This window comes from Enterobacter sp. CGMCC 5087, assembly GCF_003144775.1.
Taxonomy (GTDB): domain Bacteria; phylum Pseudomonadota; class Gammaproteobacteria; order Enterobacterales; family Enterobacteriaceae; genus Enterobacter; species Enterobacter cloacae_M.
In genome coordinates this window covers 1-50,960 of record NZ_QFXN01000146.1, presented here as the reverse complement: position 1 = coordinate 50,960, position 50,960 = coordinate 1, and the positions used below count along the sequence as shown (strand labels likewise).

Here is a 50,960-nt window from a genome sequence, read left to right as displayed (position 1 = left end):
GCCGCGCTGGTGCGTTGGGCATATCCCCGATCGGCCCAGCGTCCTGCCCGGCCAGCCGCCAGCGCGCCCGCCGCGCCAGCCAGCCCAAACGCGCCAATCGCTGTATGCGAAAAGTTAAACGGCGGTGCGCTCAGCGGCAGCACCAGCGCGCTCCAGAAAATGTTGAACGATGCAAACATCAGCAGCGCCAGCACGCCGCGTATCTGCAGCACTTTTTCCTGCCGCAGCAGCGTGAGCATTGAGCCAATCAGGCGCGGATAGCTCATCGTGGCAGTGACGGCTGGCAGGGCGGGGAGTCGCCACCACAGAGGTAACGCAATCATAAGCATCAACGCGGCAGCACAAAGATAAACCCCGTGCCAGCCCGCGATATCGCTGATGCCACCGGCAAAGACGCGAGCGAGCAGCAAACCTGTGAACACGCCGCCCTGTGCCGCGCCGACAACGCGTCCCTGTTCATGGGGCGACGCGGCGCTGGCGGCGTAGGCGATCAGCCCCTGCGTCATGGCCGTGCCCAACATACCGGTCGCAAGCATACCGATAAGCAGCGCTGAAGAGGACTGTGCCATGCTGACGGAAACCAGCGCCACCACCAGAGCAATCAGCTGTACTGCCATGAGTCGTCGACGATCCACTTTGTCACCCAGAGGAACGACAAGCAAAAGAGCCAGCGCGCAGCCAATTTGTGTCGCGGTCACCACGCCACCCACGGCCGCATGGCTGATGCCGAAATCGTTCGCCAGCGCGTCAAGCAAAGGCTGGGCGTAATAGACGTTTGCCACGCTTAGGCCGCTGGCGGTGGCGAACAGCCAGACCATGCTGCGCGGCATGTCGGCTGAAGGAAGGGCTGACGTCAGTGACATATTCAAAATCCTCGCCTGTGATAACCTGGTTTTAAAATGAAACTGGTTGAATGCTAGGCTAAGCAGTTTTAAAATGCAACTAGTTATAGGGTGGCCTTTGCGAGGAAAACAGGTGATGTCCCGAAATACGGTAAAAGAGGAATATTGTCCCGTTGCCCGCAGCGTTGACCTGCTCGGGGATCGCTGGTCGCTTCTTATTGTGCGTAATGCGTTTGACGGCATGACGCGCTTCGGGGATTTTCAGCGCAGCCTTGGGGTGGCGCGCAACATCCTTTCTGACCGGCTTCGCAAGCTGGTTGAGGCGGAAATCCTGACGTTACAGGGAGCATCGGACGGCACGGCTTATCAGGAATATGTTCTGACCGACAAAGGCGAACGTCTTTTCCCCGTGATCGTGGCGCTGCGTCAGTGGGGCGAGCAAAATCTGTTTTCACAGGGCGAGCGTCACTCGCTGCTGATTGACAGGCGGACGGGCAGGCCGGTTCCCTTTATGGCGCCAGCAGCGCATGACGGCACTGCGCTGCTGCCGGTGGATACGGAAGTGCAGAAGATCGAATGAGTCACTCCGGTTAATTACTGCTTATCGCCTGCTCAATCGTCCGGGCAGCGATCTGCGGCTGGCTGACCATCGACACGTGGCTTGCCGCCACCTCGGCGGTTTTCGCATGGATCGTCTTCGCCATTGCCCGTTCAAGATCGGGGTTGATCATACGGTCATTCTTGCTGACCACATACCAGCTCGGTTTGTCATGCCACGCCGCGTGGGCGACCTTTTCACCAAACGCCTCGGCCTTAATCGGCCCCTGCGTGGCCGCAATCGTATCTTGAATGGCTGGCTTCACGTCAGGCGCGAAGTCCTTTCTGACGGCTCCTGTCGGCAGGTATAAATAGCCGTCCGCCGATTTAGCAATGCCCGCGCTGCCCGGCGGTGCAGGGTAGCTTCCTGCCAGATCCGCCGTCGACTGGCCGGAGTCCGGCGCGAACGCTGCCACATACACCAGCGATTTTACCCGCGCATCGTTGCCCGCCTCGCTAATCACGGTGCCGCCCCAGGAGTGGCCCACCAGCACCACGTCACCCTCGGCGCGGGCGATGGCCCGCCGCGTGGCCGCAACGTCATCCTTAAGCGACGTGAGCGGGAGCTGGACGGCAATGACCTCGGCGTGCTGTTTCTGCAGCAGGGTAATCACCTTATTCCAGCTGCTGCCGTCGGCAAACGCGCCGTGGACCAGCACCACGCTGGTTTTATTCTGTGCAAAGGCGCTGGCGGAAAGCGCCAGCAGGCCTGCCGTCACTACAGAGAGTGCTTTCATCTTCAGACTCCTTAAAAATGGTGGACCGCCGCGTGGGGCGGGACGGTGAATTCAACGGTTTTGTGGTCGAGCGGCTTGTGCGTCGGATCGGCCAGAATAATGGTCACCTTGTGTTTACCGGCGGGCAGACCCACCAGGATCACCGGCTCTCCGCTGGCGTCAGCCCAGTGCCACGGCGCGTCATCCACCACCACGTGAATATGCCCGATGCGTGGGATGACCTTGAGCGCCTCGGGGCCGAATACCGGCTCGATGCGCAGGTTTTCGGCACGGTACTGAATAAAAACCGCGCCTTTGCTCAGCGGCCCGGCAAGCGGGGGATCGACTATCAGCCTGGCAGGCGGCTGCGGCTGCGCCAGCGGCGCAACGGCGGCGGGGCCGTTAACGTCCGCGGCGCTCAGGTTATCCAGCGGCATGGTCCGGGCATGGGCTACAGAGGCCAGGACTAGCAGGGGGAAAAGTGCAAAGCGACGAATCATGGGTTCTCTCCTCATCGGTTCTGAATGGCGACAGGGAAAGAAAACCATTTTTATGTATCGGAGATATTTGCCGGAGGCGGCGTTTTGTACCCGTTTGTCAGCGTGGCGCTCTGGATACAGTGCGATACAGTTTTCCTGCGTGGACGGCGCACAATCGCTATCGCCAGCCCGGCAATCACTAGCGTCAGGCCCGTTGATACCCACATTGCACCTGCGATCCCCAGCGTTTTATTCAGCCACGCATAGGCAAACGGTGAGGCTGCCGCCATTAGCTGGCCTGGGATCAGCAGCATCCCCGTGCGGCGGGCATAGCTTTCGGTGCTAAACAGCTCCAGCGGCAGGGTGGCTTTTACGATGGTGACCAGCCCGTTGATGGCGCCGTAGCCCAGCACAAAACCGGCTGCACACCACGCAAACAGGGCGCTGCTCATCCCCAGAAGAAAGCAGAGCGGCATGGCGAGCGCGGTAAAAAGCGTCAGTTTGAAGGGGGTTAAGCGGGCACCCGCCAGCACTTCCAGCGAGCGGGCGCCCGTCTGGCCGATCCCCCACAGCATGCCGATGGCGACCGGCAGGCCAAAGTGGGCAATAAACTCCGGCAGATGGGTGGATGTGCCGTTAGAGACAAAGGTGATGAGGGCAATGAAGGCGGCATAAAGCCAGGCGTTACGCCGCTCGTTGTTCAGCGGCGGCGCAGTGACCTTTGTCGTCACCGTCAGCCTTTGCCGGGGAAGCGTTCGAATCAGCATCGCGCTCAGCAGGCCGAAAAGAGCATAGACGCGCAGCGCCTCCTGCCAGCTCATGACCTGAAGCAGGGCATCACCCAGCGGCCAGAAAACGGCGGAGGCCAGCCCGCCCGCCAGCGTGACGCGTGAGATCGTTCTTCGCGCCTGCTGCCCGTAGAGGTTTACCAGCGCGGCGAACAGCGCGTCGTACAGCGACAGGCGCATCCCTGTGCCGCCGATAAGCCAGGCGCAGTACCAGCCAAAAAGCGTCTGGGTATACGCCATCCCTGCGCAGCTTGCGGCGATCAGCAACGTGCCGCTCATCACCACTTTCTGACCGCCAAAGCGTGCCAGCAGGCGGGCGACAAACGGAGAAACCGCCGCCATCACCAGCATCGCCAGCGTCAGGCCGAGGTAAATTTGCGGTGATGACCATCCCCGGTCGGCTGAAATCGCCATTCCAAAGGTGCCGGGCATATAAAACGAGATCCCCCAGTTGATAAGCTGATTACATCCCGCCGCGAGGGCGAGGCGGCGTGGCAGGGCGGGTGTTTCCATTGTTTTTCATTCCGTTATGCAGTTGTCCTGAGCATAACTCGCGCGCTATTGTGCTGGCAGGGCAGCAACCTTATGCGCGGTATAAGAGAAACTTTGAATGACAACGCTTAATCTGGGCTATCTCGCCACCTTCCGTCTGGTGATCCAGCGCGGCAGCTTTTCAGCGGCAGCGGATGTGCTGGGTATTTCCCAGCCCGCCGTCAGCCTGCAAATACGCCAGCTGGAGCAATTTCTGCAAACGCGGCTGGTGGAGCGTACCGGGCGAGGGATTAAGGCTACGGCTGCCGGGGAAGCGTTGCTGGCGCATGGGGAGCGTATTCAGCAGGCGGTGGATGACGCCATTCGGTCCGTGAGCGCATTCAGCCACGATGTGAGCGGCACCATTACGCTTGGCACGGGGGCAACGGCCTGCATCCATCTTCTGCCGCCGCTGCTGGAGAAGCTGCGCCGGGACTATCCGCTCCTGAGCGTGGGGGTGACGACGGGCAACACCCTCGATATCGTCAGGGCCATCGAAGAGAACCGGCTCGATATGGGGCTGGTGACGCTGCCGGTGAGCGGCAGAGCGCTGGACGTCATGCCGGTGATGGACGAAGAGTTTGTCTTTATCGCGTCGCGGGAGCAGCAGGATGCTTTCAGGGACTTTACCCCGGAGGCGCTGCACGCTCAGCCGCTGATTGCCTTTGAATCAGGCAGCGGTACCCGGGCGCTGATCGATGGCTGGTTTGCGGCTAATGGATTAGCGATCGCACCGGTGATGCAGCTTGGCAGCATCGAGGCGATCAAACGCATGGTTCGCGCGGGGCTGGGCTACAGTATTGTGCCGCGAATGGCGGTCGAACAGGATGCCGATCGCGAAGGGCTATGCGTGATGTCGCTTACGCCCATGCTGCAGCGGCAGCTGGCGGTGGTAATGCGACAGGATAAAATCCTCAGCAAAGGGATCGCGGCCATTATTCGGCTCGTGCAACATCCTGCGGCTGTTTAGCGAGCGGTGGTGTCGACGGTCAGGCTGGATTGCTGCGACTGGGTTTTGTCCTGATGGTGGTACCAGGCGCCAATTGAAGAGTAAACGAAGCGGCCAAAGAAAAACAGGAAGCTGATGAGCAGTATGATGCGGGTCATTCGGGTATTAAATTGATGTCGTTTTCGCATACGCGTGACCTGACTCACTCTGTTTTTCCTGGATAAGCCCTTTTGGGCGACAAGGATATTAAGGCACAGCGGGAAGGCGGGGTCAATTCTGCTGTGTGTAAATAACCGTCAATGTTTACATTGATTAATGTTATTGAATTTAATTAATGCATTTACCACATTGATAATATGAAGAAAATGATTTCAAAAAAATGCCGCAAACAGATATTTGCGTAAAATAGTTTGATTTAAGTCAACGGCTTCCCGGCCCTTATATTTAAAATTCTTCCTCCACACAGTTCGCCCCGCACGCCGCCGGGCGGCGCGTACGTCAGGTTGGATGCCTGTCTTTATTTTCCCTCTGGAGCGAAAGGGGTTTAACCGGGCATCTATGAACATTCTCGCTTTCCTGAAAAAAAATAAAAACCGCTGGTGGGCATTACCGCTTATTTTGCCTGTGGTTTTACTTCCCGTGCTGAGCATTGCGAATACATTCACGCAGCTGGGCGACGGCATTGCGGCACTCTATTATTTACCCCTGTCATTTTTGCTTTCGCTGATGATGTTTTTTGGCCTGGAAGCGCTGCCCGGGATCGTATTGTCGCTGTTTATCCGCTATTACCCGTCGGTCGGGATGTTTGAAACCGTCGCGGGGATCCTCCATTTTGTCGTCCCTTTAGTGCTCAGCTGGGGTGGCTACCGGGTGTTTGCGCCCAGACGGAATATGACCGCGTACGGCGACGTGCGGCTGATGGCGCAGCGCATCTTCTGGCAAGTCTTCTGCCCCGCGACGCTATTTCTGGTGCTGTTTCAGTTTGCGGTGTATTTAGGCGTGTATGAGAGCCGTCAGAGCCTTGCGGGATTAAATCCCCTCAATATTCGCACGCTCATCAACTATCAGACGCTGCTGGTCAGCGGGCTAACGGGCGTGCCGCTGAGCTATCTGCTGATCCGCCTGCTTCGACATCCGCGCTATATCAAAAGCCTTCTCTCACAGATCCGTTCCGAGATAGACAAAAAGGTGACGGTCGTTGAGTTGCTGGTGTGGGCTATCGCGCTTAGCGGACTGCTTTCGCTGCTGCTGCTTCCGATGAATGAGAACAGCTCCATTTTCACCACCAACTACACTCTTTCCCTGCTGATGCCGGTGATGCTCTGGGGCGCGATGCGTTTTGGCTATAAGCTGATTTCGCTTATCTGGACGCCGATACTGCTGGTGTCTATTCACTATTTTTACCGCTATATCCCGGTAAATCCGGGGTATGACATTCAGCTGGCGATCACCTCTTCCAGTTACCTGGTCTTCTCGTTCGTGGTGATTTATATGTCGATGCTGGCGACCCGGCAGCGCGCGGCGAACAAACGCTCCCGCAGGCTGGCGCTGCTCGATCCGGTCGTCCATATGCCTAACCTGCGGGCGCTGTCGCGCGATCTGGCGAAAAACCCGTGGTCGGCGCTCTGTCTGCTGCGCATTCCGGAGCTGGAAATTCTGGGCCGAAATTACGGCGTGTTGCTGCGGATTCAGTACAAGCAGCAGCTGGCGCAGTGGGTGAATGGCATTCTCCAGCCCAATGAGCTGGTGTATCACCTGACCGGGTATGACCTGGCGGTACGGCTCAACGCGGAATCGCACCAGCAGCGGATTGAAGCCCTGGACGAGCATATCAAGCAGTTCCGCTTTGTCTGGGACGGCATGCCGCTGCAGCCGCAGGTGGGCGTGAGCTATTGCTATGTCCGGTCCCCGGTTAACCATCTTTACCTGGTGCTGGGCGAGCTGGGCGTGGTTGCCGACCTTTCGCTCTCCTCCAACCATCCGGAAAATCTTCAGCAGCGGGGTGCCGTCCATTTGCAGCGCAACCTGAAGGATAAGGTCGCGATGATGAGCCGCCTGCAAAAGGCGCTTGATAACGACGAATTCACCCTGCTGGTTCAACCCGTTCGCGGCCTGCGTGGCGATTGCTATCACGAAGTCCTGCTCCGGATGCCGGATGTAAACGGGCTATTGATCTCCCCCGACCAGTTCCTGCCCGTCGCGCAGGAGTTTGGTCTCTCTTCCCGGGTAGATTTGTGGGTGCTGGAGCACACCCTGCGCTTTCTCGCCGCGCATCGCGAAAGACTGCCCGGCCAGCGCTTTGCCATTAATCTGGCCCCGTCGACCGTGTGTCGGGTGCAGTTTCCGCTTGAGGTGAGCCGCCTGCTGGCGAAATACGCCATTGAGCCGTGGCAGCTAATCTTTGAAGTGACGGAGTGCAGCACCTTTTGCAATGCGGAGCAGGCGCAACACATCCTCCGGCAGCTGCAGAAAATGGGGGTACGTATTGCGATTGATGATTTTGGCACCGGCTATGCGAGCTATGCGCGGCTGAAAAGCGTGGACGCGGATATTCTCAAGATTGACGGCAGCTTTATTCGCAATATCGTCAACAACAGCCTGGATTATCAGATTGTGGCGTCTATCTGCCATCTGGCGCGCATGAAGAAAATGCTGGTGGTGGCGGAGTATGTTGAAAGCGAAGAGATACGTAGCGCGGTTCACGCGCTAGGCATCGATTATGTGCAGGGTTATCTGATTGGCAGACCGGCACCGCTTGAGTCACTGCTGGAAGCAGAGGCGTCCACCGCGGACGCCTGAGCCGTTACGCGGCGACGTCGGCGCTCTCTTCTTCGATTTTGAGCAGCCAGCCGGTGACCGCTTCCCAGTACTGCTGCTCTTTTTCCAGGTCCAGCAGGACCAGCGCGTTCTGGCTAAACCAGTCGTGCGGGAAGCTCAGAGTCCAGTGATGGTCGTCGGTTTTCAGCTTCAGCGTAGGCGGCGTGGTGGTGGCCTGACGCTGGTTATTGAGCAGCACGCCCAGACGCAGCAGCTGAATAAGCGGCAGGAACTGTTTTTTCTTGAACAGCGTAAAGCGCGGCAGGTCGTCGAGCTTGATGGCCTTGCGGTGATAACGTACCAGGGTCGCCATCATGGTTTGCTGCTCCTGGTTGAAGCCAGGAAGATCGCTGTTTTGCAGAATATAGGCCGAATGGCGGTGCATCCCGCTGTGGTTGATGTTCAGCCCCACCTCGTGCAGCATCGCGGCCCATTTCAACAGCGCGGCAAGCTGCGGGTGCGCCAGCTTAGGATTTTGCTCCTGCCACTGTTCATACATCTGTACCGTGGTGTCCAGCACGCGCTTCGCCTGTTCACGGTCGATGTTGTACTGGTTGGCCAGGCTTTGCGCGGTGCGGCTGCGAATATCCTGATGGCGGAAGCGGCCTTCCATCTCATACAGCACGCCTTCACGCAGCGCGCCGTCTGAAAGTCGTAGCTCTTTAATGGCGAGGGCATCAAACACGCCGCAGAGAATAGCCAGCCCCGGCACGAAGACCGCCTTGCGCTCGTCGGAAAGACCCGGCAGGCTTAAGGCGTCAAAACTTTTATGCTTCAGCACTTCTTCGGTCAGCAACGTCAGGCGTTCGGGCGTGATAAACCCGTCTTTTTCACCCATCGCCAGCAGCACTTCATGCGCCGCCTTGATGGTGCCCGACGCGCCCAGCGCCACGTTCCAGCCCTGAATACGGTACTGCCAGGCCAGGTTTTCCAGCTTCTGGACAGCCGCCATACGCGCGCGCTGGAAGTTCTCGCGGGTGATGGTGCCGCCCGGGAAATACATCTGCGCGAAGCTGACGCAGCCCATACGGCGGCTTTCCACCAGGCGCGGCTCAAAGTCTTCGCCGATCACCAGCTCCGTTGAGCCACCGCCGATATCGATAACCAGCTTGCGGCCTTTTTCCGGCTGGGTGTGCTCAACGCCCATGAAAATCAGACGCGCTTCCTCGTTGCCGGAGATGATCTCAATCGGGTAGGGGATCACTTTTTCTGCCCGCTTAAGGAACTCCGGGGCGTTCAGGGCCTGGCGCAGGGTATGAGTGCCCACGATGCACACGCTGGAGGGCGAGAAGCCCTGCAGGCGTTCAGCAAACAGCGACAGGCAGTTTAACCCGCGCTCCATCGCCTCTTCGCTGAGCATGCTGCGTTCATCAAGACCATCCGCCAGGTGTACGCGCTGCTTCAGACGACCGATGATCTGAAGCGCGCCATCCACCTCACGGGCGATGACCATGTGGAAACTGTTAGAGCCAAGGTCGACCGCGGCGAATTCCTGCGGGCGTGGGGTCTTATCATTTATCGGCATAGGTTAATCGGGTTGCTCGAGTGATTTGATATAGTCGTAAATCGCCAGTTGCGACCGCACTTTGCGGCGGTTGCCGCGCGGCACATAGCGGTTACTGAGTTCTTTGTCGATATAGCGTGCTTTCACGGTATCGCTGAACAGAATCTCGATGATGTCGAGGATCTGCTGCTTCAGACGCGGATCCAGCAGCGGTGCCGCGACTTCAATACGGTAGTCAATATTGCGCGTCATCCAGTCTGCCGAAGAGAGATAGACCTGTTTATCACCCGCATTATCAAAAATATAGACCCGGTCATGTTCCAGATAGCGGTCAACAATGCTGATCACACGAATATTGTCGCTGATGCCTTCCAGTTCCGGGATCAGCGAGCACATGCCGCGGATCAGCAGGTTAACCGGCACGCCTGAGCTTGACGCCGCGTACAGCCTGTCCACCAGCCCTTTGTCGACCAGGTTGTTAAGCTTCAGCGTGATGCCGGACGACAGCCCTTTTTGGGCATTGGCGATCTCTTTATCGATCATATCGTACAGCAGGCGGCGCGAGTTCTGCGGCGAGACCAGCAAATAGTCAAAGCTCACCGGACGGTACGGGTTTTCGATAAAGTTAAAGACCCGGCGCACTTCGTTAGTAATGCGGGCGTCGGCGGTTAAGAGCGAGTAGTCGGTATAAATTCGCGCCGTTTTCTCGTTAAAGTTGCCGGTACCGATGTGGGCATAACGCACCACGTCGTCACCCTCTTTACGGGAAATCAGGAACAGCTTGGCGTGAATTTTCAGCCCCGGCGCGGAGAAGATGACGTGCACACCGGCTTCCGTCAGACGGCGCGCCCAGTGAATGTTGGCCTCTTCGTCGAAGCGCGCCTGCAGCTCAACCACCACGGTGACTTTTTTGGCGTTGTGCGCCGCGTGGATCATCGCGTCGATGATGCGGGAATCTTTTGCCACGCGGTAGATGTTGATTTTGATCGCCAGCACGCTCGGATCGAACGAGGCCTGACGCAGCAGTTCGAGCACGTGCTCAAACGTGTGATACGGATAGTAAAGCAGCACGTCGCGTTCGCGAATGGCGTCGAATCCGTTGCGGAATTTATCGAACCACAGATGGCGCAGGCGCGGCAGCGGCTTGTTCACCAGATTGGCTTTGCCGACGTTCGGGAAGCCAATAAAGTCTTTAAAGTTGTGGTAACGACCGCCCGGCACGATGGAGTCATAGCGCGAAATGGTCAGTTTATCGCGCAGCATCTCCACCATGGCGTCCGGCATATCGCGCTGATAGACAAAGCGCACCGGCTCGGCCGTCAGGCGCTGTTTCAGGCTGGAGGACATCAGCTCCATCAGGCTGGCTTCCATCTCGTGCACCAGGTCATATTCGGCGTCACGGGTCATCTTCATCGAATAGGCGTTTAACGCATCGTAATCGAAGAAGCCTTTGAAGATGTCGTCCAGGCAGTAGCGCAGGATGTTATCCAGCAGGATCATCGGCTTGCGTCTGCGCGGGGTTTCCGGCGGCAGGTTCACAAAGCGCGGCACCTTGTCGGACGGGATCTCCAGCAGCGCGTAACGGATAGACTCACCGCGAATAATTTCCACCGCCAGGTAGGTGTAATCATCTTTCAGGAACTGAACCAGATCGGTTTCGCGGTTGATCAGAATCGGGGTAATGTGCTGGCGCAGGTAGTGTTTGAAGTAGTGGCGCAGCCAGTTTTGTTGGTTAACGGAAAGCTGGCGTTCGTTAATCAGGAAGATTTGATTGCGCGCCATCTCCAGCAGCAGTTCGTTATACAGGCCGTCAAATTCCTGATCGGCTTTCAGCACGCGGGACTGGATTTTGCCCAGCAGATGCCGCGAGTGCGAGTTTAAGCCCTGTTCTTCGCTGATGATGATGCGTCTTTTCAGCTCGGCAAAGCGAACCTTGTAGAACTCATCCAGGTTGTTGGAATAAATGCCCAAAAAACGCATGCGCTCGATAAGCGGGTTACTTTTGTCTGCCGCTTCCTGGAGTACACGTTCGTTGAATGCTAACCAGCTTAGCTCTTTCTCGATATATAACTTTTCCTGACCCATTACAGCTCACACTCCAGTTCAATCACAGGACGTGGTAAATCCGTCTCGTCCTTATTATGGCGAGCATTTCCACGATATGTCCAACAGTGCCAGAAAAGTATGACAGTTATTTTTTTTGTTGGGGATTTTAGAAGGTTGGAGAAGGGAATATCGGGTAATGCAACGAACATGTCGGGTAAGCGCAGCAGCGCCACCCGACATAGAAAATTACTCTTCGGCCGCATAACCCTGCGGGGGTAACTTCACGCCGTCCAGCCAGGCTGCACCGTCGCGCATCTCGAGACGCCCGTCGACAAACCAGCTGACCACCAGCGGGTAAATGGCGTGTTCCTGGGTCTGCACGCGTTCGGTCACGTCTTCTTCGCTGTCGCCGTCAAAGACCGGAACTTTCGCCTGCAGGATCACCGGACCGCCGTCCAGCTCGTCGGTAACGAAATGCACGGAGGTACCGTGCTCCTCATCGCCGTTTTCCAGAACCTGACGATGGGTATGCAGGCCGGGATATTTTGGCAGCAGGGAAGGGTGGATATTCAGCAGACGAGCGGCGAAGTGTTCGACGAAGGCAGGGCTCAGAATACGCATATAGCCCGCCAGCACGACCACGTCCGGCGCGTAGGCATCAATCTCATGCACCAGCTCGCGGTCAAAGGCTTCACGCCCGGCGAACTGGCTGGCTTCCAGCGCGTGCGCGGGAATGTTCGCTTCCCGCGCGCGCTCAAGGCCGAACGCGTCGGCCTTGTTGCTGAAAACTGCCCGAATGGTGCCATTGATTTTCTTCTGCTTGCAGGCGTCTATGATGGCCTGCAAATTGCTTCCGTTGCCGGAAATGAGCACCACGATGTTTTTCATTCAATGACCACACGCTGTTCGGAATCGGAGGCTTTAATCGTACCGATTTTCCACGCGTTTTCACCTTTTTCAGTCAGCAGCTTAACCGCTTTATCCGCTTCGCTTGCCGGCAGGGCGATAACCATGCCCACGCCGCAGTTAAAGGTGCGGTACATTTCGTGAGAGCTCACGTTGCCCGCGGTCTGCAGCCAGTTAAACACGGCTGGCCACTGCCATGACGATTCGTCGATCACCGCCTGGGTGTTGTCCGGCAGAACGCGCGGAATATTTTCCCAGAAGCCGCCGCCGGTCAGGTGGGCAATGGCGTGAACGTCGACGTTCTCGATAAGCTCGAGCACGTTCTTCACGTAGATACGTGTTGGCGCAAGCAGATGGTCAGCCAGTGGTTTACCGTCAAGCTCGGTGGTCAGCGGATCACAGCCGCTCACTTCGAGGATTTTACGCACCAGGGAGTAGCCGTTAGAGTGCGGGCCGCTGGAGGCCAGCGCGATCAGCACATCGCCATCGGCCACTTTGCTGCCATCGATAATTTCTGATTTTTCTACTACGCCGACGCAGAAGCCCGCGACGTCATAATCTTCGCCGTGATACATGCCCGGCATTTCTGCGGTTTCGCCACCGACCAGCGCGCAGCCAGACTGCAGACAGCCTTCGGCGATACCGTTAATCACGCTTGCCGCGGTATCTACGTCCAGTTTGCCGGTCGCGTAGTAATCGAGGAAGAACAGCGGCTCTGCGCCCTGAACCACCAGGTCATTCACGCACATCGCGACCAGATCGATACCGATCGTGTCGTGACGTTTTAAATCCATCGCCAGGCGCAGCTTGGTGCCTACACCGTCAGTACCCGAGACCAGAACAGGTTCACGATATTTTTGCGGCAGCGCGCACAGTGCGCCGAATCCACCCAGACCACCCATCACTTCCGGGCGGCGGGTTTTTTTCACCACACCTTTGATTCGGTCAACCAGCGCATTACCTGCGTCAATATCAACACCGGCATCTTTGTAGCTGAGAGAAGTTTTGTTGGTCACGGCTTAAATCCCCACGCGATTGCATAGCTAGTAAGAAAAATCGGCGCAATTCTAACAGTCCAGGCAAACGTTTGCGAGCCTATTCTGGACGTGGAGATCTTTTTTTCTGTGCACCCCGTGAATGCAGCCAAACTTGACTCTGTTCACGAAAATGAAACCGGTTTCTGAGAACTGCTTGCAACAGCTATGCCCTTTGCACATCATCGAACTGAAACCGGTTTCTGTAATTGTTTTTGCAGAAAATAACGCAGAATGAGGGAAAGCGAATGTCAGGATTTAAAGCAGATTTTCTGTGGGGCGGGGCCGTTGCGGCGCACCAGCTGGAAGGCGGCTGGAAAGAGGGCGGCAAGGGCGTGAGCGTTGCCGATGTTATGACCGCGGGGGCGCACGGCGTGCCGCGTGAAATCACCAACGGCGTGCTGGAGGGGAAAAATTATCCTAACCATGAAGCCATCGATTTCTACCACCGCTATAAAGAAGACATCAGACTCTTTGCCGAGATGGGGTTCAAATGCTTCCGCACCTCTATTGCCTGGACGCGGATCTTCCCGAAAGGCGACGAGCTTGAGCCTAACGAGGCTGGCCTGAAATTCTATGACGATCTGTTCGACGAATGCCTGAAGTACGGCATCGAACCGGTTATCACCCTGTCTCACTTCGAGATGCCTTTCCATCTGGTCACCGAATACGGCGGCTGGCGCAACCGTAAGCTGATCGACTTCTTCGTTCGTTTTGCAAAAGTGGTGTTCCAGCGCTACCAGCATAAGGTGAAGTACTGGATGACCTTCAACGAGATCAACAACCAGGCTAACTTCCACGAAGACTTTGCGCCGTTTACGAACTCCGGGCTGAAGTACGCGCCGGGTGAAGACCGTGAACCGGTGATGTTCCAGGCGGCGCACTATGAGCTGGTGGCCAGCGCCCTGGCGGTGAAGGCGGGGCGCGAGATTAACCCGTCGCTGCAGATTGGCTGCATGATTGCCATGTGTCCTATCTACCCGCTGACCTGTGCGCCGGACGATATGATGATGGCGATGAACGCCATGCATCGCCGCTACTGGTTCACCGACGTACACGTGCGCGGCAGGTACCCGCAGCACCTGCTCAACTACTTCGAACGTCGCGGCTTCGCGCTGGATATAACCGAAGAGGATAAAGCCGCGCTGAAGCAGGGCTGCGTCGATTACATCGGCTTCAGCTACTACATGTCCTTCGCCACCAAGGCGACGGCGGACAACCCGCAGCTGGATTACGACGAAAGCAAGAGCCTGGTCTCTAACCCGTACGTGCAGAAATCCGACTGGGGCTGGCAGATTGACCCGGTCGGGCTGCGCTACTCCCTGAACTGGTTCTGGGATCACTACCAGCTGCCGCTGTTTATCGTTGAGAACGGCTTTGGCGCGATCGACGTGCAGGAGAGCGACGGCACGGTGAACGACCAGTACCGTATTGATTATCTGGCCGCCCACATCCGCGAGATGAAAAAAGCGGTGGTGGAAGATGGCGTGGATCTGATGGGCTACACCCCTTGGGGCTGTATCGACCTGGTGTCTGCCGGCACGGGCGAAATGAAAAAGCGCTACGGCTTTATCTTTGTGGATAAAGATAATGAAGGGAACGGCACGCTGAACCGCAGTAAGAAAAAATCGTTCGACTGGTATAAGCAGGTTATTGCGAGCAACGGCGAGAACCTGTAATTGTCGGGTGGCGCTAACGCTTACCCGACCTACACTACACGTAGGCCCGCGTAAGCGCAGCGCCACCGGGCAGAACCCCGCCCCCAGGCCGGAGTCTCGCCTCCGGTTTTTTTGTCTCTAAATCACTTTGCTTGATATACGTCAAGCAACATGGGTATGGCCTAATCCGAAAAAAGCGGTATAATCCCGCGATTTTTTTGCGGACGCCACCTCAGAGGAGAAAGAGAATGAAGATTGTGGAAGTGAAACACCCACTCGTTAAACACAAGTTGGGCCTGATGCGTGAGCATGACATCAGCACGAAGCGTTTTCGCGAACTGGCATCTGAAGTCGGCAGCCTGCTGACCTACGAAGCGACCTCTGATCTGGAAACAAGAAAAAGTCACCATCGAAGGCTGGAACGGCCCGGTGCAGGTTGAGCAGATCAAAGGTAAGAAAATTACCGTGGTGCCAATCCTGCGTGCCGGTCTCGGCATGATGGAAGGCGTGCTGGAGCACGTGCCAAGCGCGCGTATCAGCGTGGTGGGTATCTACCGTAACGAAGAAACCCTTGAGCCTGTTCCTTACTTCCAGAAGCTGGTGTCTAACATCGACGAGCGTATGGCGCTGGTGGTTGACCCAATGCTCGCGACCGGTGGCTCTATGATCGCCACCATCGACCTGCTGAAAAACGCGGGCTGTAACAGCATTAAGGTGCTGGTATTGGTTGCTGCTCCGGAAGGGATCGCGGCGCTGGAAAAAGCGCACCCGGACGTTGAGCTGTATACCGCCTCTATCGACCAGGGGCTGAACGAGCACGGGTACATCATCCCGGGGCTCGGCGATGCCGGCGATAAGATCTTTGGTACGAAATAATCGAATAACGATAAATAAGCCGACTTTGATAGTCGGCTTTTTTTTGAATAAAACACCAACAATACGACACAGAGGAAAACACTATGACGCGCCGTGCTATCGGGGTGAGTGAAAGACCGCCGCTTTTACAGACTATCCCGCTTAGTTTGCAGCACCTGTTCGCCATGTTTGGCGCAACCGTGCTGGTGCCAATCCTGTTCCACATTAACCCAGCCACCGTGCTGTTGTTCAACGGCATTGGTACGCTGCTGTACCTCTTTATCTGTAAAGGCAAAATCCCGGCGTATCTCGGGTCGAGCTTCGCCTTTATCTCGCCGGTGTTACTGCTGCTGCCGCTGGGTTATGAAGTCGCGCTGGGCGGCTTTATCATGTGTGGCGTCCTGTTCTGCGTGGTGTCCTTCATTGTGAAGAAAGCCGGTACCGGCTGGCTGGACGTGATGTTCCCGCCTGCGGCGATGGGCGCCATCGTTGCGGTCATCGGTCTGGAGCTGGCGGGCGTCGCGGCGAATATGGCCGGTCTGCTGCCTGCTGACGGTCAGTCACCGGATTCCAAAACCATTATCATCTCGCTGGTAACGCTGGGCGTAACGGTGTTTGGCTCCGTGCTGTTCCGCGGCTTCATGGCGATTATCCCGATCCTGATCGGCGTGCTGGCGGGCTATGCGCTCTCCTTCGCGATGGGCGTGGTGGACACCACCCCGATCGCTCAGGCCCACTGGTTCGCGCTGCCAACCTTCTATACGCCACGCTTTGAATGGTTTGCTATTTTCACCATTCTGCCTGCGGCGCTGGTGGTAATTGCGGAGCACGTCGGCCACCTGGTGGTGACGGCGAACATCGTAAAGCGCGATTTAATCCGAGACCCGGGTCTGCACCGCTCCATGTTTGCGAACGGTTTCTCCACCATCATCTCCGGTTTCTTCGGCTCGACGCCAAACACTACCTACGGCGAGAACATCGGCGTGATGGCGATTACCCGCGTCTACAGTACCTGGGTTATCGGCGGCGCGGCGATCATCGCCATTCTGCTCTCCTGCGTCGGCAAGCTGGCGGCAGCGATTCAGATCATTCCGGTGCCGGTAATGGGCGGCGTTTCTCTGCTGCTGTACGGCGTGATCGGCGCCTCCGGTATTCGCGTGCTGATTGAATCCAAAGTGGATTACAGCAAGGCGCAAAACCTGATCCTGACCTCCGTTATCCTGATCATCGGCGTGAGCGGTGCTAAGGTGCATATTGGTGCGGCCGAGCTGAAGGGCATGGCGCTGGCGACCATCGTCGGCGTGGGCCTGAGCCTGATCTTCAAGCTGATCTCGGTCATCCGCCCGGAAGAAGAAATTCTGGACGCGGACGACAGCGAAAAAGCGTCACATTGATCGTATTACCGGGCGAGGGATCGCCCGGTTCTCTCCTTGCAGGTTCCGTGTTAAACTCCATTCCGATTTTACGTAGGATCTCTGGTTGAGGTATTTCTGAACGGACCGGCACAGCTCTCTCTGCCACTCTATCTCCCTGACGACGAAACTTTCGCGAGTTTCTGGCCGGGTGATAACCCCTCTTTACTGGCTGCACTGCAAAACGTGCTGCGCCAGGATCACAGCGGATACATCTATATCTGGTCACGCGAAGGCGCGGGGCGCAGCCACCTGCTGCATGCCGCCTGCGCAGAGCTTTCGGCGCGCGGAGATGCGGTAGGCTACGTGCCGCTGGATAAACGCACCTGGTTCGTACCTGAGGTGCTGGAGGGAATGGAACATCTCTCGCTGGTCTGCATCGATAATATCGAATGCGTGGCGGGGGACGAGCCGTGGGAAATGGCGATCTTTAACCTCTACAACCGCATTCTGGAGTCAGGCAAAACCCGGCTGCTGATCACCGGCGATCGTCCGCCGAGACAGCTCAATCTGGGGCTGCCGGACCTGGCGTCTCGTCTGGACTGGGGGCAAATCTACAAGCTTCAGCCGCTGTCGGATGAAGATAAGCTTCAGGCGTTACAGCTGCGCGCAAAGCAGCGCGGGTTTGAGCTGCCGGAGGACGTGGGGCGCTTCCTGCTCAAGCGGCTGGATCGCGAAATGCGCACGCTGTTTGACACGCTCGATCAGCTCGATCGCGCCTCCATTACCGCCCAGCGCAAGCTGACCATTCCGTTCGTGAAAGATATTCTTAAGCTTTGAGTTTGTTCGCCCGGTGGCGGCTACGCCTTACCGGGCCTACGAAAATTAGACATCCCCCAGCAAGTGCTCAACCAAAAGCGGAATTGGTCTTCCCGACGCCACGCTCCTGCCGCTCTCTCGCCACAGCGCCGTACCGCTAATGTCCAGATGCGCCCACGGGATCGTCGGCCGGCAAAAGTGGTGCAGCAGCCACGCTGCCGAGGCGCTGATCGCCGCATTGTTGGTCGGCGTGTTGCACAGATCGGCGATGGCGCTGTCGGTCTGTTTTTTCAGCCGCGCATCCAGCGGCAGGGACCACACTTCATCGCCGCTCTGCTTACCCGCCAGCGTCAGCGTCGCGCGCAGCGGTTCATCCTGCGTCATTAATCCGCTCAATTCATACCCCAGCGCCTTCACGACCGCGCCGGTTAAGGTCGCCATATCAATAATATAGCGCGCCTGCGGATGGCGCTGGCTGGCCCAGGCGATGGCGTCCGCCAGCACCAGTCGGCCTTCGGCATCGGTGTTGTTGATTTCAACCGTGATGCCGTTGCAGGCCGTCGCCACCGTGCCGGGCTGCATGGCGTCGGGGCCGATGGCGTTTTCTGCCAGCGCCAGCACGCCCATGATGCGCACGGGTAACCCCAGCTCTGCCACGGTCAGCATCAGGCCCAGCACGTTAGCCGCACCGCACATGTCGTATTTCATGGTGTACATGCCCGCGCCTTCCTTCAGCCACAGGCCTCCGGTATCGAAGGTAATGCCTTTACCCACATAGCAGCGCACCGGGCCGTCGTTGACGCCGTCATAATGAATAGCCAGCAGGCGCGGCGGACAGGTCGCCCCTTTGCCAACGGCCTGCAGCAGCCCCAGACCCTGCTCAGCAATAGCCTTTTCGTTCAGCACTTCGCAGCGCAGGGCGGGGAACGCGGCACAGTGCCTTTGCGCCTCTTCCACCACAAACTGCGGCGTGCATTGGTCGGACGGGATATCCGCCAGACGTCGCGCCGCGATCATGCCCTGGGCGATGGCCTGCTGCTGGCGGAAGATCCCCTCCAGTTTTGCCTGCTGTTCCGGCAGGCAGAGGGCGGTGATGTGCGTAAGGCGCACCGTCGATTCATCCGTTTTCTTTAGCTTGAGGTCGCTCAGCCTGTGCGCCTGATTAAAGAGAAAGCGCAGCACCTGCGCCAGCACCACATCGTCGATAGCAGTAACGTCCAGTATCAGCTCGGGGCTGACGGGCGAGGCCAGCAGCGGGCGCAGCGCCGTCAGCAATCCTTCGGTCAGGCTATCCTGCCAGAGGGCATCCGGCAGCAGGGTGATCCGGGCAAACGGGGCGCAGCCAAAGCGGGTGTCAGCGATGCTGGCAGACTCGCGCATTTCCGCGACAAGCGCCGTTTCGGGCAAATGCGTACAGGAGGCGGACGCAATCAAATGGCTTTGCGAAGCCGCGTCAGAAAGCGCGGTGATAAACTGATACGTAATCATCATGACTCCTCAATCGGCGCGCGGATCCGCGCGGCATAGGCCTGCATCCACTCATCGTCTACGGCGTAATAATGCGTTTTCTCCCGCAGGCGTTCGGTACGAAAAACGGTGAGGGGCTGGCGAGCCGTCGCCACCACGAACGAGAACGTTTTGATGTTGGTGGCGGCCCCGAACTCGCCTCTCTTGTTCATGCACACCACGGAAAGATCGCCCGCACGGCCAAAGCGCGACATCAGCTTGTCTTCCAGCTCGAACACCACTGAATCCGCCGCCTGCTGCGGCGTCATACCCTGCGCCATGCGGCGGACGATTTCGTAGCTGGTGCAGCCTTTCATCAGATCTTCACCGACGCCCGTGGCGGTGGCGGCGCCGGTTTCACTGTCGCAGTAAAATCCGGAACCAATAATGGGCGAATCGCCGAGTCGACCACGTTTTTTCATGAACAGGCCGCTGGTGGAGGTGGCGACGCTCATTGACCCTTGTTTATCGAGTCCGATAATGCCGACGGTGTCATGCCCGTCGTAAGGGCTTAAGCCCTTATCCAGCGTCTCGCGGCAGCGCTTGCGGTAGTGCTGCATGGCGCGGTCAGTGAGCATGGTTTTGTCGGCGAAGCCCTGGCTCAGCGCCCATTCCCGCGCGCCCTGGCCGACAAGCAGGCTGTTGTAGCGCTGGCGGCTTAACGCATGCGCCACGCGCACCGGGTTGGCGATATCCACCAGATTGCCCACGGCGCCAAACGCCAGCGTATCGCCGTCCATGTAGGCGGCGTCCAGCTCCACTTCGCCATTTTCGGTGGGCAGTCCGCCGTAGCCGACGGATTTGTAAAACGGAAAGTCCTCGACGGCGGCAACGGCATCAACCACTGCCGCAGAGACCGGTTTACCCGCAGCCAGCGCTGACGCAGACTCCGTAACGCCTTCAAGCGCCATTCTCCAGGTCGCGATAATTCCCCACATGCTTTACTCCTGTTTTGCAAGGGTGGTGTCGGTTTGCGTAACGGTGGCCATTTCCGCCGCGCGGTACTGTTTGTCCACGATACGCATAAAAGGCAGGTATAGCATGGCGCCAATCAGCAGGTTGATAAGCTGCATGACGCTGCCGCTCAGGTGTCCGGTAACGATAAAGCCGCTGATGACCGGCGGCAGCGTCCAGGGAATAAACACCCCGGTGGTGACGGCAACCGCGCCAATCTTCATCGCCGCATACTGCACGGTGACCAGCACCAGCGGCACCAGGTTGAACGGGATGAGCATGATCGGGTTCATGATCACCGGCAGGCCAAACAGGATCGGTTCGTTGATGTTAAACACCGATGCCCCGGCGCCGAGGCGCGCCACTTCACGCATGTTTTTGCTGCGGGCGAAAATCAGCATCGCAATCACCAGCGACAGCGTGGCCCCCGCGCCGCCCATCCAGATCATGTCAAAAAACTGTTCAGTAATAATGTGCGGCGGCGTCGTGCCTGCCTGAATCGCGGCGATGTTGTCGGTCTGGTTCTCCATCCACAGTGGGCGAATGATGCCGTTGATCATCGAGCCGGAGTTAATGCCTACTGACCACAGAATGGTGATGCTGAACACCGTCATCAGCGCGCCAAAGTAAGAGGTGCCGTAGTGGCGCACCGGCGTGGCAACCACTTCGTAAATAAACTGGTGGATGGTGTTGTAGTGGGTGTTTTCAAACACGATGCGGATACCCAGTACCAGAATCATCACCAGCAGGGCCGGGATCAGCGCGGCGAACGACTCCTGCACCGCCGGAGGCACGCCGTCCGGCATTTTGATCACCAGCTTTTTGCGCTTGAGCCAGCAGAACAGCTCCGTCCACAGCAGGGAACCGATCATCGCCACGAACAGCCCTTTGCTGCCAATCCACTCCACCGGAATGACGGTAATACCGCCGTTTTCTGCCACTTTGATAAAGGGCGTCAGGATGAGAAAGGCGACCAGCGCCAGGATACCGCAGGAGATGCGATCCTCACCATAGTGCTCCGCCAGACGGAACGCCACCAGGAAGCTGATGAACAGCGACATGGTGGAGAACACCGCGTTGAACGGGATTTCTATTATGGCGCTCCAGCTCTCACCAAAGGCCTGAGACATAAACTGCTGATAGGCTTGATTCGGGAACGACGATATCACCAGCAGAATAGAGCCGACGATGATAAACGGCATGAAGGATACGTAGGCGCCGCGAATGGCCCCGAGATGACGCTGCTGGGCCGTTTTGGCCGCCAGCGGCATCAGTTTTGCTTCAAGAAATCCCAGAACATTGTTCATTGTGAACTCCGTACAAGATTGAGGGGTGTTGTTTGTGTTATGTCTGGGGATTATCAGTGAAGCGCGGCGTGCGAAAGGTGAAATCGGTCACAAAGCAATCGCTGGTGTAATATAAATCTCATAAGATTAGTTTTGAGGATCCTGCGATGGAAATTAAACTGCATGCTAATGCAACCACGACGCCGCGCATCCGTCGCTATCTTCAGCAGTCAGATAAAAGCGACAGAGAGCTTGCTACCGAGCTGGGTATTTCGGTCACTACCGTCAGGCGCTGGCGCAACCGCGAGCAGGTTTCGGATAACCATACGACGCCAAAAGTGATATACAAAGCATTGAGACAGGAGCAGGTTGCGCTGGTCAATGCCCTGCGGGATATCACTGGCGCCCCGCTGGACGAACTGCTGCAGATGGTCAATAGCGGACTCGGGATAGCCGTGTCCCGCGCGACCCTGAATCGCTATCTCAAACCGGCTCCGGTAAAGCAGAAGGGCGCGACGTTGCAGGGGAAAAAGGCGCTGAAGGCAGGCATCGTGCCGCAAAAACTCCTGTTACATCATCAGCCTCTGTCGCTGCATATGGACGATGGCGGAGAACAGCATCTGCTGTGGGCGCGTGAACCCGTGAGCGGCTGGTGCTATGCCCGGCTGTACGCGGGCATTTCTCCGCAGCTGCTGACCCACTGGGCGAACGACGCGCTGGCAGCCTGTCCGGCTGATATTCAATCTGTTGAGACTTTTGGTTTTGAGGTGAAGCTTGGGGAGCGTAATACCACCGTGACAGCGCATCCGCAGCAGTACCGTGCCGTTCAGGTCGATCTACCGCTATGTGAAATCATCCCGCGTCTGAGCAGTGAACCGGCAGGCGAGCTGTTGATCCATCTGTGCGAATTTTACAACTGGGGAAAAGCGCAGAAAAAGCTGGGAGAGAGTACGCCGCAGGCCTTTCTGGAAGCGCTGCGGCATAAGAACTAGAGGATCTCGAGCACGTCTTCCGGCGGGCGTCCAATGCGCGCCTGGCCGTTCGCTACCACAATCGGGCGCTCAATCAGCTTTGGATTTTCAACCATCGCCTGGATCAGCTCAGCCTCGGTGAGGCGGCTGTCATCCAGGTTAAGCGACTTATACAGATCTTCTTTCTGGCGCATCAGCTCTCTTGCACTGCCCATTCCCAGCATGTGCAGCAGCTGGCGGAGGGTTTGCGCGTCAGGTGGGGTGTCGAGGTACAGCACCACTTCCGGCTCAACGCCGTTAGACTTCAGCAGGCTCAGGGTATCGCGGCTCTTGGAGCAGCGCGGGTTGTGATAGATTTTTACGGCGTCTGTCATGACGTGAATTCTCCTTTATTACATCTTCTCGTACGGCTTAAAGCGCTGCTGCAGGCCGCGCAGCTGATCGATACGCGCGTCGTAACGGGCCTGCTGGAGGCTGCCGAGCTTGACCTGCGAGCTGGCGCTGCTGAGCGCGGAAATCGCCTGATCGAGGCGGCCCACCAGGGCAAAACCTTCGGCACGCGCCGCCAGCTCCTGATCGCGGTTGCCAAGCTGCGCTTGCGCCTGAGCGAGCAGATCCCAGCCGTTTTGATCGTCTTTATTATTAAAGGTGTAGCGGTTCAGAATGGTCGCCGCTTCGCCAGGCTGGCCGCCCTGTAAGTAAGCGTTCGCCAGGTTAAGCTGCAGCACCGGGTTGGTACGGACGTCTTTCGCCCCTTTCAGACGGTTAATCGCATCGGCCGTTTTCTTCTGCCCCAGATCGATATCCGTCGAGAGATCGAGATACCACGGGTTGTTCGGGTCGGCAGCCAGAAGCGGTTGCAGCGCTTTACGCGCCTCGTCGTATTTGCTGGCTTCCATCGCCTGGAGCGCCTGACCATACTGCGCGGCGTTTTTCTCACGCACGTTGCCTTTCGCCAGGGTATCCAGCAGGTCGCTGGTGAGCTGGTTACGCCCGGAGTTGTACATCCCAAGCGTTCTCACTTTCGCCATGTAGAAATCCTGTGATGACTGGACCACGACCGGACGCATCTGGTTGGCACGGTTACGGGCGTCCGACAGGCGGCTTTCCGGCAGCGGGTGCGTCAACAGAATTTCCGGCGGACGGGAAGAGTAACGCGCCTGATCGAGCAGTTTTTCCAGGAAGCTCGGCATGGCCTGCGGGTCAAAGCCTGAACGCTGCAGCACCTGAATCCCGATGCGGTCCGCTTCCTGTTCATTTTGCTGGGTAAAGCTGATCATTCCCTGACGCGTTCCCGCCAGCGTACCGGTCAGGGCCGCCATCCCGGCCTGCGGGCTGGCCATCGCCAGCAGAATAGAGCCCAGCGCGCCCACCCAGGTGAGGGGGGCGTTACGTTTCTGGTCTTCCATGGCGCGCGCCAGGTGGCGCTGGGTGACGTGCGAAATTTCGTGCGCCATCACCGAGGCCAGCTGGCTTTCGTTGTCAGAGTAACGGAATAACGCCGAATGCAGCACCACGTTACCGCCAAAGAAGGCGAAGGCGTTGATTTCGTCATTATTGATTAAATAGAAGTGGAAGGGCGTTTTTACCGAGTCGGCGTGCGAAACCAGACGCATCCCCAGCCCGTTAATGTACTGTACCAGCAAAGGGTCGTTAATCAGCGGGGCGCTGCCGCGCAGCTGGCGAACATAGTAATCCCCCATTTGCATCTCTTGCCCAATAGAGAGCGTGCTTCCTGCTGTGGTGCCCATGTCCGGCAATGAATCGGACGAGTCAGCAAAAGCGGGCAACACCTGACCGACCGTCACCGCGGCAATCAGTGTTGCAACCAGTGTTTTTCTCAACTGCCTGAACATAACCACTGTCCTGTATGTTGGATGTGCTAATTTGACCGATGAAGCGGCATATCGTTCATCTCTGCTGCTCTGCGAGTGTAGCCGTGTTACAGCATGAAGAAAATCCCATTCATCAGGCTTTTGCGGATTGCGATCGGGATACAAAAAGCGAAAGTCTTTTTTGTGACAGTTAGATACAATTCACCGTCTCACTCCCGCCATTCGATTCAGGGAAGGGTTGTATGCTCGAAATGTTAATGCAGTGGTACCGGCGTCGGTTCAGCGACCCGGAAGCCATTGCTTTGTTGGTTATTCTGGTTGCCGGGTTCGGTATTCTGTTCTTCTTCAGCGGCCTGCTCGCGCCACTGCTGGTGGCGATTGTGCTGGCGTACCTGCTGGAGTGGCCGACGGCGCGCCTGGAACACATCGGCTGTTCCCGCCGCTGGGCGACCAGCATCGTGCTGGTGCTGTTTGTCGGCATCCTGCTGCTAATGGCCTTTGTGGTGATGCCGGTCGCCTGGCAGCAGGGAATTAACCTGATCCGCGACATGCCCGGTATGCTGAACAAGCTGTCTGATTTCGCCGCCACGCTGCCGCGCCGTTACCCGGCCCTGATGGATGCCGGGATTATCGACGCGATGGCCGAAAATATGCGCGCCCGCATCATGACGATGGGCGATTCGGTGGTGAAGTACTCTCTGGCCTCGCTGGTCGGACTGCTGACGCTGGCGGTTTACCTTGTGCTCGTGCCGCTGATGGTCTTCTTCCTGGTGAAAGATAAAGATCAGATGCTCAACGCCGTGCGCCGTATCCTGCCGCGCAACCGCGGTCTGGCAGGGCAGGTCTGGGAAGAGATGAACCAGCAGATCACCAACTACATTCGCGGCAAGGTGCTGGAGATGATTGTCGTGGGGGGAGCCACCTGGATTGGCTTCCTGATTTTCGGGCTGAACTACTCGCTGCTGCTGGCGGTGCTGGTGGGGCTGTCGGTCCTGATTCCGTACATCGGCGCGTTTGTGGTGACCATTCCGGTTGTTGGCGTCGCGCTGTTCCAGTTTGGGCTGGGGACGGAGTTCTGGAGCTGCTTTGCGGTGTACCTGATTATTCAGGGCCTGGACGGTAACCTGCTGGTGCCGGTGCTGTTCTCCGAAGCGGTGAACCTGCATCCGCTGGTGATTATCTTATCCGTGGTGATTTTCGGCGGGCTGTGGGGATTCTGGGGCGTGTTCTTTGCGATTCCGCTGGCGACGCTGATTAAAGCCGTGGTCCACGCGTGGCCGGATGTGCCGGCGGTGGAAGAGAAGTAGTTTTTGTGCAGCCCGATGCTCTCACTCCGACCCTCTCCTGTGGGAGAGGGGGAAAACACTAAAAACGGCAACCTGGGTTGCCGTTTTGCTGTTTATCAGGCGTTCTCTTTCAGCCAGTTCAAGACCACGTCGTGGTGGTTGCTGGTTTTGAAGTCGTCAAACACATGTTCAACTTTACCGTCAGCGTCAATCAGGAAGCTGATGCGGTGAATACCGTCGTAGGTTTTACCCATAAACGTCTTCTCGCCCCAGACGCCGAACTGCTCGCATACCTGATGGTCTTCATCAGAAAGCAGCGTGAAGTTCAGCAGCTCTTTTTCAGCAAATCGTGACAGCTTTTCTGGTTTATCCGTGCTGATACCCAGCACTTCCACGCCGACTTTTTTCAAGTCGTCCATGTTGTCGCGTAAGCCGCAGGCCTGTACGGTGCAGCCGGGGGTCATGGCTTTCGGGTAGAAATAGACCAGAACACGCTGTCCCTGGAAGTCGGTCAAATTTACTTGCTCGCCGTCTTGATCCGGTAAGCTAAATTTCGGTGCGATGTCACCGGCTTTCAGTGGGTTCATTACTCAACTCCATCCTGTTCGTGCTGCGAATAATTGACGACGCTTATACTGCCCTGCGCGTTTAATTCTGTACAGAGGGCTTTGAACGCTTGCTCGATATTTGACGCATCCTGTGAGGCAGGGCTGTGCGCGGTAATTTGAATAAACAGCACCGGAAGACCCTGGTCATCGCTTGTCTGCGTACGGGAAACCAGTTCGGCAATATTCATCTGGTGACTGTCAAAAAGCGCCGTGAAACGCTCAATCAGATGCGGAGAATCAGGCACTTCAACCTGTACCCAGACGGTAGAAGGCAGTGCCGGACGCGGACGCGCGGTGGTGCGCTTCATGACAATCAGCAAATCCAGTTCGGCCCCTTTCAGCGGCAGGGTCGATTCAATCAACGTAATGGCGTTCCATGTCCCGGAAAGCAACATAATAAATGTGAACTCTTCGCCAAGCATCGCCAGACGGCTGTCTTCGATATTACAGCCGCAGCTGCTTACGTGACGGGTGATGGTGTTCACGATACCCGGCCTGTCGGCACCCAGCGCAGTGATAACCAGGTAATGTTGTGATGAGGTTGTCAAACCTGTTCTTCCTTTGCATGGTTAAGTCTTCCTAAGGAAAGCATAAAAAAAACATGCATACAACCGCCTGAGAGCCTCAGGTCGCTTGCTTTTATTACAGTTCCAAACGTAACATTGAGGCTCTTGTTCGCACAGAGGATGGCTCATGTTCACGGGAAGTATTGTCGCGCTTGTTACACCGATGGATGAAAAAGGTAATGTCTGCCGGTCAAGCATGAAGAAGCTCATTGATTACCATGTCGCCAACGGAACCTCGGCGATCGTTTCGGTAGGGACTACCGGTGAATCCGCAACGCTGAGCCACGACGAGCACGGCGATGTGGTAATGCTGACCCTGGAACTGGCTGACGGACGTATTCCGGTCATCGCGGGGACAGGGGCTAATGCAACCGCAGAAGCTATCAGCCTGACCAAACGTTTTAACGACAGCGGCATCGTTGGCTGTCTGACGGTGACCCCTTATTACAACCGTCCTACTCAGGAAGGTTTGTTCCAGCACTTCAAAGCCATCGCTGAACATACTGACTTGCCACAAATTCTGTATAATGTGCCGTCCCGTACCGGTTGCGATATGCTGCCGGAAACCGTTGGTCGTCTCTCGGAAGTAAAAAATATTATCGGTATTAAAGAGGCGACAGGGAACTTAAGCCGCGTTCATCAGATCAAAGAGCTGGTTTCAGACGACTTTATCCTGTTGAGTGGTGATGATGCGACCGCGCTGGACTTTATGCAGCTCGGTGGTCATGGCGTGATCTCCGTAACGGCAAACGTTGCGGCGCGCGATATGGCAGAAATGTGCAAACTGGCCGCAGCCGGTCACTTTGATGAAGCGCGTGTCATTAATCAGCGTCTGATGCCGCTGCACAATAAATTATTTGTCGAACCCAATCCGATCCCAGTGAAATGGGCATGTAAGGAGTTGGGACTTGTAGCATCCGACACGCTGCGTCTGCCAATGACACCGATTACCGACCACGGTCGTGACATCGTCAGGGCGGCGCTGAAGCATGCCGGTTTGCTGTAGAGTTTAGGGAGAGTTGATGGCTTATTCAGTACAGAAGTCGCGCCTGGCGAAGGTTGCGAGTGTTTCGCTTGTTATGCTGCTCGCTGCCTGTAGTTCAGATTCGCGCTACAAGCGCCAGGTGAGCGGTGATGAATCCTATCTGGATGCGACCCCGCTTGCTGAACTTCACGCACCGGCTGGTATGATCCTGCCGATTCAGAACGGCGATTATAATATTCCCGTGACCAACGGCAGCGGCCCGGTCGGTAAAGCGCTTGATATTCGTCCGCCAGCACAGCCTCTGGCACTGGTCAACGGGGCGCGTACCCAGTTCACCGGTGATACGGCGTCTCTGATGGTTGAGAGCGCGCGCGGTAGCTCGCTGTGGCCGCAGGTTGTCAGCGTCATTCAGTCGAAGAACTACACCATCGATAAACGCGATGACGCCAGCCAGACGTTAACCACCGACTGGATCGAATGGAACCGTCTGGATGAAGACCAGCAGTACCGCGGTCGCTATCAAGTCTCCGTTAAACCACAGGGTTACCAGCAGGCGGTTAACGTTAAGCTGTTGAACCTGGAACAGGCGGGTAAACCGGTTGCGGATGCCGCGTCCCTGCAGCGTTACAGCACCGAAATGCTGAACGTGATTGCCGCGGGTCTGGATAAGACCGCTACCGATGCCGCCAACGCCGCGCAGAGCCGCAACGGCGCGACCTTCGATGTACAAAGCGGTGCGGATGATACCGGCCTGCCAATGCTGGTGGTGCGTGCACCGTTTAACCAGACCTGGCAGCGTCTGCCAGCGACGCTGGAAAAAGTGGGCATGAAAGTGACCGACAGCACGCGTTCGACCGGCAGCATGACGGCAACGTATAAGCCGCTCTCCGACAGCGCATGGCAGGAACTGGGCGCGAAAGATCCTCAGCTTGCCTCCGGTGACTACAAGATTCAGGTAGGCGACCTTGATAACCGCAGCAGTCTGCAGTTTATCGATCCAAAAGGTCACACGCTGACCCAGTCGCAGAACGATGCGCTGGTCGCTGTCTTCCAGGCAGCATTCAGCAAATAAACACGAGGGCTGGTGAATCCAGCCCTTTTTATTTTAGTGCCACGCAAACGTGTGCGTGGCATAATATCCCCAGTTTTGAACACAAATCATCACACCAGGAGTAATGAAGATGCAGAAGCAAGCTGAGTTGTATCGTGGCAAAGCGAAGACCGTATACAGCACGGAAAACCCGGATCTGTTGGTGCTCGAGTTCCGCAATGATACGTCAGCAGGGGATGGCGCACGCATTGAGCAGTTCGATCGTAAAGGCATGGTGAACAACAAGTTCAACCACTTCATTATGACCAAACTGGCCGAAGCGGGCATCCCGACCCAGATGGAAGCGTTGCTGTCCGATACGGAATGTCTGGTGAAAAAACTGGATATGGTTCCGGTTGAGTGCGTTATTCGTAACCGTGCGGCGGGCTCCCTGGTGAAGCGTCTGGGCATTGAAGAAGGTATCGAACTGAATCCACCGCTGTTCGACCTGTTCCTGAAAAACGATGCCATGCACGACCCGATGGTCAACGAATCCTACTGCGAAACCTTCGGCTGGGTGAACCAGGAGAACCTGGCGCGCATGAAAGAGCTGACCTACAAAGCCAACGACGTGCTGAAAAAGCTGTTTGATGACGCGGGCCTGATCCTGGTTGACTTCAAGCTGGAGTTTGGTCTGTTCAAAGGCGAAGTGGTGCTGGGCGATGAGTTCTCACCGGACGGTAGCCGCCTGTGGGATAAAGAAACCCTGGATAAAATGGACAAAGACCGTTTCCGTCAGAGCCTGGGTGGTCTGATTGAAGCGTACGAAGCGGTTGCTCACCGTTTAGGCGTTAAGCTCGACTAACTTCCTCACTTGCCAAAGGATGTTTGCATCCTTTGGCGTCTTACCTTTGTTTCCTATGGTAATCTTGCCGTTAACCGCCTACGATCATAGCTATTATAAATGGAATAGTTCGAGGTGGTTATGCGCTGGCAAGGGCGTCGTGAAAGTGACAATGTAGAAGACAGACGCAGTGATGGCGGCGGCGGTCCTTCAATGGGTGGGCCAGGCTTCCGGTTACCCAGCGGCAAGGGCGGTATCATCCTGCTGATTGTGGTTTTAGTCGCGGGTTACTACGGCGTTGACCTCACCGGGTTGATGACCGGTCAGCCGCTGCAGCAGCAGGAGCATTCTCAGCGCTCCATCAGCCCGAATGAAGATGAAGCGGCCAAATTTACCTCCGTTATTCTCGCCACAACAGAAGACACCTGGAGTCAGCTGTTTGAGAAGATGGGGCGTACCTACCAGCAGCCGAAGCTGGTGATGTACCGGGGGGCAACCCGCACCGGATGCGGTACCGGGCAATCTGTGATGGGGCCGTTCTACTGCCCGGCAGACGGCACCGTCTATATCGATCTCTCTTTTTACGATGACATGAAACGCACGCTTGGCGCTGACGGTGATTTTGCCCAGGGCTACGTGATCGCGCATGAAGTCGGCCATCACGTGCAAAAGCTGCTGGGGATTGAGCCAAAAGTGCGCCAGCTCCAGCAAAATGCGTCTCAGGCGGAAGTGAACCGCCTTTCCGTGAAAATGGAGCTGCAGGCAGACTGCTTTGCGGGCGTCTGGGGCCACAGCATGCAGCAGCAGGGCGTGCTGGAATCCGGCGATCTTGAGGAGGCGTTAAATGCCGCTCAGGCTATCGGTGACGACCGTCTTCAGCAGCAGAGCCAGGGGCGCGTCGTGCCGGACAGCTTCACTCACGGAACCTCACAGCAGCGCTATAGCTGGTTTAAACGCGGCTTCGACAGCGGCGATCCGGCGCAGTGTAATACCTTCGGCAAAGCGATGTAATGCTGGAGTTTGAACAGCTGATAAGCGAGCTTGAGCGCACCGGCCATCGTCGGCTGGTGGTGCTCAGCGGTGAGGCGCAGTGGACGTTAACCCAGGCGCTGGACCTGCGTGACGCCTTGCCCGGAGACTGGGTAAGGCTTGACGAACACCCTTCAAAAGCCATCAGCGGCCTGCTGGGACGCGAGTTCCGGCACGCTGTTTTTGACGCCAGCGCCGGGTTTGATGTCGCCGCATTTGCCGCCCTGAGCGGAACGCTGAGCGCCGGAAGCCTTCTGGTGCTGCGGGTTCCGCCGCTCGACGCGTGGGCTGAGTTGCCAGACAGCGATTCACTGCGCTGGAGCGACAGCGCCGAAGCGATAGCCACGCCGCATTTTGTCCACCATTTCTGCCGGACGATTGCCGCCGATCCCGACGCGATTGTCTGGCTTCAGGGCTGCGCGTTATCCCTTCCGCCTTTACCCGACGCGCCTGACTGGCAGCCTGCCAGCGGCGCACCGCAGCGCGAGCAGGCTGAGATCCTGGATGTGCTGCAGGGGATGGCGGAGGGCATCGTGGCCGTTACCGCCGCGCGCGGGCGCGGAAAATCAGCCCTGGCGGGCATGTTGCTGAACCGCATTGCGGGCAGCGCCGTGGTAACCGCGCCGTCGAAGGGGGCGACGGATATCATCGCCCGCTTCGCCGGAGAGCGTTTTCATTTTATGGCCCCGGACGCGCTGCTTGCCTCTTCATGCCAGGCTGACTGGCTGATTGTCGATGAAGCCGCTGCTATCCCCGGACCTCTGCTGGAAAAGCTGGCTGTCCGTTTCCCTCGGGTGCTGTTGACCACCACGGTGCAGGGATATGAAGGGACGGGCCGGGGATTCTTGCTTAAATTTTGCGGTCGGTTTGCCGGGCTGCAGCGCTACAGCCTATCTACACCGGTGCGCTGGGCGGCGGGCTGTCCGCTTGAGCGGGTTGTCGCCAGTGCGCTGCTGTTTGACGATACGCTGATTGACCGCCGCCCGGAGGGAGAGGTGCGTCTAACGTCTCTGACGCCGACGGCCTGGGAACGCCGCCCGGCGCTTGCAGCGAGCGTATACGAGCTCCTCTGCGCGGCGCATTATCGCACCTCGCCGCTCGATTTACGCCGCATGATGGACGCGCCCGGGCAGTGGTTTGCCGTTGCCGAAACGGACCCGGATATCGCCGGGGCGCTCTGGCTGGTGGAGGAGGGCGGGCTCTCCCCTGAGCTTAGCCGCGCCGTGTGGGCAGGATACCGGCGTCCGCGCGGTAACCTGGTGGCGCAGTCTCTGGCGGCGCACGGCGGCTCTCCGCTGGCGGCGACGCTCAGAGGACGACGGGTCACCCGCATTGCCGTACATCCTCACCGTCAGCGGGAAGGGATTGGCCAGGCACTTGTTCGCAGCGCCAGCGGCGAAGATTATCTGTCGGTGAGCTTCGGCTATACCGATGAGCTTTGGCGTTTCTGGCAGCAATGCGGGTTTGTGCTGATGCGGATGGGCAGCCATCGTGAAGCCAGCAGCGGATGCTACACCGCGATGGCGTTGCGGCCGCAGAGCGAGGCCGGGCGTCAGCTGTGCGAGCAGGCGCAGCGGCGTCTAAAGCGCGATGCGCGGGTATTATCGGCCTGGAACGGTGAAAAGATCCCCGTGGAAGACGGCTGGGAAGCTACCCTTAATAATGACGACTGGCTGGAGCTGGCGGGGTTTGCTTTTGCGCATCGGGCGTTTTCAACCTCGGTTGCCGCACTGACGCGGCTGTTGTTAACAGTGGACATGCCGCTTCCGGCCCTGCGTGGGAAAATGGAAGGGAAAGTGGAAGACGTCGGGCGAAAAGCGTTGCTGGCAACGTTGCGGAGTGAAACTGCGCAAGCGATTGAAAGCCTTGACTATTCGCGCTGCCAGCAGTTGAAAGAAGAGATTTTGCAATGGCAATTTTTTCAATGACTTCTTCAGTAAAGTGGCATGGTCATTCACGTCGGGAGGCGTAGAATCCAGGTCATCTATTAAGGAGACCACCATGAAACACGACCATTTTGTTGTTCAAAGCCCTGACAAACCGGCTAAACAGTTACTGCTTCTGTTTCATGGCGTAGGCGATAATGCCGTCAATATGGGTCAGATTGGCAGCTGGTTTGCGCCCGTTTTTCCGGAGGCATTGATTGTCAGCATCGGTGGCGTAGAGCCATGTGGTCCGAACGGACGCCAGTGGTTCTCTGTTCAGGGCGTGACGGAAGAGAACCGTCAGGCTCGCATCGACGCCATCATGCCCAGCTTTATCGACATCGTCCGCTACTGGCAGCAGCAGAGCGGCGTGGGTGCCGACGCGACCGCGCTGATTGGCTTCTCGCAGGGGTCAATCATGTCGCTGGAAAGCGTAAAAGCGCAGCCGGGTCTGGCGTCACGCGTCATCGCGTTTAACGGCCGCTTTGCGACGTTACCGACAAGCGCGACCACGCAGACCACGATCCACCTGATCCACGGTGGTGAAGACCGGGTGATTGAGCTCTCGCATGCGGTTGCCGCCCAGGAAGCGCTGATTCGCGAAGGTGGGGACGTGACGCTGGATATCGTTGACGATCTGGGCCACGCGATTGACGACCGTAGCATGCAGTTCGCGCTCGATCGTTTGCGCTATACCGTACCGAAGCACTACTTTGATGAAGCGCTCAGCGGCGGTAAGCCGGATAACGATGATATTGTGGAGTTTATGTGAGGTTTCCCCCTCTCCCGGGGAGAGGGGAAACTTAACGATTACTTCTTCTGGTCCTTGTTCGGCCAGTCGTCGTCATCGTCCCACTTGTCGTTAAAATCACGGTGCGGGGGAAGATCCGGTTTGTTGGCGAGAAATTTTTTATGGTCAACGCGCTTAAGATCTTTAATCACGTTCAGCAGTACGCCAACCAGAAAAACTAACACCAGAATCCACCAGTACTTTGAAAGCCAATCCATTCGCTATTCCTCTCAGAGCGTTCGTCAGGCGACGAGTTGCTCCATAATACGTTGATACATACGGGCCAGCAGTTGCAAATCTGCCGCATTGACACACTCATTGATTTTATGAATGGTTGCGTTCACTGGACCCAGTTCGACAACCTGGGCGCCCATACGGGCGATAAAGCGTCCGTCTGAGGTGCCACCCGTTGTCAGCAGCTGTGGCTTAATTTCATTATAGTGCTCGATGGCGTTCACCACCGCATCCACCAGTTTGCCACGCTGCGTCAGGAACGGCTGGCCGGAAAGCCACCACTCCACGGTGTAGCGCAGGTGATATTTTTCCAGCAGTGCGACGACGCGCGCCTTGATCGTCTCATCGGTCAGTTCGGTGCTGAAGCGGAAGTTAAACTGGACGAAGTAATCACCCGGGATCACGTTGTTGCTGCCGGTCCCGGCCTTGACGTTCGCAATCTGCATGCTGGTCGGCGGGAAGAATTCGTTGCCTTTATCCCACTCGATGCCCACCAGCTCGCTCAGCATCGGCGCAGCGCGATGAACCGGGTTATCGGCCAGATGCGGATAAGCAACGTGCCCCTGAACGCCGTGAATGGTCAGGTTACAGGTCAGCGAGCCGCGGCGCCCGTTTTTGACGACATCGCCCACCACTTCGGTACTGGACGGCTCACCAACCAGACAGTAGTCGAGACGCTCGTTACGCGCCATCAGCGCTTCAACGACCTTCACGGTACCGTTATGGGCGCTGGCTTCTTCGTCGGAGGTGATTAAAAACGCCAGACGGTTTTTGTGGTTTGGATGCTGAGCCACAAAGCGTTCTGCCGCCACGACCATCGCCGCCAGCGAGCCTTTCATGTCTGCCGCGCCGCGACCAAACAGCATGCCGTCGCGGATGGTCGGTTCAAACGGCGGGTTGATCCAGCGATCCGCGTCACCGGCGGGAACGACGTCAGTATGCCCGGCAAAGGCCAGCGTTTCACCCTGGCCGCGCCACGCCCAGAAGTTCTGGGTATCGCCAAAATCCATGCGTTCAACGGTAAAACCGATGGCACGCAGGCGCTCAATCATAAGTGCCTGACAACCTGCGTCGTCCGGGCTAAGGGAAGGACGGCGAATAAGCTGCTGAGTCAGCTCAATGACCGGGCATGACATAAACTACACCTCAACGAAAAAAGTCGGAATAAAGGGTTTCACTGAAACCCAGCAGCATAGGCTGCCCTGGCGCGCAGAGCAATGGGCGTTTGATAATTGCCGGCATCTCGAGCATCAGTTTTGCCGCGCTGTCGGCGTCGTTGATGCTGGCGCGCAGAGATTCGTCCAGCTTGCGCCAGGTGGTGCCGCGCGTGTTCAGCAGTGCTTCCCACCCCAGCTCGCCGATTGCGCTATGCAGAAATTCTGCATCAAGCCCGTCGGCACGGTAATCGTGGAAGCGATACTCTACGCCGTTTGTTTCCAGCCAGCGGCGGGCTTTTTTGATGGTGTCGCAATTTTTAATGCCGTACATCACAACCATGGTGAATCCTTTTGACCTAATGATGATTAAATGTTCAGTAAATTCGAAAATATATCCTTAAGTAGAATATAACACATTCAGGAATCGTCTGGATTTACGCTTCTTCTTAATTCAACTCACATCTGTACGCTGAATATTCTTTCACCCTTTAAGCATAGATGTCCATAAAGTTTAAATTTCGAATAAACTCAGCGGGTAAAATAAAACTCACCCGTTCGGAGGGTTATTTCAAAATATTGCCAGCCGTCACAAAAAATTGAGGCCTCTCCGTTCATATTTATCATAAATCCCCGCAGGACGTGGGGTACAATCACAGCAATTGGTTAAATAGTCTTCACAATGATGGTCCGTTTTTGTAGAATGCGCATAATAATAAGAGAGGTTGTTATGATTGAACGTGAACTGGGGAACTGGAAAGATTTTATCGAAGGCATGCTTCGTAAATGACATTCAGTAAGAATTGCAAGAGCACTAAAATAAGTAAAATAACCATAGTGTGAATTAATCACACAATAAAAAGGCGGCCGATAAAGCCGCCTTTTTTTATTTCAATCACTTACTCAGCGCGTTCCTTTAACGGGAAGCGGCGACGCACCAGCACAAAGAACAGCGGCACGAAGTAAATGGCCAGAACGGTGGCCGAAATCATGCCGCCCATCACCCCCGTTCCGACGGCATGCTGGCTGCTGGAGCCTGCACCCGTACTGGTTGCCATCGGCAGTACGCCAAAGACGAACGCCAGCGACGTCATCAGGATGGGACGTAAGCGCTGACGGCAGGCGTGCAGCGTGGCGGCCATGAGCTCGTGGCCTTTGGCATTCATCTCGTTGGCAAATTCAACGATCAGAATGGCGTTTTTCGCCGATAGCCCAATTACGGTGAGCAGACCCACCTGGAAATAAACGTCGTTCTCGAGGCCGCGCATCCAGGTCGCCAGCAGCGCACCGACAACCCCAAGGGGCACCACCAGCATGACCGAGAACGGGACCGACCAGCTCTCATACAGTGCGGCAAGGCAGAGGAAGACCACCAGCAGAGAGAGCGCGTAAAGCGCAGGGGCCTGCGCTCCGGAGAGACGCTCCTGGTAGGACATGGCCGTCCACTCCAGACCAAAACCGGCGGGCAGCTGCTGCACCAGTTTTTCCATGGTATCCATGGCGGTACCGGTACTGACGCCCGGCGCGGCTTCCCCTACGATTTCAACCGCAGAGTAGCCGTTATAGCGCTCCAGACGCGGCGAACCGCTCTCCCAGTGCGAGGTCGCAAAGGCAGAGAACGGCACCATGCCGCCAGCGTTATTCCTGACAAACCAGCGGTTAATATCGTCCGGCAGCATGCGGAACGGCGCGGCGGACTGGACATACACTTTTTTCACGCGGCCGCGATCCATAAAGTCATTCACATAGCTCGAGCCCCACGCCGTTTGCAGGGTGTCGTTGATATCGTTGATCGAGACGCCCAGCGCCTGCGCCTTACGCTGATCGATATCCACCTGCAGCTGCGGGCTGTCGTCAAGACCGTTGTGGCGAACGCGGGTCAGGCCAGGATCGTTGCCCGCCAGCGCTAACAGCTTATCGCGTGCCGCCATCAGCGCCGTGTGGCCCGCACCGGCGTGATCCTGCAGCTCCATATCAAACCCGGCAGAACTGCCCAGGCCGCTTATCGCCGGCGGGCTGCTGGCGAAGACGCGCGCCTCTTTAATATGCGCAAAGGCTTTTGTCGCACGTTCAATGATGGCGAATGACGTTCCGGTTTTGGTATCGCGCTCGTCCCAGTCCTTCAGACGGACGAACATGCGGGCGACGTTCTGCCCGTTTCCGCCCGGGCCAGAGCCCACGGTGGAGAAGACCGACACAACGTTATCTTTCTCTTTGGTGAAGAAGTACTGCTCCACTTTCTGGACCACTTTCAGCGTCTGCTGCTGCGTTGCGCCGCTCGGGAGCTGAACCGAGGTGGTGAACATGCCCCGGTCTTCCATCGGCAGGAACGAGGTGGGGAGATGCATAAACAGCCAGACCATGCCGCCCAGCAGCACAACATAAATCATCATCCAGCGCAGGCTGCGGTGAAGCACTCGCCCGACGGCAGATTCATATCGCGCGGCATTGCGGTTGAACATCCGGTTAAACCAGCCGAAGAACCCTTTTTGGCCGTGATGCTCCCCTTTGTGCAGCGGCTTCAGGATTGTGGCGCAGAGCGCGGGGGTGAGGATCAATGCGACCAGCACGGAGAGCACCATTGCCGAGACGATGGTTATCGAGAACTGGCGGTAGATCGCCCCGGTTGTGCCGCCAAAGAAGGCCATCGGGATAAAGACGGCCGACAGCACCATTGCAATACCGACTAACGCCCCCTGAATTTGCCCCATGGATTTGCGCGTCGCCTGGCGCGGAGAGAGTCCTTCTTCGCTCATGATGCGCTCGACGTTTTCAACCACCACGATGGCATCATCCACCAGAAGGCCGATTGCCAGCACCATCGCAAACATCGTCAGGGTATTAATGCTGTACCCGAAGGCGTAGAGCACCGCAAAGGTCCCCAGCAGCACCACCGGGACGGCAATGGTGGGGATCAGCGTCGCGCGGAAATTTTGCAGGAACAGGTACATCACCAGGAATACCAGAGCGATGGCTTCCAGCAGGGTCTTCACCACGTCCTCAATGGAGGCTTTTACGAAGGAGGTGGTTTCATAGGCGACTTTGTACTCCAGCCCGTGCGGGAAATACTGCGACAGCTCGTCCAGACGGTCTAACACCAGTTTTGCCGTCGCCATTTCGTTCGCGCCGGAGGCCAGTTTAATCCCCAGACCGGAGGCCTGATTGCCGTTAAAGCGGCTCAGGTAGTCGTATTTCTCCGCCCCCATTTCCACCGTGGCGACATCGCCGAGACGCACTTCCGACCCGTCCTGATTCACGCGCAGGGTGATATTGCGGAACTGGTCCGGCGTCTGCAGCAGGGATTGTGAATTAATGGTGGCGTTCAGGGCCTGTTTATCGACGGACGGCGTTCCCCCCAGCTGCCCCACCGCAATCTGGGCGTTCTGGGCCTTGATGGCATTCGTCACGTCGGTTGCCGTCATCTGGACGCTGTTCAGCTTGTTGGGGTCGAGCCAGATGCGCATGGAGTATTGTGAGCCGTAGGCGTCGATATCCCCGACGCCGTTGATACGGCTGATGGGATCCTGAATATTACTGGCGACGTAGTCCGCAATGTCCTGTTTATCCATCGAGCCATCTGTCGAGACAAACGCGATGGTCAAAATGTTGGTATCACCGGTTTTACGCACGGTCACGCCCTGATTCTGCACCGCCTGGGGCAGCTTGCGCATGGCCGACTGCAGCTGGTTTTGCACCTGCTGCACCGCTTCGTCCGGGTCCGTGCCCGCCTTAAAGCTCAGGGTCACCGTCGCCTGGCCCGTGGCGCTACTTTGCGAGGACATGTACATCAGGTTATCCAGACCCGTCATGTTCTGCTCGATAACCTGCGTCACGGTGTTTTCCAGCGTTTGTGCGGAAGCGCCGGGGTAGTTTGCCGTTACGCGCACGTTAGGCGGTGCCAGATCGGGGTATTGCTCAACAGGCAGTGAAGTAATCGCCAGGACACCTGTCAGACACAACAGGATGGCAAGCACCCAGGCAAAAATGGGGCGATCGATGAAAAAATTCGCCATGAAAGAGTGACCTCGTTTTGCTGCACGTCATTATTGTTTATTGCCCGCATAACTTTAGCGGTAAGGCCCAGGCCAAACGTGGAGAAATAAAGGAGATAATGTAAATTATCATGCGCTTTTTCCCGCGCGTCCTCCTTTACCGTTATTTACCCGTTAACGGCGCGTGCGCCGGGAACGTCACGCTGACCAGCGTGCCGCCGTTTTGCGGCTGCGAGAAGTGCAGCATCCCGCCGAGCCGCTGCGCGCGTTCGCGCATAATGTTCAGGCCGTAGTGTCCCGGCGGCTCGCTGGCTTCGCCAATCCCGATGCCGTTGTCACGAATGCTGACGCTGTGCGTACCGTCCATGGAGGTCACGCAGCTGACGGTGATCTCGCTGGCCTGCGCGTGCTTAATGGCGTTCAGCACGGCCTCACGCACGATCTGCAGCAAATGCACCTGCTTTTGCGCGTCCAGCGCCAGCGAGGAGAGACGGCAGTCGAGATGCAGCTTCGCCTGCGTCTGGCTCTGAAGGACGTCGAGGGACTCCTGCAGCGCTGCGGGTAAGTTCGCGTGGTTCAGCGTCAGGCGGAAGGTGGTGAGCAGCTCGCGAAGCTGCTGCCAGGCATTGTTCAGCTCGCGGGAGAAGTCGCTGATGATGGTCTGCGCCGGGGTATTTTCCTCGGGCACGGCGCGTCTGAGCAGCGCAAGCTGAATGCGCAGATACGACAGCACCTGCGCCAGCGAATCGTGCAGCTCGCGGGCAATGGTGGCGCGCTCTTCCATCAGCAGCAGCTGCTGGTAATGTTTTTGCGCCTGGTTAAAGTACAGCCCGCGCCCGAGCATGGTCGCCACGCTTCTCATCAGCGGAAGGGGAACGCTGTCCGTCTCGCTTTGCCAGCGCAGCTCGCCATAAAGGGTGTCCTGCATCAGTACCGGCAGGTGCTGCAGAGGAATGCCATGTGACTCCGTCCCTTCAGACAGCCGCCAGTCGTCGCTGGTGCGCAGTTCGAGATAATTCATCTGCGTATAGTCATGGACAATCTGCAGGATATGCCGAAAGCAGTGGCTGTCTATCTGGCCGGTATTCAGCGCCTGAGAGCATTTGAACAGCATGTCGAGCTGCTGGTGGGCTTCATGCAAATGCCGCGTCTTTTCCGCGACCGAGGCTTCGAGCGAACGGTAGAGCGTAGCCAGCTCGGCGGACATGTGGTTGAAGGCGCGGGAGAGTTGGCCCAGCTCGTTCGGCAGGGCGGTATCGGGCGCCGGGGTTGCAAATTCCCCTCGCTCAACCCGTTCGCTGGCCGCCACCAGATTGTTAAGCGGCAACACCACCTGGCGACGGATGCGTCGCAGGGTAAATAGCGTCAGGAGCAGGATCCCGAGGGCACCCGCCAGCGAGAGCAGGGTCACCGTCTGAATTTTATGTTCGGTGTAGTGCTGGAGGGCGAGCACAAAGGCATCAATGCGGCCGACAAAATCCTCAATGTGGGTTTGATACCACGCGCTGTCGCCGCGGGCGATGCGCGCATCCATCTCCAGCCAGGCCACGTGCAGCTGCTGGTAGCGCGCTTTAACATTGTCCGGGACGTACCAGCGGTTCAGCTTCTGTAGGGCAGGCGCGCTCAGCGTCCGTTGCCAGCTGTCGCGATGCGCGGCAAGGGCAGGGCTGTTGCGCTGCATCTCGTAGCCCAGACGATAGCTCTGCATGCGCAGTGAACCCGCGATATTAATGGCTTCGGCGTCACGCTGGCTGCTGGCAAGCGTCAGCAGCGCGACGGTGCTGGTCAGCACGGATAAGGCAATTATCGAAAAGAAAGCCCGGGCAAGGCTTCCGGAAACGGGTCGTTTGACGGTCACAGAACGGCTCTCTGAATAAAATTGATCTGCTACAGGTTCACTGTAAATAATTCGGCATTCCGGGCATTTGAACATTGCCCGATCGCGCCGTGATGCGTAAATACCATATTCATATAAAGAATAAGGTTATTGAACCAAAAACAGGTGTGGTTATGAATCGTTTTATTATGGCTAACAGCCAGCAGTGCATCGGGTGTCGCGCCTGCGAAGTGGCCTGCGTGATGGCGCACAACGATGAGCAGCACGTCCTGAGCGAGCGCCATTTTCACCCCCGCATTACGGTCCTGAGGTCCGGCGAGAAGAGTAGCCCCGTCACCTGCCATCACTGTGAAAATGCGCCCTGCGCGCAAAGCTGCCCGAACGGCGCCATCAGCAAATGCGATGACAGCGTACAGGTGAATCAACAAAAATGCATCGGCTGTAAGGCCTGCGCGGTGGCCTGCCCGTTTGGCACGATGGAGATTATCGTCACCCCGCTCGACAGCGGCGGCGTGAAAGCCTCGGCGAATAAATGCGATCTCTGTCTGACGCGGCCACGCGGCCCGGCCTGTATCGAAAATTGCCCGGCAGACGTTCTCTCCCTCGCGACGCCTGCTGTCCTTGATAATCTGGCGAAATCGCGCCGCCAGCGCACGGCCTGCCTGGAGGCGCAGCCCTGGCATGCGGAGGCCGTCAGAGAAGACGCTTCGCGCACCAAACTGCAGCAGATGCAAACAACCCCGCCACGCGGCGAGCCCGATAAACTCGCTGCCGCAGAGCGCGTGGGCCATTTTAACGAAATTTACCTGCCGTTTCGGGCCGAACAGGCCGCCCGCGAGGCGTCGCGCTGCCTGAAATGCGGCGAGCACAGCATTTGCGAATGGACCTGCCCGCTGCATAACCACATCCCGCAGTGGATCGAGCGCCTCAACGCGGGGGATATCGCCGGCGCGGTCGAGCTTTCTCATCAGACCAACTGTTTACCTGAAATTACCGGCCGCGTCTGTCCGCAGGACCGATTATGCGAGGGTGCCTGCACAATACGTGAAGAGGCGGGAGCCGTGACCATCGGTAACATCGAGCGCTATATCTCCGATCGGGCGCTGGCGATGGGCTGGCGGCCGGATATGTCCGCCGTCACGCCGACAGGTAAACGTGTCGCGATCGTCGGCGCCGGGCCCGCCGGGCTGGCGTGCGCCGACGTGCTGGCGCGCAGCGGAGCGAGTGTGACGGTCTATGACCGGCATCCGGAAATTGGCGGATTGCTGACCTTTGGCATCCCGGCATTCAAGCTGGACAAATCGCTGCTCGCGCGGCGCAGAGAGATATTTACCGCGATGGGGATCCGCTTCGAGCTGAACTGCGAGGTGGGCCAGGACGTGTCGATGTCGCAGTTAAAGCAGGATTACGACGCCCTGTTTATTGGCGTGGGAACCTACCGCTCGATGAAGGCGGGTATCCCGCACGAGGACGCGCCTGGGGTCTATGACGCGCTGCCTTTCCTGGTGGGCAACACGCGGCACGTTATGGGGCTGGAGGCGACGGCCAGCGAACCGTTCATCGACACCCATGGCTTAAACGTGGTGGTGCTTGGCGGCGGCGATACCGCGATGGACTGCGTCCGCACCGCGTTACGCCACGGCGCGGCGAAGGTAACCTGCGCCTATCGTCGGGATGAGGCCAACATGCCGGGCTCGAAGAAAGAGGTGAAGAACGCCCGAGAAGAGGGCGCGGCGTTTGAATTTAACGTTCAGCCGGTTGAGCTGACGCTGGATCCGAACGGTAAGGTCAACGGTATCCGGATGCTACGTACCGAGCTCGGTGAACCGGACGCGCAGGGACGGCGTCGACCGGTTCCGGTAGCGGGCAGCGAGTTCGTGATGGCGGCAGATGCGGTCATCATGGCGTTTGGTTTTAACCCGCATGCGATGCCGTGGCTGCAGGCGCAGGGTGTCGAAACGGATGACCGGGGGCGGATCGTTGCTTCGGTTGAGAGCCGCTACCGTTATCAGACGACTAACCCACAGATCTTCGCCGGAGGCGATGCGGTACGCGGTGCGGATCTTGTGGTGACAGCCATGGCGGAAGGACGTCATGCGGCGCAGGGGATACTCGACTGGCTTGGAGTTAACGCGCCAAAACATCATTAAACCGGCGGGCGACAAAGCGGGATTCACGGCGTAGTATAGGACGACTCATTGTGTTGTGGAGCCCGTATGACCCTGAAAATTGACGTTATCAAAGACAAAATTCTCTCTGAAAACTACTTTGTTCTGCGTAACATCACCTATGACCTTACGCGTAACAACGGTGAGGTGATACGCCACAAACGAGAGGTCTACGACCGCGGCAACGGGGCAACCATTCTGCTCTATAACCGTGAAAAGCAGAGCGTGGTGTTGATCCGTCAGTTCAGGGTGGCGACATGGGTTAATGGCAACCCTGACGGACGTCTAATTGAAACCTGCGCGGGCCTGCTCGATGATGATGAGCCGGAAGTTTGTATCCGCAAAGAGGCCGTGGAAGAAACCGGCTTCGAAGTGGGCGAGGTCAAAAAGGTCTTCGAGCTGTTTATGTCGCCGGGCGGCGTAACGGAAATTGTGCATTTCTTCATCGCGGAATACAGCGACGCGCAGCGCACTCACCGCGGCGGTGGCGTGGAGGATGAAGATATCGAAGTGCTGGAGCTTCCTTTTGCCCGGGCGCTGGAGATGATGCGTTCAGGCGAAATCAGGGATGGTAAAGCGGTGATATTACTGCAGTATTTACAGACAACCGGGCTGATGAACACCACTTTCGAACGGATATAGCCTGTTTTTCGGGTATATCTGATAAATCCGATTGAGCAACCCCGGCGGGAACACGAAGATACTGCCCAGTTAAGCGTTTTCGTTCCGGGATTGTGTCATTCATGCGCTACAGCGTCTTTTTGTTTTACCTGTTTTGTGTGCTCCTCGCGCCGCAGGTGCGGGCTGCACCTGCCCAGCAAGCCTTCTCCGACTGGCAGGTAACCTGCAATAACCAGAATTTTTGCCTCGCACGCAATACCGGTGAACACCGTGGTCTGGTCATGACGCTCACCCGTAGCGCCGGGGCGAAAACGGACGCCACGCTGCGTATCGATCTCGGCGGTCTTGATGCGCCCTCGGTAAAAGAGCCAGAGATTGCTCCCCGGCTGCTGCTGGATAACGTTCCCCTGAAGCTGGACAAACAGCGCTGGCAGCTCACGCCCTGGCATCTGAAAACGGACGATGCGGCTACCATCACCGCCTTTCTGAAAAACATCCAGGAAGGGAAGGCCCTGACCCTGCGCGACGGTAAGCAGGTTATTTCGCTGACCGGGCTTAAGGCCGCGCTGCTGTTCATTGATGCGCAGCAAAAGCGCGTCGGCAGCGAAACCGCGTGGATCAAGAAAGGTGACGATCCGCCGTTAAGCGTTCCGCCTGCTCCAGCCCTTAAAAAGGTGGCGGTCGTCAACCCGACACCGACGCCGCTCTCCCACGCCGAACTGAACGATCTGCTGGATTATGGCACCGGGCGGATGAACACCAGCCAGTGCTCGCTGGATCCTAACCGCCGGGAAGTGCGCGTCACCGCGTTAACCGATGACAAAGCGCTGCTGATCGTCAGCTGCGAGGCGGGGGCCTATAACACGGTCGATCTGGCGTGGCTGGTATCACGTAAAAAACCGTTCACCGCGCGCAGCGTCAGGCTGCGTCTGCCGTTTACGCCGTCAGGCGACGGGAGCGAAATGGAGTTGATGAACGCCAGCTTCGATGAAAAGACGCGCGAGCTGACAACGCTCGCGCTGGGGCGCGGTTTGGGCGATTGCGGGATCCAGACGCGCTGGCGTTTTGACGGCCAGCGTTTCCGCCTGGTGCGCTACGCCGAGGAGCCCAGCTGCGACAACTGGAACGGGCCAGATGCCTGGCCCACGCTATGGATCACGCGGTAAAGCACTACAGTACGCTCAGCGCCTTCTCCACCACGTTTTCAACGGTAAAGCCGAAGTACGGGAACAGCTTGTCGGCAGGGGCGGACTCGCCGTAACCCCGCATGCCAACAATCGCCCCTTTGAGCCCGACATATTTGTACCAGTAGTCGGCAATACCGGCTTCCACCGCCACGCGAGCCGCGACGCTGGACGGCAGGACCGATTCCCGGTAAGCCTCGTCCTGGGCGTCGAAAATGTCCGTTGAGGGCAGGGACACCACGCGAACCGCGTAACCTTCGGCAGTCAGTTTCTCCGCCGCTTTCACCGTGATTTCCACCTCGGAGCCGGTCGCAATCAGGATCACGTCCGGCTTGCCGCCGCTGTCCTTCAGGATGTAGCCGCCGCGGGCGATGTTCTTCACCTGCTCCGGGGTTCGCTCAATCTGCGCCAGGTTCTGGCGTGACAGAATCAGTGCCGTTGGGCCGTTGTGGCGTTCTACCGCCAGCTTCCAGCCCACCGCCGCTTCGACCTGATCGCACGGACGCCAGGTGCTGAAGTTCGGCGTTAAGCGCAGGCTCGCCAGCTGTTCCACAGCCTGGTGCGTAGGCCCGTCTTCCCCGAGCCCGATGGAGTCGTGGGTGTAGACCATAATCTGCCGCGCCTTCATTAAGGCCGCCATGCGCGCCGCGTTACGGGCGTACTCGACAAACATCAGGAAGGTGGCGGTATACGGCACAAACCCGCCGTGATGGGCGATGCCGTTGGCAATGGCGGTCATCCCGAACTCGCGCACGCCGTAGTGGATGTAGTTCCCGGCAATGTCCTCTTTCAGCGATTTTGAGCCCGACCAGATGGTCAGGTTGCTGGGCGCCAGATCCGCCGAGCCACCGAGCAGTTCGGGCAGGAGAGGGCCGATTGCGTTCAGGGTATTTTGCGACGCCTTGCGGGTGGCGATTTTCGCCGGGTTGGACTGCAGGTTTTCAATCAGCGCCTGGGTTTTATCGTCCCAGTCCTCCGGCAGGCCGCCGCTCATGCGGCGGGAAAACTCGACGGCGAGATCCGGGTGCGCTTTTTTATAGGCGGCAAACTTCTCGTTCCAGGCCTGCTGGGCCTTTTCACCCGCCTCACGGGCATCCCAGGTTCTGTAGATCTCTTTCGGGATCTCAAACGGCGGATATTTCCAGCCCAGCTTTTGCCGGGTCAGCGCGACTTCCTCCTCGCCCAGCGCCGCGCCGTGCGACTCCTCTTTGCCCGCCTTGTTCGGCGAGCCGAAGCCGATGACCGTGCGGCAGATAATCAGGGACGGTTTATCCTTCACGCTCTGCGCTTCCTGAATCGCTTTTTTCACCGCCTCAGGGTCGTGGCCATCGATCTCGTGCACCACGTGCCAGTGATAGGCTTCAAAGCGTTTTGCCGTGTCGTCGGTAAACCAGCCTTCGGTCTCCCCGTCGATGGAGATGCCGTTGTGATCGTAGAAGCCAATCAGCTTGCCGAGCCCCAGCGTGCCCGCCAGGGAGCAGACCTCATGGGAAATCCCCTCCATCAGGCAGCCGTCACCCATAAACACGTAGGTATAGTGGTCGACAATTTCGTGGTCCGGCTGGTTAAACTGCGCCGCCAGCGTGCGTTCGGCAATTGCCAGCCCAACCGCATTGGCCAGCCCCTGACCGAGCGGCCCGGTGGTGGTCTCCACCCCTGGCGTATAGCCAATCTCAGGGTGCCCCGGCGTTTTGGAGTGCAGCTGGCGGAAGTTTTTCAGCTCCTCAAGCGGCAGATCGTAACCGGAAAGGTGCAGCAGGCTGTAGAGCAGCATTGAGGCGTGACCGTTGGAGAGAATAAAGCGGTCGCGATCGTACCAGGTCGGGTCATTGGGGTTGTGCTTCAGAAAGTCGTTCCACAGCACTTCGGCAATATCAGCCATGCCCATCGGCGCGCCGGGGTGGCCGGAATTGGCTTTTTGCACGGCATCCATGCTGAGGGCGCGAATGGCATTGGCTAGCTCTTTACGGGACATAGTTCACTCCGTGGCAAGGTTAAAGTTTGGCGGCGAGAAGATCTTCAAGTTTGCGCTGGTCGACGGCGAACTGGCGGATGCCGTCCGCCAGTTTTTCCACGGCCATGGCGTCCTGATTGTGCTCCCAGCGGAACTCCGCTTCGGTCATGGGTTTTGGTTTTGGCAGAACGGTGGAGGTCGGCACCAGCTTGCGGATCACCGTTTCTTCTTTGTCCTGTAGCTCCTGAAGCAGGTTAGGGGAGATGGTCAGACGGTCGCAGCCTGCCAGGGCGAGGATCTGCTCGGTACGGCGGAAGCTGGCCCCCATCACGATGGTTTCGTAGCGGTGCTGTTTGTAGTAGTCGTAGATATTACGGACCGATTTCACGCCCGGATCCTCATCCACCACGTATGGATCCATCGGCTGTTTCGCCTGATACCAGTCGTAGATGCGCCCGACAAACGGCGAGACGAGGAACACGCCCGCCTCAGCGCAGGCGCGCGCCTGGGCAAACGAGAACAGCAGCGTCAGGTTGCAGTGGATGCCTTCTTTCTCCAGCACCTCTGCCGCGCGGATGCCTTCCCAGGTGGAGGCCAGCTTGATCAGAATGCGTGATTTATCGATCCCCTGCTCCTCGTACAGTTCCACCAGGCGACGCGCCTTATTAATGCTCTTTTCTTTATCGAACGAGAGGCGGGCGTCGACTTCGGTCGAGACGCGGCCCGGGATGCTTTTAAGAATTTCCGCACCAAAATTAACCGCCAGCTTATCGCTGGCTTCGGCGACCTGCTGCTCCTGCGTTTTCCCGCGCTGTTTACCGTAGGCAATGGCGTCATCAATCAGATGGCTAAAATGGGCAAGCCCTGCCGCTTTGAGCAGTAGCGAAGGGTTGGTGGTCGCGTCCTCCGGCTGATAGTGGCGAATCGACTCGATATCGCCGCTGTCTGCAACCACGGTGGTGAATTTTTTGATGCCGTCTAGCTGGTTCATAAATAATTACTCCTTGGAAATAAAAGAGTTAGATGAGTGCGTTAGTTCACACTTCTGAAAAAATCATGATGGACTTAACAAAAAAGCATAGCAGACGGGGGAGGCATTGCTTTTGAGACGGGTAACATGGCTGTTATAAATTGATAACAATTTTTAATATGTGATGGTGAGAGTTTGGCTGCCTTCAAAGTTTAGGAGGCGGCCTGAGGCGATACTAGGCGGCACACCAGGGTGTGCATCAGGATCGCTTACGTCACCCTTTTGACCGATACGTGAAAGGAAAAATAAGATGGATGAGCAGTTGAAACAGAGTGCCCTCGATTTTCACGAGTTTCCTGTCCCGGGGAAAATCCAGGTCTCCCCAACCAAGCCGCTGGCAACCCAGCGCGATCTGGCGCTGGCCTATTCGCCGGGCGTGGCTGCACCGTGTCTGGAAATCGAAAAAGACCCGCTGGCGGCCTACAAATACACCGCGCGTGGCAACCTTGTCGCCGTGATCTCTAACGGCACGGCGGTGCTGGGGCTGGGCAACATCGGCGCGCTGGCCGGTAAGCCGGTGATGGAAGGGAAGGGGGTACTGTTCAAGAAATTCGCCGGTATCGACGTGTTCGATATCGAGGTGGACGAACTCGATCCTGACAAATTCATCAACGTGGTGGCCGCGCTGGAGCCGACCTTCGGCGGGATCAACCTGGAAGACATCAAAGCGCCGGAATGTTTCTATATCGAGCAGAAGCTGCGCGAGCGTATGAACATTCCCGTGTTCCACGATGACCAGCACGGGACCGCGATTATCAGCACCGCCGCGATTCTCAACGGCCTGCGCGTGGTAGAGAAAAATCTCTCCGACGTGCGCATGGTGGTCTCTGGCGCAGGCGCCGCGGCCATCGCCTGTATGAACCTGCTGGTGGCGCTGGGTATGCAGAAACACAACATTGTGGTCTGCGACTCCAAGGGCGTTATCTATAAAGACCGCGAGCCGAACATGGCGGAAACCAAAGCGGCTTACGCGGTCGACGACGACGGTAAACGCACCCTGGACGACGTGATTGACGGCGCGGATATCTTCCTCGGCTGCTCGGGTCCGAAAGTACTGACCCAGGAGATGGTGAAGAAGATGGCGCGTGCGCCAATGATCCTGGCCCTGGCGAACCCGGAACCGGAAATCCTGCCACCGCTGGCGAAAGCGGTGCGCGGAGACGCCATCATCTGTACCGGCCGTTCGGACTACCCGAACCAGGTCAACAACGTGCTCTGCTTCCCGTTCATCTTCCGCGGCGCGCTGGACGTCGGCGCAACGGCGATCAACGAAGAGATGAAGCTTGCCGCCGTTCACGCCATCGCGGAGCTGGCGCACGCCGAGCAGAGCGAAGTGGTTGCCTCTGCGTATGGCGATCAGGATCTGAGCTTCGGCCCGGACTACATCATTCCAAAACCGTTCGACCCGCGTCTGATTGTTAAAATTGCGCCAGCCGTTGCCAAAGCGGCGATGGACTCCGGCGTGGCGACGCGTCCGATCCACGATTTCGACGCGTACATCGATAAGCTCACCGAGTTCGTCTATAAAACGAACCTCTTCATGAAGCCGATCTTCTCTCAGGCGCGCGCCGACGCGAAGCGCGTGGTGCTGGCGGAAGGGGAAGAGGCGCGCGTGCTGCACGCCACCCAGGAGCTGATCACCTTAGGCCTGGCGAAACCGATCCTGATTGGTCGTCCGAGCGTGATTGAGATGCGTATCCAGAAGCTGGGCCTGCAGATTAAGCCGGGCGTCGACTTCGAGATCGTTAACAACGAATCCGATCCGCGCTTCAAAGAGTACTGGAGCGAATACTACGCGATCATGAAGCGCCGGGGGATCACCCAGGAGCAGGCGCAGAAGGCCGTCATCAGCAACACGACGGTGATCGGCGCGATCATGGTGCATCGCGGCGAGGCGGATGCGCTGATCTGCGGCACAATCGGCGATTACCACGAGCACTTTAGCGTGGTGCAGGAGATCTTCGGCTATCGCGACGGCGTCCATACCGCCGGGGCGATGAACGCGCTGCTGCTGCCAAGCGGCAACACCTTTATTGCGGATACTTACGTTAACGACGATCCGACCCCGGACGAGCTGGCGGAGATCACCGTGATGGCCGCCGAGACCGTGCGTCGCTTTGGTATCGAGCCGAAGGTGGCGCTGCTGTCGCACTCTAACTTTGGTTCGTCTAAATCCGCGGCGGCCTGCAAAATGCGTCAGACGCTGGAGCTGGTGCGCGAGCGTGCGCCGGAGCTGATGATTGACGGGGAAATGCACGGCGATGCCGCGCTGGTGGAGAGCATCCGTAACGAACGTATGCCGGACAGCCCGCTGAAGGGATCGGCCAACATACTGATTATGCCGAACGTGGAAGCGGCGCGTATCAGCTATAACCTGCTGCGCGTCTCCAGCTCTGAAGGGGTGACCGTAGGGCCGGTACTGATGGGCGTGGCGAAACCGGTGCATGTGTTAACGCCGATTGCCTCCGTGCGCCGTATCGTGAATATGGTGGCGCTGGCGGTGGTTGAGGCGCAGACGCAGCCGCTGTAATTTTTACCCTCACCTAACCCTCTCCCAAAGGGAGAGAGCCGGGGTGAGGGGAGGGTTACACCCAGTCCCGAACCTGAATAAACTCACGCAAGGCAGCCTCCGGGCTGCCTTCTTTTGGTTCGTAACAGTACTCCCAGCGCACCAGCGGCGGCATCGACATCAGAATCGACTCCGTGCGCCCGCCGGTCTGCAGGCCGAACAGCGTCCCGCGATCCCATACCAGGTTGAACTCCACGTAGCGCCCACGGCGGTAAAGCTGGAACTCGCGCTCGCGCACGCCGTAATCGGTATTTTTACGACGCTCGACAATCGGCAGATAGGCGTCGGTGTAGCCTTCGCCTACCGCGCGCATAAAGCTGAACGCGGTATCAAAATCAGGCGCGTTGAGATCGTCAAAGAACAGCCCGCCGATGCCGCGCTGCTCGTCGCGGTGCTTCAGGTAAAAGTAGTCGTCGCACCACTTTTTAAATTTCGGGTAGACGTCTTCGCCAAACGGCAGGCAAAGATCCCGCGCGGTGGTATGCCAGTGCACGGCATCCTCTTCGAAGCCGTAGTAGGGCGTTAAATCGAAACCGCCGCCGAACCACCAGACAGGGTCGGCGCCCGGTTTTTCCGCAATGAAAAAGCGCACGTTGGCATGGCTGGTGGGCACGAACGGGTTGTGCGGGTGCACTACCAGCGAAACGCCCATCGCCTCGAAGCTGCGGCCCGCGAGTTCAGGACGATGCGCCGTCGCAGACGCGGGCAT

The 50,960-nt window shown here is 57.7% G+C and carries 43 protein-coding genes and 1 pseudogene; 20 read left to right on the top strand and 24 right to left on the bottom strand.

Going from position 1 to position 50,960, the window contains the following annotated elements:
* Positions 1–863: MFS transporter (locus DEO48_RS13330; RefSeq protein WP_109845439.1), on the bottom strand; the 863-nt coding region annotated here is incomplete at its 3' end.
* Positions 864–978: 115 nt separating this feature from the next.
* Here DEO48_RS13330 and DEO48_RS13325 point away from each other — a divergent pair.
* Positions 979–1,422, top strand: coding sequence for a helix-turn-helix domain-containing protein (locus DEO48_RS13325; protein WP_109845438.1), 444 nt, complete (start codon positions 979–981; stop codon positions 1,420–1,422).
* Positions 1,423–1,432: 10 nt separating this feature from the next.
* Here DEO48_RS13325 and DEO48_RS13320 read toward each other — a convergent pair whose 3' ends face one another.
* The 3 genes from DEO48_RS13320 to DEO48_RS13310 are packed head-to-tail and all read right to left on the bottom strand — an operon-like array spanning position 1,433 to position 3,935.
* Complete coding sequence (locus DEO48_RS13320; protein WP_109845437.1) at positions 1,433–2,176, bottom strand: alpha/beta fold hydrolase; 744 nt, start codon at positions 2,174–2,176, stop codon at positions 1,433–1,435.
* A gap of 11 nt (positions 2,177–2,187) precedes the next feature.
* The gene (locus DEO48_RS13315; RefSeq protein ID WP_109845436.1) at positions 2,188–2,655 is read right to left on the bottom strand and encodes a DUF6130 family protein; all 468 of its coding nucleotides are present in this window, start codon (positions 2,653–2,655) and stop codon (positions 2,188–2,190) included.
* 50 nt (positions 2,656–2,705) lie between these two features.
* Positions 2,706–3,935: an MFS transporter gene (locus DEO48_RS13310; protein WP_109845435.1), complete on the bottom strand. Its 1,230-nt coding sequence runs from the start codon at positions 3,933–3,935 to the stop codon at positions 2,706–2,708.
* Between the two features lie 97 nt (positions 3,936–4,032).
* Here DEO48_RS13310 and DEO48_RS13305 point away from each other — a divergent pair, with 97 nt between their 5' ends.
* Positions 4,033–4,923, top strand: a complete 891-nt coding sequence (locus tag DEO48_RS13305; RefSeq protein ID WP_109845434.1) for a LysR family transcriptional regulator — start codon at positions 4,033–4,035, stop codon at positions 4,921–4,923.
* Here the strand turns inward: DEO48_RS13305 and DEO48_RS13300 are convergent.
* Positions 4,920–5,108, bottom strand: a complete 189-nt coding sequence (locus tag DEO48_RS13300) for a YfgG family protein (protein WP_063408299.1) — start codon at positions 5,106–5,108, stop codon at positions 4,920–4,922. The two genes, DEO48_RS13305 and DEO48_RS13300, sit on opposite strands and share 4 nt — an antisense overlap.
* Before the next feature lie 352 nt (positions 5,109–5,460).
* On the opposite strand from DEO48_RS13300, the gene DEO48_RS13290 reads away from it, so the two are divergent.
* Positions 5,461–7,701 carry an EAL domain-containing protein gene (locus tag DEO48_RS13290; protein ID WP_109845432.1) on the top strand — a complete coding sequence of 747 codons (2,241 nt, stop codon included), beginning with the start codon at positions 5,461–5,463 and terminating at the stop codon, positions 7,699–7,701.
* 4 nt (positions 7,702–7,705) lie between these two features.
* Here the strand turns inward: DEO48_RS13290 and ppx are convergent, their stop codons facing one another.
* The 4 genes from ppx to purM all read right to left on the bottom strand — a co-directional run bounded on the left by ppx (position 7,706) and on the right by purM (position 13,191).
* A complete protein-coding gene (ppx, locus tag DEO48_RS13285) occupies positions 7,706–9,244 on the bottom strand; it encodes an exopolyphosphatase (RefSeq protein WP_023308773.1) in 1,539 nt (512 codons plus the stop codon).
* Between the two features lie 3 nt (positions 9,245–9,247).
* Positions 9,248–11,308, bottom strand: coding sequence for a polyphosphate kinase 1 (gene ppk1, locus DEO48_RS13280; RefSeq protein ID WP_109845431.1), 2,061 nt, complete (start codon positions 11,306–11,308; stop codon positions 9,248–9,250).
* A 207-nt stretch (positions 11,309–11,515) separates the two neighbouring features.
* Complete coding sequence (purN, locus tag DEO48_RS13275; RefSeq protein WP_109845430.1) at positions 11,516–12,157, bottom strand: phosphoribosylglycinamide formyltransferase; 642 nt, start codon at positions 12,155–12,157, stop codon at positions 11,516–11,518.
* Positions 12,154–13,191, bottom strand: a complete 1,038-nt coding sequence (gene purM, locus DEO48_RS13270; RefSeq protein ID WP_008501643.1) for a phosphoribosylformylglycinamidine cyclo-ligase — start codon at positions 13,189–13,191, stop codon at positions 12,154–12,156. Before purM ends, purN begins: the two co-directional genes overlap by 4 nt.
* A gap of 266 nt (positions 13,192–13,457) precedes the next feature.
* Here purM and DEO48_RS13265 point away from each other — a divergent pair, with 266 nt between their 5' ends.
* The 4 genes and pseudogenes from DEO48_RS13265 to DEO48_RS13250 all read left to right on the top strand — a co-directional run bounded on the left by DEO48_RS13265 (position 13,458) and on the right by DEO48_RS13250 (position 17,914).
* Positions 13,458–14,888 carry a 6-phospho-beta-glucosidase gene (locus DEO48_RS13265; RefSeq protein WP_058841786.1) on the top strand — a complete coding sequence of 477 codons (1,431 nt, stop codon included), beginning with the start codon at positions 13,458–13,460 and terminating at the stop codon, positions 14,886–14,888.
* A gap of 227 nt (positions 14,889–15,115) precedes the next feature.
* Positions 15,116–15,743 (top strand): annotated as a pseudogene (gene upp / locus DEO48_RS13260) (uracil phosphoribosyltransferase).
* 83 nt (positions 15,744–15,826) lie between these two features.
* Positions 15,827–17,116 carry a uracil permease gene (gene uraA / locus DEO48_RS13255; RefSeq protein WP_023308768.1) on the top strand — a complete coding sequence of 430 codons (1,290 nt, stop codon included), beginning with the start codon at positions 15,827–15,829 and terminating at the stop codon, positions 17,114–17,116.
* 96 nt (positions 17,117–17,212) lie between these two features.
* Complete coding sequence (locus DEO48_RS13250; RefSeq protein WP_211438414.1) at positions 17,213–17,914, top strand: DnaA inactivator Hda; 702 nt, start codon at positions 17,213–17,215, stop codon at positions 17,912–17,914.
* 45 nt (positions 17,915–17,959) lie between these two features.
* On the opposite strand, the gene DEO48_RS13245 is transcribed toward DEO48_RS13250, so the two are convergent.
* Genes DEO48_RS13245 through celB form a run of 3 tightly spaced genes read right to left on the bottom strand, consistent with a single transcriptional unit; the run spans position 17,960 to position 21,660 of the window.
* Positions 17,960–19,381 (bottom strand): M17 family metallopeptidase, encoded by a 1,422-nt coding sequence (locus DEO48_RS13245; RefSeq protein ID WP_109845429.1) that lies wholly within the window; start codon positions 19,379–19,381, stop codon positions 17,960–17,962.
* A complete protein-coding gene (locus DEO48_RS13240; RefSeq protein WP_047744109.1) occupies positions 19,381–20,337 on the bottom strand; it encodes a N(4)-(beta-N-acetylglucosaminyl)-L-asparaginase in 957 nt (318 codons plus the stop codon). Before DEO48_RS13240 ends, DEO48_RS13245 begins: the two co-directional genes overlap by 1 nt.
* A gap of 3 nt (positions 20,338–20,340) precedes the next feature.
* Positions 20,341–21,660: a PTS cellobiose transporter subunit IIC gene (gene celB / locus DEO48_RS13235; RefSeq protein WP_024907562.1), complete on the bottom strand. Its 1,320-nt coding sequence runs from the start codon at positions 21,658–21,660 to the stop codon at positions 20,341–20,343.
* A 146-nt stretch (positions 21,661–21,806) separates the two neighbouring features.
* On the opposite strand from celB, the gene DEO48_RS13230 reads away from it, so the two are divergent.
* On the top strand, positions 21,807–22,631 hold the full coding sequence (locus DEO48_RS13230; RefSeq protein ID WP_109845428.1) for a helix-turn-helix domain-containing protein: 825 nt from the start codon (positions 21,807–21,809) through the stop codon (positions 22,629–22,631).
* Here DEO48_RS13230 and arsC read toward each other — a convergent pair.
* A complete protein-coding gene (gene arsC, locus DEO48_RS13225) occupies positions 22,628–22,984 on the bottom strand; it encodes an arsenate reductase (glutaredoxin) (RefSeq protein ID WP_023308762.1) in 357 nt (118 codons plus the stop codon). The two genes, DEO48_RS13230 and arsC, sit on opposite strands and share 4 nt — an antisense overlap.
* Before the next feature lie 18 nt (positions 22,985–23,002).
* A complete protein-coding gene (gene bepA / locus DEO48_RS13220) occupies positions 23,003–24,466 on the bottom strand; it encodes a beta-barrel assembly-enhancing protease (protein ID WP_023308761.1) in 1,464 nt (487 codons plus the stop codon).
* 221 nt (positions 24,467–24,687) lie between these two features.
* On the opposite strand from bepA, the gene DEO48_RS13215 reads away from it, so the two are divergent.
* Entirely contained in the window at positions 24,688–25,752 is a 1,065-nt protein-coding gene (locus DEO48_RS13215; protein WP_109845427.1) for an AI-2E family transporter, read from the top strand.
* Between the two features lie 95 nt (positions 25,753–25,847).
* Here DEO48_RS13215 and bcp read toward each other — a convergent pair whose 3' ends face one another.
* On the bottom strand, positions 25,848–26,318 hold the full coding sequence (gene bcp, locus DEO48_RS13210) for a thioredoxin-dependent thiol peroxidase (RefSeq protein WP_023308759.1): 471 nt from the start codon (positions 26,316–26,318) through the stop codon (positions 25,848–25,850).
* Positions 26,318–26,887, bottom strand: coding sequence for a glycine cleavage system transcriptional repressor (locus DEO48_RS13205; RefSeq protein ID WP_029739969.1), 570 nt, complete (start codon positions 26,885–26,887; stop codon positions 26,318–26,320). The genes bcp and DEO48_RS13205 overlap by 1 nt, the downstream gene beginning before the upstream one ends.
* A 145-nt stretch (positions 26,888–27,032) precedes the next feature.
* On the opposite strand from DEO48_RS13205, the gene dapA reads away from it, so the two are divergent.
* The 6 genes from dapA (at position 27,033) to ypfH (ending at position 33,490) form a co-directional block, all read left to right on the top strand.
* On the top strand, positions 27,033–27,911 hold the full coding sequence (gene dapA, locus DEO48_RS13200) for a 4-hydroxy-tetrahydrodipicolinate synthase (protein ID WP_023308757.1): 879 nt from the start codon (positions 27,033–27,035) through the stop codon (positions 27,909–27,911).
* 16 nt (positions 27,912–27,927) lie between these two features.
* Positions 27,928–28,962, top strand: coding sequence for an outer membrane protein assembly factor BamC (gene bamC, locus DEO48_RS13195; protein WP_109845426.1), 1,035 nt, complete (start codon positions 27,928–27,930; stop codon positions 28,960–28,962).
* A gap of 109 nt (positions 28,963–29,071) precedes the next feature.
* The gene (gene purC, locus DEO48_RS13190) at positions 29,072–29,785 is read left to right on the top strand and encodes a phosphoribosylaminoimidazolesuccinocarboxamide synthase (protein WP_032659350.1); all 714 of its coding nucleotides are present in this window, start codon (positions 29,072–29,074) and stop codon (positions 29,783–29,785) included.
* A gap of 120 nt (positions 29,786–29,905) precedes the next feature.
* Positions 29,906–30,775: a neutral zinc metallopeptidase gene (locus DEO48_RS13185; RefSeq protein ID WP_109845425.1), complete on the top strand. Its 870-nt coding sequence runs from the start codon at positions 29,906–29,908 to the stop codon at positions 30,773–30,775.
* The gene (locus DEO48_RS13180; protein WP_109845424.1) at positions 30,775–32,721 is read left to right on the top strand and encodes a tRNA(Met) cytidine acetyltransferase TmcA; all 1,947 of its coding nucleotides are present in this window, start codon (positions 30,775–30,777) and stop codon (positions 32,719–32,721) included. Before DEO48_RS13185 ends, DEO48_RS13180 begins: the two co-directional genes overlap by 1 nt.
* Positions 32,722–32,794: 73 nt before the next feature.
* Positions 32,795–33,490 carry an esterase gene (gene ypfH, locus DEO48_RS13175; RefSeq protein ID WP_109845423.1) on the top strand — a complete coding sequence of 232 codons (696 nt, stop codon included), beginning with the start codon at positions 32,795–32,797 and terminating at the stop codon, positions 33,488–33,490.
* A gap of 38 nt (positions 33,491–33,528) precedes the next feature.
* Here ypfH and DEO48_RS13170 read toward each other — a convergent pair whose 3' ends face one another.
* The 3 genes from DEO48_RS13170 to DEO48_RS13160 are packed head-to-tail and all read right to left on the bottom strand — an operon-like array spanning position 33,529 to position 35,239.
* A complete protein-coding gene (locus DEO48_RS13170) occupies positions 33,529–33,726 on the bottom strand; it encodes a hypothetical protein (protein ID WP_023308751.1) in 198 nt (65 codons plus the stop codon).
* A 24-nt stretch (positions 33,727–33,750) separates the two neighbouring features.
* The gene (dapE, locus tag DEO48_RS13165) at positions 33,751–34,878 is read right to left on the bottom strand and encodes a succinyl-diaminopimelate desuccinylase (protein ID WP_045355343.1); all 1,128 of its coding nucleotides are present in this window, start codon (positions 34,876–34,878) and stop codon (positions 33,751–33,753) included.
* A gap of 10 nt (positions 34,879–34,888) precedes the next feature.
* Positions 34,889–35,239: an ArsC family reductase gene (locus DEO48_RS13160; RefSeq protein WP_109845422.1), complete on the bottom strand. Its 351-nt coding sequence runs from the start codon at positions 35,237–35,239 to the stop codon at positions 34,889–34,891.
* Between the two features lie 387 nt (positions 35,240–35,626).
* Between DEO48_RS13160 and ypfM the strand changes: the two genes are divergently transcribed.
* Positions 35,627–35,686 (top strand): protein YpfM, encoded by a 60-nt coding sequence (gene ypfM / locus DEO48_RS13155; protein WP_015572204.1) that lies wholly within the window; start codon positions 35,627–35,629, stop codon positions 35,684–35,686.
* Positions 35,687–35,795: 109 nt separating this feature from the next.
* Here ypfM and acrD read toward each other — a convergent pair whose 3' ends face one another.
* Positions 35,796–38,909 (bottom strand): multidrug efflux RND transporter permease AcrD, encoded by a 3,114-nt coding sequence (acrD, locus tag DEO48_RS13150; protein ID WP_109845421.1) that lies wholly within the window; start codon positions 38,907–38,909, stop codon positions 35,796–35,798.
* 142 nt (positions 38,910–39,051) lie between these two features.
* Positions 39,052–40,746, bottom strand: coding sequence for a nitrate/nitrite two-component system sensor histidine kinase NarQ (gene narQ, locus DEO48_RS13145; protein ID WP_109845420.1), 1,695 nt, complete (start codon positions 40,744–40,746; stop codon positions 39,052–39,054).
* Between the two features lie 152 nt (positions 40,747–40,898).
* Here narQ and aegA point away from each other — a divergent pair, with 152 nt between their 5' ends.
* The 3 genes from aegA to DEO48_RS13125 all read left to right on the top strand — a co-directional run bounded on the left by aegA (position 40,899) and on the right by DEO48_RS13125 (position 44,680).
* Positions 40,899–42,875 carry a formate-dependent uric acid utilization protein AegA gene (aegA, locus tag DEO48_RS13135; protein WP_109845419.1) on the top strand — a complete coding sequence of 659 codons (1,977 nt, stop codon included), beginning with the start codon at positions 40,899–40,901 and terminating at the stop codon, positions 42,873–42,875.
* A 66-nt stretch (positions 42,876–42,941) separates the two neighbouring features.
* On the top strand, positions 42,942–43,535 hold the full coding sequence (gene nudK, locus DEO48_RS13130; RefSeq protein ID WP_023308745.1) for a GDP-mannose pyrophosphatase NudK: 594 nt from the start codon (positions 42,942–42,944) through the stop codon (positions 43,533–43,535).
* A gap of 101 nt (positions 43,536–43,636) precedes the next feature.
* Positions 43,637–44,680, top strand: a complete 1,044-nt coding sequence (locus DEO48_RS13125) for a DUF1176 domain-containing protein (RefSeq protein ID WP_109845418.1) — start codon at positions 43,637–43,639, stop codon at positions 44,678–44,680.
* Positions 44,681–44,684: 4 nt separating this feature from the next.
* On the opposite strand, the gene tkt is transcribed toward DEO48_RS13125, so the two are convergent.
* Both tkt and tal read right to left on the bottom strand, forming a co-directional pair.
* Positions 44,685–46,673, bottom strand: a complete 1,989-nt coding sequence (gene tkt, locus DEO48_RS13120; protein WP_109845417.1) for a transketolase — start codon at positions 46,671–46,673, stop codon at positions 44,685–44,687.
* Between the two features lie 19 nt (positions 46,674–46,692).
* On the bottom strand, positions 46,693–47,643 hold the full coding sequence (gene tal, locus DEO48_RS13115; RefSeq protein ID WP_023308742.1) for a transaldolase: 951 nt from the start codon (positions 47,641–47,643) through the stop codon (positions 46,693–46,695).
* A gap of 289 nt (positions 47,644–47,932) precedes the next feature.
* On the opposite strand from tal, the gene maeB reads away from it, so the two are divergent.
* Positions 47,933–50,212, top strand: coding sequence for an NADP-dependent oxaloacetate-decarboxylating malate dehydrogenase (maeB, locus tag DEO48_RS13110; protein WP_109845416.1), 2,280 nt, complete (start codon positions 47,933–47,935; stop codon positions 50,210–50,212).
* Positions 50,213–50,267: 55 nt separating this feature from the next.
* Here the strand turns inward: maeB and hemF are convergent.
* Positions 50,268–50,960: oxygen-dependent coproporphyrinogen oxidase (gene hemF, locus DEO48_RS13105; RefSeq protein ID WP_109845415.1), on the bottom strand; the 693-nt coding region annotated here is incomplete at its 5' end.

Bases quoted from the DNA above. Each gene is read 5' to 3' on its own strand.
- DEO48_RS13180 (WP_109845424.1), top strand. From the start codon at position 30,775: ATGCTGGAGTTTGAACAGCTGATAAGCGAGCTTGAGCGCACCGGCCAT.
- celB (WP_024907562.1), bottom strand. From the start codon at position 21,660: ATGAACAATGTTCTGGGATTTCTTGAAGCAAAACTGATGCCGCTGGCG.
- DEO48_RS13290 (WP_109845432.1), top strand. From the start codon at position 5,461: ATGAACATTCTCGCTTTCCTGAAAAAAAATAAAAACCGCTGGTGGGCA.
- DEO48_RS13305 (WP_109845434.1), top strand. From the start codon at position 4,033: ATGACAACGCTTAATCTGGGCTATCTCGCCACCTTCCGTCTGGTGATC.
- maeB (WP_109845416.1), top strand. From the start codon at position 47,933: ATGGATGAGCAGTTGAAACAGAGTGCCCTCGATTTTCACGAGTTTCCT.
- DEO48_RS13170 (WP_023308751.1), bottom strand. From the start codon at position 33,726: ATGGATTGGCTTTCAAAGTACTGGTGGATTCTGGTGTTAGTTTTTCTG.
- tkt (WP_109845417.1), bottom strand. From the start codon at position 46,673: ATGTCCCGTAAAGAGCTAGCCAATGCCATTCGCGCCCTCAGCATGGAT.
- DEO48_RS13125 (WP_109845418.1), top strand. From the start codon at position 43,637: ATGCGCTACAGCGTCTTTTTGTTTTACCTGTTTTGTGTGCTCCTCGCG.
- tal (WP_023308742.1), bottom strand. From the start codon at position 47,643: ATGAACCAGCTAGACGGCATCAAAAAATTCACCACCGTGGTTGCAGAC.
- bepA (WP_023308761.1), bottom strand. From the start codon at position 24,466: ATGTTCAGGCAGTTGAGAAAAACACTGGTTGCAACACTGATTGCCGCG.
- ypfH (WP_109845423.1), top strand. From the start codon at position 32,795: ATGAAACACGACCATTTTGTTGTTCAAAGCCCTGACAAACCGGCTAAA.
- dapE (WP_045355343.1), bottom strand. From the start codon at position 34,878: ATGTCATGCCCGGTCATTGAGCTGACTCAGCAGCTTATTCGCCGTCCT.
- ppk1 (WP_109845431.1), bottom strand. From the start codon at position 11,308: ATGGGTCAGGAAAAGTTATATATCGAGAAAGAGCTAAGCTGGTTAGCA.
- acrD (WP_109845421.1), bottom strand. From the start codon at position 38,909: ATGGCGAATTTTTTCATCGATCGCCCCATTTTTGCCTGGGTGCTTGCC.
- DEO48_RS13245 (WP_109845429.1), bottom strand. From the start codon at position 19,381: ATGATTACGTATCAGTTTATCACCGCGCTTTCTGACGCGGCTTCGCAA.
- aegA (WP_109845419.1), top strand. From the start codon at position 40,899: ATGAATCGTTTTATTATGGCTAACAGCCAGCAGTGCATCGGGTGTCGC.
- purN (WP_109845430.1), bottom strand. From the start codon at position 12,157: ATGAAAAACATCGTGGTGCTCATTTCCGGCAACGGAAGCAATTTGCAG.
- DEO48_RS13215 (WP_109845427.1), top strand. From the start codon at position 24,688: ATGCTCGAAATGTTAATGCAGTGGTACCGGCGTCGGTTCAGCGACCCG.
- nudK (WP_023308745.1), top strand. From the start codon at position 42,942: ATGACCCTGAAAATTGACGTTATCAAAGACAAAATTCTCTCTGAAAAC.
- bamC (WP_109845426.1), top strand. From the start codon at position 27,928: ATGGCTTATTCAGTACAGAAGTCGCGCCTGGCGAAGGTTGCGAGTGTT.
- DEO48_RS13310 (WP_109845435.1), bottom strand. From the start codon at position 3,935: ATGGAAACACCCGCCCTGCCACGCCGCCTCGCCCTCGCGGCGGGATGT.
- DEO48_RS13325 (WP_109845438.1), top strand. From the start codon at position 979: ATGTCCCGAAATACGGTAAAAGAGGAATATTGTCCCGTTGCCCGCAGC.
- dapA (WP_023308757.1), top strand. From the start codon at position 27,033: ATGTTCACGGGAAGTATTGTCGCGCTTGTTACACCGATGGATGAAAAA.
- purC (WP_032659350.1), top strand. From the start codon at position 29,072: ATGCAGAAGCAAGCTGAGTTGTATCGTGGCAAAGCGAAGACCGTATAC.
- ppx (WP_023308773.1), bottom strand. From the start codon at position 9,244: ATGCCGATAAATGATAAGACCCCACGCCCGCAGGAATTCGCCGCGGTC.
- bcp (WP_023308759.1), bottom strand. From the start codon at position 26,318: ATGAACCCACTGAAAGCCGGTGACATCGCACCGAAATTTAGCTTACCG.
- DEO48_RS13230 (WP_109845428.1), top strand. From the start codon at position 21,807: ATGGAAATTAAACTGCATGCTAATGCAACCACGACGCCGCGCATCCGT.
- DEO48_RS13265 (WP_058841786.1), top strand. From the start codon at position 13,458: ATGTCAGGATTTAAAGCAGATTTTCTGTGGGGCGGGGCCGTTGCGGCG.
- DEO48_RS13185 (WP_109845425.1), top strand. From the start codon at position 29,906: ATGCGCTGGCAAGGGCGTCGTGAAAGTGACAATGTAGAAGACAGACGC.
- DEO48_RS13240 (WP_047744109.1), bottom strand. From the start codon at position 20,337: ATGTGGGGAATTATCGCGACCTGGAGAATGGCGCTTGAAGGCGTTACG.
- DEO48_RS13315 (WP_109845436.1), bottom strand. From the start codon at position 2,655: ATGATTCGTCGCTTTGCACTTTTCCCCCTGCTAGTCCTGGCCTCTGTA.
- DEO48_RS13160 (WP_109845422.1), bottom strand. From the start codon at position 35,239: ATGGTTGTGATGTACGGCATTAAAAATTGCGACACCATCAAAAAAGCC.
- DEO48_RS13320 (WP_109845437.1), bottom strand. From the start codon at position 2,176: ATGAAAGCACTCTCTGTAGTGACGGCAGGCCTGCTGGCGCTTTCCGCC.
- uraA (WP_023308768.1), top strand. From the start codon at position 15,827: ATGACGCGCCGTGCTATCGGGGTGAGTGAAAGACCGCCGCTTTTACAG.
- arsC (WP_023308762.1), bottom strand. From the start codon at position 22,984: ATGACAGACGCCGTAAAAATCTATCACAACCCGCGCTGCTCCAAGAGC.